General features: G+C 37.3%; 63 protein-coding genes, 1 other RNA gene, 4 pseudogenes and 1 riboswitch (1 of these 69 running past the window's edge). Of the genes and pseudogenes, 21 read left to right on the top strand and 47 right to left on the bottom strand.

Translation table 11 applies throughout. From position 1 onward, the window contains the following. Positions 1-220, bottom strand: the start of a protein-coding gene (nirB, locus tag JCM9140_RS05045) for a nitrite reductase large subunit NirB (protein ID WP_034743208.1). It extends 2,192 nt beyond the left edge of the window; only the first 220 of its 2,412 coding nucleotides appear in the window; the start codon lies at positions 218-220; its stop codon lies beyond the left edge, outside the window. Between the two features lie 359 nt (positions 221-579). On the opposite strand from nirB, the gene JCM9140_RS05040 reads away from it, so the two are divergent. Beyond that, a complete protein-coding gene (locus tag JCM9140_RS05040; protein WP_034743206.1) occupies positions 580-1,890 on the top strand; it encodes a NarK family nitrate/nitrite MFS transporter in 1,311 nt (436 codons plus the stop codon). Between the two features lie 39 nt (positions 1,891-1,929). Here the strand turns inward: JCM9140_RS05040 and JCM9140_RS05035 are convergent, their stop codons facing one another. From JCM9140_RS05035 to JCM9140_RS22340, 7 genes are all read right to left on the bottom strand, one after another. Next, positions 1,930-3,198 carry a LysM peptidoglycan-binding domain-containing protein gene (locus JCM9140_RS05035; RefSeq protein ID WP_034743203.1) on the bottom strand — a complete coding sequence of 423 codons (1,269 nt, stop codon included), beginning with the start codon at positions 3,196-3,198 and terminating at the stop codon, positions 1,930-1,932. Between the two features lie 103 nt (positions 3,199-3,301). Further along, positions 3,302-3,442: a hypothetical protein gene (locus JCM9140_RS23580; protein WP_156314775.1), complete on the bottom strand. Its 141-nt coding sequence runs from the start codon at positions 3,440-3,442 to the stop codon at positions 3,302-3,304. A 132-nt stretch (positions 3,443-3,574) separates the two neighbouring features. After that, the gene (gene fabF / locus JCM9140_RS05030) at positions 3,575-4,810 is read right to left on the bottom strand and encodes a beta-ketoacyl-ACP synthase II (protein WP_034743345.1); all 1,236 of its coding nucleotides are present in this window, start codon (positions 4,808-4,810) and stop codon (positions 3,575-3,577) included. 23 nt (positions 4,811-4,833) lie between these two features. Further along, complete coding sequence (locus tag JCM9140_RS05025) at positions 4,834-5,778, bottom strand: beta-ketoacyl-ACP synthase III (protein ID WP_034743200.1); 945 nt, start codon at positions 5,776-5,778, stop codon at positions 4,834-4,836. A gap of 203 nt (positions 5,779-5,981) precedes the next feature. Further along, a complete protein-coding gene (locus JCM9140_RS05020) occupies positions 5,982-6,599 on the bottom strand; it encodes a phospholipase D-like domain-containing protein (protein WP_034743198.1) in 618 nt (205 codons plus the stop codon). Positions 6,600-6,663: 64 nt separating this feature from the next. Further along, complete coding sequence (locus tag JCM9140_RS05015; protein ID WP_034743195.1) at positions 6,664-6,933, bottom strand: acylphosphatase; 270 nt, start codon at positions 6,931-6,933, stop codon at positions 6,664-6,666. 90 nt (positions 6,934-7,023) lie between these two features. Next, entirely contained in the window at positions 7,024-8,196 is a 1,173-nt protein-coding gene (locus JCM9140_RS22340) for a cyclic nucleotide-binding domain-containing protein (RefSeq protein WP_052002071.1), read from the bottom strand. A 244-nt stretch (positions 8,197-8,440) separates the two neighbouring features. Here JCM9140_RS22340 and JCM9140_RS05005 point away from each other — a divergent pair, with 244 nt between their 5' ends. Beyond that, positions 8,441-8,731 carry a hypothetical protein gene (locus tag JCM9140_RS05005; RefSeq protein WP_034743192.1) on the top strand — a complete coding sequence of 97 codons (291 nt, stop codon included), beginning with the start codon at positions 8,441-8,443 and terminating at the stop codon, positions 8,729-8,731. Positions 8,732-8,908: 177 nt separating this feature from the next. On the opposite strand, the gene JCM9140_RS23575 is transcribed toward JCM9140_RS05005, so the two are convergent. Continuing rightward, positions 8,909-9,067, bottom strand: coding sequence for a hypothetical protein (locus JCM9140_RS23575; RefSeq protein ID WP_156314773.1), 159 nt, complete (start codon positions 9,065-9,067; stop codon positions 8,909-8,911). Positions 9,068-9,088: 21 nt separating this feature from the next. Beyond that, a complete protein-coding gene (locus JCM9140_RS05000) occupies positions 9,089-9,355 on the bottom strand; it encodes an alpha/beta-type small acid-soluble spore protein (protein ID WP_034743189.1) in 267 nt (88 codons plus the stop codon). A 120-nt stretch (positions 9,356-9,475) separates the two neighbouring features. Here JCM9140_RS05000 and JCM9140_RS23570 point away from each other — a divergent pair, with 120 nt between their 5' ends. Next, the gene (locus JCM9140_RS23570) at positions 9,476-9,643 is read left to right on the top strand and encodes a hypothetical protein (protein WP_156314771.1); all 168 of its coding nucleotides are present in this window, start codon (positions 9,476-9,478) and stop codon (positions 9,641-9,643) included. A gap of 18 nt (positions 9,644-9,661) precedes the next feature. Here the strand turns inward: JCM9140_RS23570 and speD are convergent, their stop codons facing one another. Then, the gene (speD, locus tag JCM9140_RS04995; RefSeq protein WP_034743186.1) at positions 9,662-10,468 is read right to left on the bottom strand and encodes an adenosylmethionine decarboxylase; all 807 of its coding nucleotides are present in this window, start codon (positions 10,466-10,468) and stop codon (positions 9,662-9,664) included. Positions 10,469-10,637: 169 nt separating this feature from the next. Here speD and JCM9140_RS04990 point away from each other — a divergent pair, with 169 nt between their 5' ends. Beyond that, entirely contained in the window at positions 10,638-11,771 is a 1,134-nt protein-coding gene (locus JCM9140_RS04990; protein WP_034743182.1) for a zinc-dependent alcohol dehydrogenase, read from the top strand. 101 nt (positions 11,772-11,872) lie between these two features. Then, positions 11,873-12,157, top strand: a complete 285-nt coding sequence (locus tag JCM9140_RS04985) for a hypothetical protein (protein WP_034743179.1) — start codon at positions 11,873-11,875, stop codon at positions 12,155-12,157. A 9-nt stretch (positions 12,158-12,166) separates the two neighbouring features. On the opposite strand, the gene JCM9140_RS04980 is transcribed toward JCM9140_RS04985, so the two are convergent. Together JCM9140_RS04980 and JCM9140_RS04975 are read right to left on the bottom strand one after the other, a co-directional pair. Then, positions 12,167-12,460, bottom strand: a complete 294-nt coding sequence (locus tag JCM9140_RS04980; protein ID WP_034743175.1) for a DUF3219 family protein — start codon at positions 12,458-12,460, stop codon at positions 12,167-12,169. Between the two features lie 43 nt (positions 12,461-12,503). Beyond that, a complete protein-coding gene (locus JCM9140_RS04975; protein WP_034743173.1) occupies positions 12,504-13,424 on the bottom strand; it encodes a CBASS cGAMP-activated phospholipase in 921 nt (306 codons plus the stop codon). Between the two features lie 153 nt (positions 13,425-13,577). Between JCM9140_RS04975 and JCM9140_RS23565 the strand changes: the two genes are divergently transcribed. Continuing rightward, positions 13,578-13,739 carry a hypothetical protein gene (locus JCM9140_RS23565; RefSeq protein WP_156314769.1) on the top strand — a complete coding sequence of 54 codons (162 nt, stop codon included), beginning with the start codon at positions 13,578-13,580 and terminating at the stop codon, positions 13,737-13,739. Positions 13,740-13,807: 68 nt separating this feature from the next. On the opposite strand, the gene JCM9140_RS04970 is transcribed toward JCM9140_RS23565, so the two are convergent. The 5 genes and pseudogenes from JCM9140_RS04970 to JCM9140_RS04950 form a co-directional block, all read right to left on the bottom strand. Then, a complete protein-coding gene (locus JCM9140_RS04970; RefSeq protein WP_034743171.1) occupies positions 13,808-14,827 on the bottom strand; it encodes an NADH:flavin oxidoreductase/NADH oxidase in 1,020 nt (339 codons plus the stop codon). Between the two features lie 16 nt (positions 14,828-14,843). After that, on the bottom strand, positions 14,844-15,137 hold the full coding sequence (locus JCM9140_RS04965; RefSeq protein WP_034743168.1) for a putative quinol monooxygenase: 294 nt from the start codon (positions 15,135-15,137) through the stop codon (positions 14,844-14,846). 295 nt (positions 15,138-15,432) lie between these two features. After that, positions 15,433-16,104 carry an NAD(P)H:quinone oxidoreductase gene (gene wrbA, locus JCM9140_RS04960; RefSeq protein ID WP_034743165.1) on the bottom strand — a complete coding sequence of 224 codons (672 nt, stop codon included), beginning with the start codon at positions 16,102-16,104 and terminating at the stop codon, positions 15,433-15,435. Positions 16,105-16,226: 122 nt separating this feature from the next. After that, positions 16,227-16,840 (bottom strand): annotated as a pseudogene (locus JCM9140_RS04955) (flavin reductase family protein). Positions 16,841-16,915: 75 nt separating this feature from the next. Beyond that, on the bottom strand, positions 16,916-17,371 hold the full coding sequence (locus JCM9140_RS04950; protein ID WP_034743163.1) for a MarR family winged helix-turn-helix transcriptional regulator: 456 nt from the start codon (positions 17,369-17,371) through the stop codon (positions 16,916-16,918). A gap of 188 nt (positions 17,372-17,559) precedes the next feature. Here JCM9140_RS04950 and JCM9140_RS04945 point away from each other — a divergent pair, with 188 nt between their 5' ends. The 3 genes from JCM9140_RS04945 to JCM9140_RS04935 all read left to right on the top strand — a co-directional run bounded on the left by JCM9140_RS04945 (position 17,560) and on the right by JCM9140_RS04935 (position 19,728). Then, positions 17,560-17,898, top strand: a complete 339-nt coding sequence (locus JCM9140_RS04945) for an HAD hydrolase family protein (RefSeq protein WP_235715278.1) — start codon at positions 17,560-17,562, stop codon at positions 17,896-17,898. Positions 17,899-18,104: 206 nt separating this feature from the next. Continuing rightward, a complete protein-coding gene (locus tag JCM9140_RS04940; RefSeq protein WP_052002070.1) occupies positions 18,105-18,644 on the top strand; it encodes a DUF3189 family protein in 540 nt (179 codons plus the stop codon). Positions 18,645-18,807: 163 nt separating this feature from the next. Next, the gene (locus tag JCM9140_RS04935; protein WP_034743160.1) at positions 18,808-19,728 is read left to right on the top strand and encodes a VanW family protein; all 921 of its coding nucleotides are present in this window, start codon (positions 18,808-18,810) and stop codon (positions 19,726-19,728) included. 63 nt (positions 19,729-19,791) lie between these two features. On the opposite strand, the gene JCM9140_RS04930 is transcribed toward JCM9140_RS04935, so the two are convergent. The 4 genes and pseudogenes from JCM9140_RS04930 to dacB all read right to left on the bottom strand — a co-directional run bounded on the left by JCM9140_RS04930 (position 19,792) and on the right by dacB (position 22,711). After that, positions 19,792-20,355, bottom strand: coding sequence for a hypothetical protein (locus JCM9140_RS04930; RefSeq protein ID WP_052002069.1), 564 nt, complete (start codon positions 20,353-20,355; stop codon positions 19,792-19,794). Positions 20,356-20,429: 74 nt separating this feature from the next. Further along, positions 20,430-20,885 carry a hypothetical protein gene (locus JCM9140_RS22335; protein WP_052002068.1) on the bottom strand — a complete coding sequence of 152 codons (456 nt, stop codon included), beginning with the start codon at positions 20,883-20,885 and terminating at the stop codon, positions 20,430-20,432. Between the two features lie 77 nt (positions 20,886-20,962). Continuing rightward, a complete protein-coding gene (locus JCM9140_RS04925; RefSeq protein ID WP_034743156.1) occupies positions 20,963-21,229 on the bottom strand; it encodes a hypothetical protein in 267 nt (88 codons plus the stop codon). 26 nt (positions 21,230-21,255) lie between these two features. Beyond that, positions 21,256-22,711: pseudogene (dacB, locus tag JCM9140_RS04920) on the bottom strand (D-alanyl-D-alanine carboxypeptidase/D-alanyl-D-alanine endopeptidase). 159 nt (positions 22,712-22,870) lie between these two features. On the opposite strand from dacB, the gene JCM9140_RS04915 reads away from it, so the two are divergent. After that, entirely contained in the window at positions 22,871-23,128 is a 258-nt protein-coding gene (locus JCM9140_RS04915; protein WP_034743153.1) for a DUF1292 domain-containing protein, read from the top strand. 12 nt (positions 23,129-23,140) lie between these two features. Next, positions 23,141-23,338 carry a hypothetical protein gene (locus JCM9140_RS04910; RefSeq protein ID WP_034743150.1) on the top strand — a complete coding sequence of 66 codons (198 nt, stop codon included), beginning with the start codon at positions 23,141-23,143 and terminating at the stop codon, positions 23,336-23,338. Positions 23,339-23,418: 80 nt separating this feature from the next. Here the strand turns inward: JCM9140_RS04910 and JCM9140_RS04905 are convergent, their stop codons facing one another. After that, the gene (locus JCM9140_RS04905) at positions 23,419-25,242 is read right to left on the bottom strand and encodes a bifunctional diguanylate cyclase/phosphodiesterase (RefSeq protein ID WP_034743147.1); all 1,824 of its coding nucleotides are present in this window, start codon (positions 25,240-25,242) and stop codon (positions 23,419-23,421) included. Between the two features lie 93 nt (positions 25,243-25,335). Then, positions 25,336-25,420, bottom strand: a riboswitch (cyclic di-GMP riboswitch). 145 nt (positions 25,421-25,565) lie between these two features. On the opposite strand from JCM9140_RS04905, the gene JCM9140_RS04900 reads away from it, so the two are divergent. Beyond that, positions 25,566-26,651, top strand: a complete 1,086-nt coding sequence (locus JCM9140_RS04900) for a YkvI family membrane protein (protein WP_034743144.1) — start codon at positions 25,566-25,568, stop codon at positions 26,649-26,651. Between the two features lie 71 nt (positions 26,652-26,722). Here JCM9140_RS04900 and pfkA read toward each other — a convergent pair whose 3' ends face one another. From pfkA to JCM9140_RS04865, 7 genes are all read right to left on the bottom strand, one after another. Further along, a complete protein-coding gene (pfkA, locus tag JCM9140_RS04895; RefSeq protein WP_034743337.1) occupies positions 26,723-27,682 on the bottom strand; it encodes a 6-phosphofructokinase in 960 nt (319 codons plus the stop codon). A gap of 145 nt (positions 27,683-27,827) precedes the next feature. Next, positions 27,828-30,281, bottom strand: a complete 2,454-nt coding sequence (gene parC, locus JCM9140_RS04890) for a DNA topoisomerase IV subunit A (protein WP_034743141.1) — start codon at positions 30,279-30,281, stop codon at positions 27,828-27,830. A 2-nt stretch (positions 30,282-30,283) separates the two neighbouring features. Then, on the bottom strand, positions 30,284-32,254 hold the full coding sequence (gene parE / locus JCM9140_RS04885) for a DNA topoisomerase IV subunit B (RefSeq protein ID WP_034743138.1): 1,971 nt from the start codon (positions 32,252-32,254) through the stop codon (positions 30,284-30,286). A 309-nt stretch (positions 32,255-32,563) separates the two neighbouring features. Beyond that, complete coding sequence (locus JCM9140_RS04880) at positions 32,564-32,977, bottom strand: CoA-binding protein (RefSeq protein WP_034743135.1); 414 nt, start codon at positions 32,975-32,977, stop codon at positions 32,564-32,566. Positions 32,978-33,146: 169 nt separating this feature from the next. Beyond that, entirely contained in the window at positions 33,147-33,923 is a 777-nt protein-coding gene (fadH, locus tag JCM9140_RS04875) for a 2,4-dienoyl-CoA reductase (RefSeq protein WP_034743132.1), read from the bottom strand. A gap of 151 nt (positions 33,924-34,074) precedes the next feature. Continuing rightward, entirely contained in the window at positions 34,075-34,989 is a 915-nt protein-coding gene (locus JCM9140_RS04870) for a ketopantoate reductase family protein (RefSeq protein WP_034743128.1), read from the bottom strand. A gap of 18 nt (positions 34,990-35,007) precedes the next feature. Continuing rightward, positions 35,008-35,898: a LysR family transcriptional regulator gene (locus JCM9140_RS04865; protein WP_034743124.1), complete on the bottom strand. Its 891-nt coding sequence runs from the start codon at positions 35,896-35,898 to the stop codon at positions 35,008-35,010. A 189-nt stretch (positions 35,899-36,087) separates the two neighbouring features. Between JCM9140_RS04865 and JCM9140_RS22995 the strand changes: the two genes are divergently transcribed. Together JCM9140_RS22995 and JCM9140_RS04860 are read left to right on the top strand one after the other, a co-directional pair. Next, positions 36,088-36,228 carry a YjcZ family sporulation protein gene (locus JCM9140_RS22995; protein WP_081727565.1) on the top strand — a complete coding sequence of 47 codons (141 nt, stop codon included), beginning with the start codon at positions 36,088-36,090 and terminating at the stop codon, positions 36,226-36,228. A 113-nt stretch (positions 36,229-36,341) separates the two neighbouring features. After that, positions 36,342-38,381 (top strand): annotated as a pseudogene (locus JCM9140_RS04860) (molybdopterin-dependent oxidoreductase). A gap of 364 nt (positions 38,382-38,745) precedes the next feature. Here the strand turns inward: JCM9140_RS04860 and JCM9140_RS04855 are convergent. Beyond that, on the bottom strand, positions 38,746-38,967 hold the full coding sequence (locus JCM9140_RS04855; RefSeq protein WP_034743121.1) for a hypothetical protein: 222 nt from the start codon (positions 38,965-38,967) through the stop codon (positions 38,746-38,748). A gap of 478 nt (positions 38,968-39,445) precedes the next feature. On the opposite strand from JCM9140_RS04855, the gene JCM9140_RS04850 reads away from it, so the two are divergent. Together JCM9140_RS04850 and JCM9140_RS04845 are read left to right on the top strand one after the other, a co-directional pair. Beyond that, positions 39,446-40,093, top strand: a complete 648-nt coding sequence (locus JCM9140_RS04850) for a 3'-5' exonuclease (RefSeq protein ID WP_052002067.1) — start codon at positions 39,446-39,448, stop codon at positions 40,091-40,093. A gap of 30 nt (positions 40,094-40,123) precedes the next feature. Continuing rightward, complete coding sequence (locus JCM9140_RS04845; protein ID WP_052002066.1) at positions 40,124-40,828, top strand: YwaF family protein; 705 nt, start codon at positions 40,124-40,126, stop codon at positions 40,826-40,828. 34 nt (positions 40,829-40,862) lie between these two features. Here the strand turns inward: JCM9140_RS04845 and JCM9140_RS04840 are convergent, their stop codons facing one another. The 3 genes from JCM9140_RS04840 to JCM9140_RS04830 form a co-directional block, all read right to left on the bottom strand. After that, positions 40,863-41,192, bottom strand: coding sequence for a hypothetical protein (locus JCM9140_RS04840; protein WP_034743120.1), 330 nt, complete (start codon positions 41,190-41,192; stop codon positions 40,863-40,865). Between the two features lie 101 nt (positions 41,193-41,293). Beyond that, entirely contained in the window at positions 41,294-41,593 is a 300-nt protein-coding gene (locus tag JCM9140_RS04835) for a hypothetical protein (RefSeq protein WP_034743117.1), read from the bottom strand. Positions 41,594-41,659: 66 nt separating this feature from the next. After that, positions 41,660-43,177 carry a carboxypeptidase M32 gene (locus JCM9140_RS04830; RefSeq protein WP_034743113.1) on the bottom strand — a complete coding sequence of 506 codons (1,518 nt, stop codon included), beginning with the start codon at positions 43,175-43,177 and terminating at the stop codon, positions 41,660-41,662. A gap of 129 nt (positions 43,178-43,306) precedes the next feature. Between JCM9140_RS04830 and JCM9140_RS04825 the strand changes: the two genes are divergently transcribed. After that, positions 43,307-43,615, top strand: coding sequence for a HesB/YadR/YfhF family protein (locus JCM9140_RS04825; protein ID WP_034743111.1), 309 nt, complete (start codon positions 43,307-43,309; stop codon positions 43,613-43,615). 74 nt (positions 43,616-43,689) lie between these two features. On the opposite strand, the gene JCM9140_RS04820 is transcribed toward JCM9140_RS04825, so the two are convergent. The 10 genes from JCM9140_RS04820 to JCM9140_RS04785 form a co-directional block, all read right to left on the bottom strand. Next, on the bottom strand, positions 43,690-43,944 hold the full coding sequence (locus tag JCM9140_RS04820) for a DUF2564 family protein (RefSeq protein WP_034743108.1): 255 nt from the start codon (positions 43,942-43,944) through the stop codon (positions 43,690-43,692). A gap of 808 nt (positions 43,945-44,752) precedes the next feature. Next, on the bottom strand, positions 44,753-45,895 hold the full coding sequence (locus JCM9140_RS04815; protein WP_034743104.1) for a THUMP domain-containing class I SAM-dependent RNA methyltransferase: 1,143 nt from the start codon (positions 45,893-45,895) through the stop codon (positions 44,753-44,755). Positions 45,896-46,013: 118 nt separating this feature from the next. Next, positions 46,014-46,404, bottom strand: an RNA gene (rnpB, locus tag JCM9140_RS22990) — RNase P RNA component class B. Positions 46,405-46,475: 71 nt separating this feature from the next. Further along, positions 46,476-46,868: a reverse transcriptase-like protein gene (locus JCM9140_RS04810; protein WP_034743101.1), complete on the bottom strand. Its 393-nt coding sequence runs from the start codon at positions 46,866-46,868 to the stop codon at positions 46,476-46,478. Between the two features lie 11 nt (positions 46,869-46,879). Then, positions 46,880-47,191, bottom strand: coding sequence for a cell division regulator GpsB (gene gpsB / locus JCM9140_RS04805; RefSeq protein ID WP_034743098.1), 312 nt, complete (start codon positions 47,189-47,191; stop codon positions 46,880-46,882). 77 nt (positions 47,192-47,268) lie between these two features. Then, positions 47,269-47,838, bottom strand: coding sequence for an SLOG family protein (locus JCM9140_RS04800; protein WP_034743095.1), 570 nt, complete (start codon positions 47,836-47,838; stop codon positions 47,269-47,271). Positions 47,839-47,903: 65 nt separating this feature from the next. Next, complete coding sequence (locus tag JCM9140_RS22330) at positions 47,904-48,242, bottom strand: CotD family spore coat protein (protein WP_052002065.1); 339 nt, start codon at positions 48,240-48,242, stop codon at positions 47,904-47,906. A gap of 385 nt (positions 48,243-48,627) precedes the next feature. After that, on the bottom strand, positions 48,628-49,524 hold the full coding sequence (locus JCM9140_RS22985) for a ribonuclease H-like domain-containing protein (protein ID WP_235715282.1): 897 nt from the start codon (positions 49,522-49,524) through the stop codon (positions 48,628-48,630). A gap of 184 nt (positions 49,525-49,708) precedes the next feature. Beyond that, complete coding sequence (locus JCM9140_RS24365) at positions 49,709-49,870, bottom strand: hypothetical protein (protein ID WP_235715277.1); 162 nt, start codon at positions 49,868-49,870, stop codon at positions 49,709-49,711. Next, complete coding sequence (locus JCM9140_RS04785; RefSeq protein ID WP_034743092.1) at positions 49,867-52,146, bottom strand: DEAD/DEAH box helicase; 2,280 nt, start codon at positions 52,144-52,146, stop codon at positions 49,867-49,869. Before JCM9140_RS04785 ends, JCM9140_RS24365 begins: the two co-directional genes overlap by 4 nt. A 344-nt stretch (positions 52,147-52,490) precedes the next feature. Between JCM9140_RS04785 and JCM9140_RS22320 the strand changes: the two genes are divergently transcribed. From JCM9140_RS22320 to JCM9140_RS04775, 3 genes are read left to right on the top strand one after another with little or no spacing between them, the layout of a single operon-like run. Further along, a complete protein-coding gene (locus tag JCM9140_RS22320) occupies positions 52,491-53,009 on the top strand; it encodes an acyltransferase family protein (protein WP_052002063.1) in 519 nt (172 codons plus the stop codon). A 22-nt stretch (positions 53,010-53,031) separates the two neighbouring features. Further along, positions 53,032-53,613, top strand: a complete 582-nt coding sequence (locus JCM9140_RS22315) for an acyltransferase family protein (RefSeq protein WP_156314767.1) — start codon at positions 53,032-53,034, stop codon at positions 53,611-53,613. Between the two features lie 11 nt (positions 53,614-53,624). Continuing rightward, positions 53,625-54,701 carry a serine hydrolase domain-containing protein gene (locus JCM9140_RS04775; protein WP_034743089.1) on the top strand — a complete coding sequence of 359 codons (1,077 nt, stop codon included), beginning with the start codon at positions 53,625-53,627 and terminating at the stop codon, positions 54,699-54,701. 38 nt (positions 54,702-54,739) lie between these two features. Here the strand turns inward: JCM9140_RS04775 and JCM9140_RS04770 are convergent, their stop codons facing one another. Next, on the bottom strand, positions 54,740-55,606 hold the full coding sequence (locus tag JCM9140_RS04770; protein WP_034743084.1) for a CAP domain-containing protein: 867 nt from the start codon (positions 55,604-55,606) through the stop codon (positions 54,740-54,742). Positions 55,607-55,779: 173 nt separating this feature from the next. Here JCM9140_RS04770 and JCM9140_RS04765 point away from each other — a divergent pair, with 173 nt between their 5' ends. Beyond that, positions 55,780-55,968: a DUF3918 family protein gene (locus JCM9140_RS04765; RefSeq protein WP_034743081.1), complete on the top strand. Its 189-nt coding sequence runs from the start codon at positions 55,780-55,782 to the stop codon at positions 55,966-55,968. Positions 55,969-56,131: 163 nt separating this feature from the next. Here JCM9140_RS04765 and JCM9140_RS04760 read toward each other — a convergent pair whose 3' ends face one another. Together JCM9140_RS04760 and JCM9140_RS04755 are read right to left on the bottom strand one after the other, a co-directional pair. Beyond that, the gene (locus JCM9140_RS04760; RefSeq protein WP_034743077.1) at positions 56,132-56,539 is read right to left on the bottom strand and encodes a VWA-like domain-containing protein; all 408 of its coding nucleotides are present in this window, start codon (positions 56,537-56,539) and stop codon (positions 56,132-56,134) included. A 177-nt stretch (positions 56,540-56,716) separates the two neighbouring features. Further along, positions 56,717-56,996 (bottom strand): annotated as a pseudogene (locus JCM9140_RS04755) (hypothetical protein); the annotation flags it as partial.

The following is a 56,996-nucleotide window of genomic DNA, read 5'->3' as shown; positions in this document are numbered from 1 at the left end:
TTTCATTTGACTCATACCATTGCAAATCATTTATAATTGTTTCTTCAAAAGTTGTATTCCCCTGTAAGACATTTGATAGTTGAATGCGGTTGTAGTTCGGGTGAGGTTCATTTCCGAATATCGTAATCTTATATTGTTCACGGTCCATTTTCAAAATCTCCTCAATGACACGAACACCTGCCATTCCATTCCCTATCATGACTAATTGCTTTTTCTTCATGCCGACCCCTCCAGTTTGTTCAACTCTTCACAAAATCGATTTCTAACTCTTATTCTAGGACACTGAACCCGTAATTTATGTGAGAAAGGTCACACTACTCAAAAAATGTTCAATTCTTCACAAAAACAAGGCAAAACAAGCTTACTAAAACGAACTCATCATCTCTTTAAAAATTTTCCGCCCTGAAATTACTGATTTCTTTCCTAATAATATAGCTTAAGAAATTCTGTCCCACTCTAATGATTCTTTCTATTATGTGACATTCATCACTTTCATTTCAGTAATAAGTTTGTATGATTTGGATGTGAATATTAAAGAAGTATTTGAAATACATTAATCCGCTATTGGGGGAAATCAACATGGGAAGAATTAAAGAATGGAATCCAGAAAATGAAGAATTCTGGGAAAAGGAAGGAAAAAGACACGCAAAAAGGAATTTATGGATATCAGTACCTACACTTATGCTTGCATTTATCGTTTGGCAAATTTGGTCGGTCGTTGCAGTAAGGTTGAATGATATTGGATTTGCTTTTACAAATGAGCAGTTATTTACATTAGCAGCAGTCCCTGGTCTCGTCGGTGCAACACTACGATTTGTCTATACGTTTGCTGTCGGGAAATTCGGAGGTAGAAACTGGGTTGTGTTTTCTACTGGGATATTGATTATCCCTACTTTAGGTATTGGATTTGCTGTTCAAAATCCAGACACTCCTTATTGGGTCATGTTAACATTAGCTGCTTTATGTGGTCTTGGTGGAGGAAACTTTTCTTCTGCATCAGCTAATATGAGTTTCTTCTTTCCGAAAAAAGAAAAAGGAACTGCACTTGGTATCAACGGTGGATTAGGAAATATGGGGGTTTCTGTTGTTCAGTTTGTAACACCGCTTATAATTGCTGTTGGAACATTTGCTGCAATTGGCGGTGAAGGCCAACTGTTACCAAATGGGCAAGAAATTTGGCTTCAAAATGCTGCGTTCATTTGGGTCATTCCGATTATTGCTTTAACAATTATAGCTTATTTTGGAATGGATAATCTACCTACTGCACAGCAATCAGTTAAAGATCAATTCGTTATTGTTAAACGCAAACACACTTGGATTATGACGATTTTATATGTAGCAACCTTTGGTTCATTTATAGGTTACGGAGCAGCATTTCCGTTGTTACTACGTTCACAATTTCCTGACTATGTTGCATTAGCTTTTCTAGGCGCCTTTTTAGCAGCGGTCTTTAGACCTGTTGGTGGTTGGCTATCTGATAAATGGGGTGGCGCAAAAGTAACAACGTATGTTCTTATAGCTATGACAGTAGGTGCGCTGTCCGTTATTTACTTTATCGGTCAACAACACTTTGTTGGATTCCTAGTTTCATTCTTATTACTATTTATTGCAGCTGGAATGGGATCTGGATCAACATTCCAAATGATTCCGATCATTTTTCCAGTTAAAGAAGCAGCACCTGTATTAGGTTTTACTGCAGCCTTTGCGGCCTATGGATCCTTTTTTATCCCGCAATTATTTGGCTGGTCTGTTTCTACAACTGGTACACCCGTATCTGCATTGTACTTCTTCATCGCCTTTTACGCGATTTCTATCGTATTAAATTGGTATTACTACCAAAGAAAAAATGCTGAAGTTCGTTGCGACGACATTAGCAAAAATGCAGCATAAGACATAGAGGCAATGCTCTTAAAAGAGAGCATTGCCTCGTTATGTTTTTAAAACATTAATATGTTGTTCCATGTAAGACCAATTTTGCAGAAATGGCAAACGTGTTTCCCAATAGGTCACTCCAGCCAAACCATAAAAGTCTACTAGTTTATATTTCGCATCATAGCTACGAATATCCTCAAACCAGACAATGTGCCCCTCTGTCCCAATCCAATACAAAAAGTTGGGTGACATCGCTCTATTATCAAAATTAACGTTTGCACCGGAGGAAATAGCTAGGTTTTGTGCAGCTTGTAACGACCAACCTCTTGTCATATTTGTACCTAGAATCCAATCATACCCGTACATAGGGAAAGCCACTTGCAATTTAGACCGTTCAATTTCTGTTAATGAATACCGTATAACCTCTTCCACCCACCATATAGGGCTGACTGGATCAGGCGGACCACCTGGATAACCATAATCCATCGTCATGACCGCAACAATATCAGAGGCATTTCCAATCCCTCTGTAATCATAGCCCCCAATAATTCGATTGGTCGGGATATCTACCGTTTTCGCATGTACATTCACATGAAGAATAAGCGGGCCTAGAGCTCTTTTTAACTCTTGTAAGAATGTAACAAAATCATTCCGTCTTTGCGGAGGGATGAATTCAAAATCTATGCTAATGCCTCCATAACCTTTTTGTTGAACAAAATTCATTAAACTTCGAATAAGATTTGCTCGATAAGCCGGACTCTCTAATACTACCCCCGCTAATTCCGCACTAAACAGACCACCCGCCGTAATATTTCGAATCATTAAGAGCGGTGTTACATTTAGTTCACGAGCTCGATTAGGAATTCCTTCATCAGGTAGATCGACATAAGCCCACCCTTCCTCTGTAAAAGAATAAGAGACAACCGCTAAATACGTCAACTGATCAGCAAACAGTTCAATGACAGAATGAAAATAAGAAATGGAATAAGGAACAAAAAAGCCTAACGTATTCATGTTCATTTTTATTGGTGTTGGAATGAACACTCTCTGACCAATTGGAAGATTATATACATTCATCAATGGGTTAGCCGCTATAATGGCTTCTACACTCGTTTGATAACGTCTAGACAGAGACCAAAGTGTATCTCCAGGACGTATTTCATATAGTCGAACTGTTTGTGTATTCGTTGGGATATAAAGAGATAGTCCTGGAACTAATATGGGAGATTCTAATCCATTGCTGTTCATTATTGATTGAATGGGCACATTGTATTGTTGTGAAATTCGCCATAATGTGTCACCAGTTTGAACGATATGAATAGACATTTTCTCACACCCCTTTTTTCACATATTATGGGGTGTGAATTCACTTATTCCATAAACTTATTCACATAAATGCAAAGGAACTTTTTTGTAACATGAGAAGATGTTATTCTTTTTTCTCTTCGTCTTCTTTTTTCTCTTCGTCTTCTTTTTGGTCTTGCTCGACATGATTTGTTACGGGAACATACCCATATCCTGTTGGGCTTATTTCTAATGTTTCTTCATTTTCAATTTTGTCTTTATTCACGGTAAAATGAACCTCCTACAATAATTTTAGAATTCCTTCACCTTTATCGTCCCATCTAATTAACTGCGCCATACAAATTTAAGATATAAAAAACGACCAAGCACTATATGTCTTAGTCGTTATGAATACATATTAAAATCTTTTGAAAGCTAGCGTAACATTATGACCACCAAACCCTAAAGAGTTCGAAAGCGCTACGTGAACGTCTTTCTTTTGTGCCACATTCGGAACATAGTTCAGATCAAGTTCATCATCCGGTGTTTCATAGTTAATTGTAGGTGGAATGATTCCATCTCTAATCGCTAACAATGAAAAAATGGCTTCAATCGCTCCTGCAGCTCCTAGTAAATGACCCGTCATCGATTTAGTCGAACTCACAGAAAGATGATAAGCATGATCCCCGAATACTTCTTTTATCGCAGCTGTTTCAAATAAATCATTATAATACGTACTTGTTCCGTGGGCATTCATGTAATCGACTTGCTCTGGTAAAAGTTGACTATCAGAGAGCGCTAGTTTCATGGCGCGTTGACCACCTTCCCCATTTGGAGCTGGGGTAGTTATATGATGTGCATCACCTGTTGCTCCGTAGCCAACGACCTCCCCATATATGGTCGCACCGCGGTTTAAGGCATGTTCCAACTCTTCTAAAATTAAAACGCCAGAGCCTTCTGCAATCACAAATCCATCTCGATTTTTATCAAAAGGGCGGCTCGCACTGTTTGGATCTGGATTTGTCGATAAAGCGGTCATGTTAGCAAAACCAGCAATGGTCATATCCGTAATCGCCGCTTCTGTTCCACCTGTAATCATTGCATCTGCTTGTCCATTTTGAATGACGCGAAACGAATCACCAATTGAGTTGGCACCTGAAGCGCATGCCGTTACTGAACAATTGTTAATGCCTTTAGCCCCGGTTTCAATCGAAACTCTTCCGGATGCCATATCCGGGATTAACATAGGGATAATAAAAGGACTTACTCGTTTTGGTCCTTTGTCTAAGAAACGTTTATGCTGTTCTTCGAAGGCGTCCAACCCTCCAATTCCTGATCCAATCCATACGCCTACTCGTTCAGGTTCAATATTTGCTCCAATATTCAGTCCCGAATCTTGAACGGCCATTTTACTAGCGGCGATCGCTAGTTGCGTGAACCGAGCCATTCTTCTAGCTTCTTTACCATCCATATAATCTGATGGAACAAAATCCGTCACTTCTCCTGCTACTTTTACGTTAAATTGTTCTGAATCTACACGGGTCAAAGGGCCAATACCTGATATTCCTTGTTGAATTTTTTCCCATGTAGTTGTGGCATGATTCCCCAATGGTGTAACGGCACCTATTCCTGTAACGACCACACGTTTTTTCATTAGTTTCTCCCCTTTTTCATCATTTACGTTCCCCATTTTAGACAAATTGAACCCCAAGTTAATCCGCCACCAAATCCTACCATGACAATAATATCGTCATCTTTTATGTTCCCTCTTTCTAGCTCTGTATACAGTGCTAGCGGAATGGAGGCAGCTGATGTATTGCCATGTTGTTTTACAGTTTCGGAAACTTTCTCCTTTTCTAACCCCAAGCGCTCTCTTGCTGCTTCGATAATCCTCATATTCGCTTGATGTGGTACGAGAAACTGAACATCCTCTTTACTTAAGCCTGCCTTTTCGACTACACGTAGACTAGATTCGGGCATTTGTCTAACTGCAAATTTAAAAACTTCTCTTCCATTCATCGCGACATAATTTGAATCTTTCTCAACTAATAAATGTTTGGCACCACTTCCATCAGCGCCTAGTTCAAAAGATAAGATTCCTCTTTCTTTAGAAACAGAACTTAATATAACGGCTCCTGCTCCATCTCCAAATAGAACACATGTATTCCGATCAGACCAATCGACAATCTTTGAAAACTTTTCACTACCGATCACTAGGACATTTCTATATGTACCGCTTTGAATAAACTGTTGTCCTGTTACAATTCCATATACAAATCCAGTACAAGCAGCCCCAACATCCATTGCCGCAGCATGTTGTAGTCCTAATGCACCTTGTACTAAACACGCAACTGAGGGAAACGAAAAATCAGGAGTTGCTGTTGCAACAATGATAAGATCGATCTCATCGGCTTCCACTCTAGCATTACGGATAGCCTCCTTGGCCGCGTTAATCGCCATATGAGACGTATCCATATCATCGCTTGCAATTCTGCGTTCTTCAATCCCCGTTCTAGTCCGAATCCACTCATCACTTGTATCGACTCGCTTTTCTAAATCCCGATTTGTCACAATATTGTCAGGAACATACGCCCCAATTCCAATGACACCAACACGGTTCATCTCATCACCCTAACTTTAATTATGACTAGGTCATAACATCTACTATAAACTAGTTTACAGCATGTCTTACAAAAAATGAAGGTTGAATACATAATTATTTGTTATAAAAAACAGGGTGACTTTTTTAGAAGATATACCAAAAGGGATTTTTCCTTTTTGAGTACAGCTAATGTAAGTCACCCAGTTATGCATTCATTTTACCCTTAAAACGTTGTTAATCCTGTCTTTTTTTGTAGACGAAATAAATATTTTTTGTATTCAGAGAAGTTCTCAAGGTAGTCACACACTGAAACCGTATAGTGAGCACCTTCATTTTCCCAAAGAGAGTTAAAATAATGGCTAACATCTTCCACAATCTTTGTATGATTATTCCCATCTATTTTCAAAGACGTGTCAAGGTTAAAATCATCTAAGTTTCGGCGTGTAAAGTTAGCAGATCCCCCGATAATCGTACTGATCTCTTCTCTTTCAATCAATATAAGTTTAGAATGGTATTGTTCGTCGTTGGTGTTATACCACTTTATTTGTAGATTCTCATTCCCATACTCTTCTAAATCATTAAATAAAAACATATCAAACACGATAAACTCTTGAGCTTCTTCGATCATCTCTATAACTCGGTCGAAGATTTGATGATTACGAATAACTTCACCGTCCTTTTCATATGTAAGATCCGTAAGAAACTCAACATTTTCCACATGATGAACCTGTCCTTCATAAGATATACCTTCGGGAAGAGGTTTGTATAAACCATATACTGTGTATGGAACGACCGTAACCATTAGTAAGATGATTAACCCCCAAAAAAGCTTCTTAAGCATTCTAACCAACACCTAAATTAAAGTTTAATCGTGTTAGTTTATTAAAGAATAATTAAAATCATTACTAAATATTGGAGAACGAACTGAAATTCCTTCTCTCACTTTTTTCGGATATCAATACGTCTGTAACCTTTGAAAACATCGGTCCTTTTTGAACTGCTTGAAAGAATTGAGCCATTTGCTCTTTTGAACCTTCCGCATCAATTTCAACTGACCCATTCTCAAGGTTTCGAACCGTCCCATGAATGTTGTATTTTAATGCCTCATGCTGTGTGAAATAACGAAACCCAACTCCTTGAACCCTGCCATGGACGATTGCTTGATAGCGTACCATTTATTAGCCTCCTATTATGTAACAATTTTCTTAAGCTTAATAAAGAAAAGAAAAAAGAACAAACCTCTTAAGAAGTTTGTTCTTATTAAATTACATAACAAATTGTGTGAATCCCAAAATAAATAAAACCCAAATTCCGATCATCATATGTGAAATGGACACACCGACAATGGAACGCTGACGAGCAAACATCCAGCCCCAAAACAGACCAGGGATAAAAGCAGTTAGTGCAAACCAAATGTTAATATGAGAATGAGCCATCGCAAACAACAAGTTTGAAACGACAATCGAAATAAGAACTTTTCTTTTTGTGTTTGGCAGAAATTTATATAGTGCAGACTGTAATCCAGCTCGAGCGATAAATTCTTGGACGATGGAAAATAGTATATAAATGATAACCGAAAAAGCAAACATTGGGTACGAGAAGCCAATGTCTTCAAAGGTCGCCTCCAAATTGAACAATGGGATGTGTGAAAATGCTGGAATAAAGGTGATTAATGCCCATTTTAAGATGAAGAAAAAGAGCAAAATAGGACTGGTTAATAATATTGCTTCTTTGCTGTGCTTTTTCCAATGTTTAGTTGTGACCCCAAACTCTTCAAAGGAATATCCACTTTTTTTCATAATAATTCCCATCATAAGAGCAAAACCGACAATCAGTGAAACATCGACGTACGTCGATACGCCTATAAATTCAACTAATTGGGTAAGTGAAATTAATAAGAGAGTATAAATCGACAGCACCGTTAACAAAGAAATAGTAAGCACTCCTAAAGCTTGATAAGTCTTCTTTTCCTCTGATTTCCGAGCAATAAAATGTACATTTTTTTTGTTTAGTTCACTAGATAGTTGAAAAGCCACTTTATTAAGAAGTGTTGCTTGAAGATCTTTATAGTGATTTGCAGCAAAAAGCATAGCAATATTTATTTTCATAATCGAAGTTACCCCTTGAGAAATAGCAGATTGTTGTTGCTGCCCAGCCTGCTCAAAAAGCGCACGATCTCCAAATACCTCCCCTGGACTAAGAGTAGAAATCAAGTGTTTCTTTCCAACTTCACTATCATTTTTATATAAAAAAACGTTCCCAGCCTCAATCAAGTAGAGAAACTGACTTGACTCCCCTTCATTCATGATATAGTCACCTTGTTCATATTGAACAACCTCTGAAAATTTACGCAGCGTTCTTATTTCGATTTCTGTTAAATCATTTGTCAGATGATTTTTTTGCATCTCTGTGTAGACATCTCTGTTTGTATTTATCATCTGATAGTCTCCTGTAGTCTTCTTTAATAGTTATCATTATACTAGATGGTCAGATAGGTTTGAAGCAATGGGAGGGTGTTAATATTTAGTAACTAACCTATCATTTTAGCCCTTTTGAAACTAACAAAAGCCCCTTTAACCAAATTACATATACTAGTCCATGCATTATTTATTTAAACTCATATAGTAAAACTAGCTCTACCTTAAATGTGTAGAGAAAAATATTTGAAAGGGGAAATTAAGTATGTCACTTAATAGGAATTTAGGGCTGGAGGATCTTTTAAAAGATTTATTAGATAAAAGAGATAAGAAAGAGGATAAAGATCGTAGTATCAAGGACATTCTAAAAAAGCTTCCTCCAAACTACCCAGTTGACAGAGTCTTCTTAAAAGACCAATCCGTCGAAGTAGACGCTTTTTCTAATCTTTGTGATAGTGTAGCTTATTTTATTGACGATGATGGTGAAGTAATCGTGTTCGATGTAAATAAAATAACTGGGCTAGCTTTTGGAGAAGATTTAGCTCCTAAGTATTAAGGACCTTTTTTGGGGAAGAAAGAACACTCTTCCCCCCTTTTCATACAATTTGGAAATTTCAATATCAGGTCATTGCTTTCTTACTCTATTGCGCATGTATGTATTATTCATATGTACTGTAACAACCAAAAAAGGAGATACAGATTAAGTACCTCCTTTTCCTCCAAAAATTCCTTATCACCCAGTACGAATTCGCTTCCTATTTGAAGGCTCTTCCTCCTGCTGCTCCGCTAATTCATTACGTTCCCCACCGTCAGAAAGTTCTTCCGAAAATTCATGATCATGCTGCAACAAATGTTCTAACGGTTCATCGCATACATCTTTCTTATCTTCCATCTATATTCACTCCTTTTCCTTTTAGTGTTTTGTTAAATTTTGTTGAGCCATCCGAATCATTTCTTTTACCATACTTCCACCAATTTTTCCGCCAACTTCACCTGCTTGTTTAGAAGTTAGCTGGCCATTGTCCCCTTTTTTTAGTGGTACGTTTAATTCTTTTGCTACTTCATACTTAGTATCATCCGGGTCAGCTGAGTGAAACCCTTCTCTCGCCATGACTTGTCCTTTGAATTCCTTTACTGCTTTTGCGGACTCAGGTACAAGCAACCTTTTTCTGTTTGCCATTTTAGTCATCTCCATTTCTATTTTTATTTTTTCCAATGCTTTAGAAAGTGTTGCATAGTAGTTATTACCTTTGTTAAAAGCCTTTGTAGAGCAAAACCTAAAGAAAAAGGAGGGTGAGCAATGGACAAAAAAGATCAGTTAAATAATGAGGATACGAAATACCGCGGTGGCCGTTATCGGACAACTGATAACCATATCCCTAAAAATGTACGCGATCAATTTTTTGGTGATGTTCTGAAACAATCAAGAAAAAATAAACGAAAAGGTGATTCAGTTATTTTAAACTGAATCACCTTTTCGTAGTGGTTAATGAATGTTTTTCCCATAAAAAATTTCATCCATCTCTGTCGTGAGCTTTGCTGTTATTTCGTTGGCTTCTCGAGGAAGAAGGTTTCTCTTTGTTGTACCAAATAAATAGTTATCTAAATCAAATTCCTTTCGTTTGCATTTGGTATGAAAGATGTTTTCTTGATAAATATTTACATCAATCATGTCGTACATTTTTTTCACTTCATCCGGTATGTAATTTTGTATGGAGTTGATTTCATGGTCAATGAATAACTTTTGACCTTCAATATCTCGAGTAAAGCCTCGTACTCGATAATCCATCGTCATAATATCTGTTTCAAAGGAGTGAATCAAATAATTTAATGCTTTTAATGGAGAAATCTCCCCACATGTTGAAACATCAATATCTGCTCTAAATGTACTAATGCCCTCAACCGGGTGGTATTCAGGATACGTATGAACGGTTATATGACTTTTGTCTAAAGATAGAACAACGGACTCCGGCAACGGTCCAGGAGATTCATCGTACGATTCAGTCGGCACTTCAACAACGGGCCCTTCTGACACTAGTAAAGTAACACTTGCTCCTTGCGGGACAAAATCTTGCTTTGCCACATTTAGAACATGAGCCCCGATGATCTCTGTCACATGTTCAAGAATTTTCGTAAGACGGTCGGCATTGTATTGTTCATCGATATATTGAATATAAGCTTCTCGCTCTTCTTTTGTTTTTGTATAACAGACATCGTACATATTAAAGCTTAATGATTTTGTTAAGTTATTAAATTCGTGTAACGTTACACGTTGCTCAGGTGTAATGCTCATTGAATAAGGTCCCCCTTATTTTTCTTGTCCTATGCTTGTCATTTTTAGAATACCCATCTTTCTTAATCTAAACCATATTAACTATTACAATTGTAAATAATTTACTGATGGGTTTGTTCTCTATTCGGAGAGACTAAAGTTTGTCTAGAAAAGCTAAAGGAGTGTCTAAATGAAAGCTGTAACCTATCAAGGACCAAATAATGTTGCGGTCTCGAATGTGGAAGATGCGAAAATCGAGAAAAGAGATGATGTCATTGTAAAAATTACAAGCACAGCTATTTGCGGATCTGACTTGCATTTATATCAAGGAAATATCCCTTTACCAAAAGGATACAGCATTGGCCATGAACCGATGGGAATTGTGGAAGAAGTCGGACCAGACGTGACAAAGGTTAAAAAAGGAGATCGTGTTGTCATCCCCTTTAACGTTGCTTGCGGCCATTGTATTTATTGTGATCATGACTTAACAAGTCAATGTGACAATTCAAATCCTCATTATGACTCTGGTGGATATTTTGGTTACAGTGAAAAATTCGGTAATCATCCGGGTGGGCAGGCTGAGTATTTGAAAGTGCCGTTTGGGAATTATACGCCATTTGTAATTCCAGAATCGTGTGAGCTAGAAGATGAATCATTGTTGTTTTTATCAGACGTATTGCCAACAGCTTATTGGAGTGTCGAACATGCTGGCGTAAAAGAAGGAGATACGGTTATCGTCTTAGGAGCAGGTCCCGTTGGACTCATGACGCAAAAATACGCCTGGAGAAAAGGGGCAAAGCGGGTAATTGCCATCGATTACCTTGACTACCGTCTACATCATTCAAAGAAAACAAATAATGTTGAAACCTTTGATTTTACAGAATTTCCTGATATGGGAGAACATTTAAAAGAGATTACCCAGGGCGGAGCAGACGTTGTTATTGATTGCGTTGGAATGGATGGGAAAAAATCACCTTTAGAGTTTATAGAGCAAAAATTGAAGCTACAAGGTGGAACTTTAGGTCCTATTCAAATTGCAACGAAAGCCGTTCGTAAAGCAGGAACCGTTCAGCTAACGGGAGTATATGGGGCCAATTATAACAATTTCCCTCTTGGTCCATTCTTTTCACGAAATGTAACGATTAAAATGGGTCAAGCTCCTGTTATTCCAATCATGCCAACTCTCTACGAACAAATTGTTAATAACGAGTATGACCCGCGCGAAATCATTACACATAAAGCGAAATTAGATGATGCGAGTGAGGCTTATAAAATCTTCAATGACCATGAAGATAATTGTATTAAAGTCGTCTTAAAACCATAATAAATTGCGCACTGAGTTTACAACCAGTGCTCTTCTTTTTTTCTTCACATTTCCTTTCATTATTGAATAATTTGGCTGTAAAAAAGGAGATGAAAATAATTATGTATGGATACGAACTAGAACAGATGCCTCACGGTAAACTTCCTCTTTCTGCTAGAGAAAGACAGAAGACTGCACCATCTCGAAACAACGACTCAAACCAATTACAGCGCATTTGCCAGTTGTTCCACCATTCCCTCGTAACATTCCAAACGAAAACTGGCTTCTTATTTGAAGGCATTATAACTGGTACTGATGATGAAGGTGTCTATGTATTGCTTTCTACTAACGAACAAAAGTATGTCTCATTCTCTTCTCTCACGACTATCATTTATCCTTATTATTAGGTAGAATGTTTATTCGATTTCCATTAATTCTAAATGAAACATTCCAACGTTGTTCTCTTCATATAAATTTGTGATAGATGTTGAGTAATTATAAATCCTACCTTCAAACTGAAGCCCCTTTTCCGGTACAACAACATGGAAGATCATTTTGTAAAGCAAGGTTGTGATCCTGTGGTAGTCTTCACTCCTCACTTTAAAATCAAATGAGATTTTGAGGAAAGAGCGGTTCCCTTTTGAATGGATCTGCTCTAATTGAAAGCTAGTAGTAGGAATACTTACATCATCTATTATCACTGTAACCATCTAGTCTCACTCCTCATTTTTGTGGTCAATTTTTTTCGTTTGCTTAGTTCTCATCTAAATGCAAAAATTGTGTAATTTCGTCTTCTTTTTCATTGACTACTTGATTCCCTAAGTCGATGAGTTCATCAACAAATTTAACTTCATCAAATGGCATCTCACTTCCTAATTGTTTATTTAATCGAAGGTATTGATGTTGTAATAATATTTCACAATGATAGGAAATGGATTCAGAAGACAAATCCAACGCCAAATCAAGAAGTTTCGGCTGTACTTTCATCGTCATGAACCGAAAAGGAAGCCATTTTTTAATTCCCCAATATTTATCTGGTTCAATGTTATATTCTATATCCTGTTTCCCTGTACCTATTGATACAATTTTGAGATCCTTTAATTCTTTCTTGAAAAAATCTATTCCTTCTGTAATACACACTAACGCTGGATTGTTTGCCCATAACCCTCCGTCGACAGATAAATATTTATTTTTTATATTATTTGGAGGAAAGTAAACAGGCGCAGAACATGAGGAAAGAACAGCATCCCATAATTTAATCGACAAATCATCACTGCCTGGGTGTCCGTAATTGGTCCGATAAACATACGGTTTTCCATGTGTCACATCAACAGCCGGAATAATTAAAGGCTTTTCGATATCAGCAAGTGTCTTTTCTCCAAATACCCCCTTAAAGTATTGACGTAAATCTTTGTCGCTGTATACACTTTTAAACAAACCGATCTTCGCTTGTCGCTTGAAGACTTTTTTCCCGAATTTCTGGTAACTCTCTAATAGCTCACTCATGCTCTTTTCAAGTGCAACAGCAGTAGCAATAATCGAACCTGTACTAGTTCCTGCTACTAAATCAAAGTGAGCAACTATTGGCTGATTGTACTTCTCTTCAATCGCTTTTAAAATCGCTACTTCAAATACTCCCCTAATGCCACCGCCATCAAGACATAATATTTTCATGGTCTCACCTAATTTATCATCGTTTTAGTTATAGCATGTACGTTCTTTTACGTGGATATAACAATCGATCCAAATGATAACAATTCTATAAATGGATTGGGTCGTATAGTTCAGAATGAAAGAGAGAAATTAGTATCGAAGGAGATGATGAAAATGGATGCAAAAGAGCCGGTTGAATATGACCGTTATACTGCTGCAGATTTGAGTCCAGAGTTGTTGCAGCGAATTGTTACTCTTGAAGAAGAGATAAAAAATGCGACAGAGAAAGACGTCGTATTAATTGCTTATGAAGAAAGTCAACATAATCCAACTTAGCATTTAAATAAGTTAAATAGAAAAGAAGTGAATCAAAAGTCCGAAATGACTATTGATTCACTTTTGCTTTAAAAACTGTAACCTGCTCTAAGCGCATTTGGTGTTAAAATCTCTCCACCAAGAGCAAGGGACGCTTCATTCGCCCAATATGGACTACGAAGCATTCCACGGCCTACAGCAACAAGATCTGCCTTCCCTTCCTTAACAACCTTATCACTATATTCTGGGTCTTCCATACGTCCAACGGCAATAACGGGAGCGTCTACTGAGCGTTTAATCGCTGCAGCAAGATCCACTTGATATCCTTGGCCTGAATAGTCGGGTCCATTGTTGCTTTCCCCGCCAGACGAGATATGGAAAACATCAACACCCGCTTCATGGTATTTGTTTACTAAATCAATTGCATAGTTAACATCATAGCCATTCTCATCATATTCTTTCGCGGATATTCTCATAATGAGAGGCATTGATTCAGGCATCACTCGACGTGCCGCTTGAATAATTTCGCGCCCGAATAAACTGCGATCTTGACCATATTTATCCTCTCGTTGATTCGTAAGTGGTGATTGAAACTGGTGAATTAAATAACCATGAGCTCCATGAATCTCAATGGTATCAACACCAGCAGCAATAGCTCGCTGAAATGCTTGTTCAAATTTCAGTACCATCTCTTCAACTTCTGTAGTCGTTAGTTCACGAGGAGTATTGTATTTTTCTGAAAAAGGTGTGGATGTAGAAGAAACAGGAACCTCTGCATCTTCCGCTTTACGTCCTGCATGAGCAATCTGAATGCCTACTTTTGCACCGTAACTTTGACAAGATTGAATAATACGCTGGAAAGCAGGTATATGATCGTCTGACCATAATCCTAAGTCAAAATCTGATATTCGACCATCTGGCTCAACATCCGTCATTTCAATAATAATTAAACCAGTGCCTCCAATCGCCCGACTTGTATAGTGGCTAAAATGCCAATCATTCGGTACGCCATCTTTAGCTGTTACCGAATACTGACACATTGGCGGCATAACAATTCTATTTTTTAACTTTAACCCCTTAAACTCAAATGGATCTAATAATCCCGTCATCGTAGTTTCTCCCTTTCTAATTCTTTTTTGAAACAGCAAATTGATATACTTTTACAGGATTCACAAAAAATTCACTAGAAATGCTACCAAAATGAATAAATTCATCCGTGTTATTGTGAAATTCTACTGCTGCTTCATCTTTCCATTCTTCGACCATAATAAACTTAGTAGGGATTTTGGTGTCTTCGTATAGGTGATATGTAATGTTCCCTTCTTCTGCTTTTGAACTTTTGATTAAAGGCTGGATTTGCTCTAGAAATCTTTCCCGTTTTTCTGGTTTAATATCAAAATAAGCATGAATAACAATCACAAGAATGATCCCTCCAAATTTGTAAGATGTTATGTAACAATTCCACTATAAACATGAACAACAACTATAGCAAACAACTTGCTTTTTTATTAAAACCGACCGAATAATTAAACAAACGTTTGATTAATTTTGTCGTAATTACACTAGTTATGTTATCTAGTTAACAAAAAACGACACACCTAGACTTTTTTAAACAAACGTTTGATTAAATAGCATTTGATTTGAAGAATCTCGACGATTGTAATAAACCATTGTTTGTGAAAAATCCCCGCAATCAATGCGGGGATTTTCTTAATTATTGATTTCCTTTTTTAATCCACTCAGCCACTTGTACCGTACGCTTCGCTTGGTATTTAGCTGCTTCTTGAACATCTTCTTGCATTTTTCCATCTTGACCTACAGTAACACTTGTTCCATATGGGTTTCCACCTGCTGCAAAAAGCAACGGATCTGTATATCCTGGTGTTGCCACGATCGCTCCCCAGTGATACATCGTTGTGTAAAGAGATAAAATCGTTGCCTCTTGCCCACCATGAAGGTTGCTTGCTGATGACATCGCACTCACTGCTTTGTTTGCCAATTTCCCTTCAAACCAAAGGCCTCCAGTTGTATCAATAAATTGCTTCATTTGAGCAGCCATGTTTCCAAAACGTGTTGGCACACTGAAAATAATTGCATCTGCCCACTCAAGATCGTCTAATGTTACTTCTGGTACATCCTTTGTTTCTTCAACATGTGCCTTCCAAGCTGGGTTTGATTCGATTGCAGATTCAGGAGCTAGTTCAGGTACTTTAAGAACTTTCACGTCTGCACCAGCTGCTTTTCCACCTTCTTCAGCCCATTTTGCTAATTGGTAGTTTGTTCCTGTAGAACTATAGTAAATAACGGCTAATTTTACGTTTGACATGTTAATCGTCTCCTTTTCATTTCCATTTGATTGACCAAATAATTTCTTAAAAAAACTCATTTTTATTCCCCCTAATATGTACTAATGCTAGAACGTAAACACCCCCTGTTTCGAATTTCATTACACTTAATTCATACAATCTGAATTTGAGATATATGATAAAATTTATTTTATCTACCTTTTTAAAAAGGTCTTTTTAATTCAAACTGTTTTCCTAAAGTAGCATAATGATTGCCAGCCAACCGGCTTACTGGTTTTAGTATATTCACATTAATTTCTCCATTCTCATACAAATCTTCTTGTATATGATATTGCACGATTCTACCTATTAATAAATCGCAAGTTGGCTCACCATCAATTCCACCAAGAGGAATAGCTCTTTCTAACCTACATTCCAGACGGACCCTCGCTTCTTTAATACCCGGCACATTTATCTTTAAACTATCTATTGGCGTTAAATTCGTTATAGATACTTCACTTTCCTCTGGAGGTAGACTTTTCGCTGTTTTATTTATCTCTTCTATATACGTTTCATCACTTATATGAACAACAAATTCCTGAATGTCAATCGCATTTCTAGCAGTATCTTTCATCTCCCTTTTTTCCGTTGTACAGAGATAGAAATTAACGGAGGGTTTGATGAGATAATATTAAAATAACTAAAAGGAGCGCCATTTAAAACATTCGAATATTTTGAAACAGTTGTGACGAACGCCACTGGCCGAGGGATAATGACTCCAGTTAAAAAATGGTAATTTTCTCTTTCACCTAAATTATTAGGATCAATTGCCTTCACTATTATACCTCCTTTCAAAACTTCTCAAACATGTAATTCAAATAATCTTAATTCGAGATATTTTTTTAAAAAAAATTAAAGTTTTTGTGCATATAACCCTAATTTTTTTAATTGCTCAATTAATTCTTGTTTTTCTTTTAATTCTAAGCCTTGAAAAATCCCATGGATGGCTTCTTTATGCTTAGGGAAAATTTCCATCATGAACTGTTTTCCTTTGTCTGTGATGGCAGCATAGGTAACACGGCGATCATTTGGACAAGGCTGTCTTACTATAAGTTGTTTCTTCTCTAGTTTATCAACAACATACGTAATACTACTACTTGCCAGTAAAACCTTTTCTCCAATCTTTTGAATCGGTTGATTTCCCTTGTTATAAAGCAATTCTAGAACCCCAAACTCTGTCGGGTTTAATCCATAACTTTTTATATCTTCCTCAACCCTCTTTGTTACAGCTTGAATAGCTCTTGACATTACAACAAATAATTTGAGGGATTGTTCTTGTTCTTCAATATTATCATTGAATAATTTCATTTTCTTCATTCCTTAAGAAAGTATCTCGATTTCGAACTAATTATATAAAAAAATTTTCTACTGTCAAATCTTATTTTATCAATCCTGTACCTTTCTATTAGATATAGTAAACATCCGCACCATTTTTTGTTAAAATAAAAAGAGTTTGTTGAATACTAAAAACTTTTTTAAAGGCAGTGAATATATTTATGAAATATTTCAAACCAGATTTTGAACTAAATCACTTCTCAGATATTACATCTGACTGGTTACAAAAACAAAACATTAAGACCATTTTCTCTGATTTAGACAGTACACTTGCTAGCCATGATCGTCAGGCAGGAGATGACCTAAAACAATGGATTGCAATGTTAAAGCAAAATAACGTAAAACTTATCATTGCATCTAATAACAGTCAAAGTAGGGTTGATTTATTTTGTGAACCTAATGGAATTATTGGATTTGGCAAGTGTAAAAAACCGGCAGCCTCAGAAATTAACAAGCACGTGTCTGAAGTGGGTGCTACCAAGGATACAAGTCTTTTTTAGGTGATCAGTTATTTACAGATGTCTGGTGCGGGAAACGAGCAGGAATGCGAACTGCATTAGTCAAACCAATTGGACAAGAACATGAGCCCATTCAAATTGTCCTAAAAAGGAAACTTGAACGTTGGATTAAAAGTCGTTGGTAAACAGAATAGGTTATGTAATTGTGTGGAAAATTAACCTTATCGCTTAGTAAGAGGTGATTTTAGTTGATTTTTATTTACAATTGCTATGCCGGGACACATTCATCTGCCTTATGTGCAGCTTACCACCTAAAAAAAATTCCGAACGATCGTGTACCTACTAAAGAAGAAATCTTAGGCATCGACACATTCAACAAACTATCCTCGAAATCAATTGGCAAGTTGATTTATCATGGAGAAGATGATGATAATAATCAGGTCTTTACGCTTGGTAGAGGATTATCTAATAAGATGGTAACAGCAATGAGTGACCTTCTACGTTTATTAGAGAATAGTGGGTATAATCATGAAAAAGTGATCTGTTCAAATGCTTCTCCAACTGTTCCACTTGAGATGACGTTTGGAGGCCTTTTCTCTCATAAACTTCACATTGATTTCATTGGGATCCCATTGCTTGTCAAAGGCGCACAAAAAACGTTTCCTAATATCTCGAAATTGGTAAAGAAAACAAAGCAAATAGCAAATGAGTCAACAAATCACATCGAAGTGCTTGAAAATAACGAGTTAGAAGTAAGCAAATTAGCTAATATCATTTCACGGCATTAGGTAATTTTTAACTCAAAAGGTCGATCATTTGTGCTTCACGAACATATCTTTAGGGATGTCTCAAAATGGACTTTTGGGACATCCTTTTTTCTTGCGATAATTCGAGAAAAATCACATGAAAACCCTTCCTCAAAGTTATACTAAGACGGGAGGTTATCCACAAATGATACATATTTTCCTTACAATCTTGCTATTTACACCCATTAGTGACTTAGCTGATGATTTTACCGTTCTATATGAAAACGAACCCATTGCAACTGTTCACCGATCTGATTTTAACAACGAGACATTAGGAAAAGAAATGATTGATTTAGAAAAGTATAATCACTTTGTGAATCAAATTGATCAGATAACATTTCAGCCTCCAGTTGATGCCAAAATAGACAAGCTTGGTAACATTGTTTCTGAACAAGTTGGTCACCAACTTCACAAATTAGAATTTAAAAAACAGTTCTATTCCTATTATTATGGGAGGGGTCCTTTAGAAATTAGTATACCTAAACAAACGTTACATCCCCGTGTTGACAGCGAACTTTTGTCAGATATTCGTGTCAAGCGAATTGGTCAGTATATTACCTACTTCAACAATCGAAATAAACCACGTTCTCATAATATTAAGCTGGCGACTGAGGCGATTAACAACCAAGTCATTTTTCCAGGAGAAACCTTTTCTTTTAACAGAATTGTTGGAAAGCGTACGAAAGAAAGAGGATATTTGCCTGCACCAGTTATTGTTCGGGGAGAGCTGTCGGAAGGAATTGGCGGAGGTATTTGTCAAGTCTCTTCCACTTTATATAACGCAGTTGATCATGCGGGCTTAAAAATAGTTGAACGTTATTCTCATAGTCGGCGAGTACCCTACGTTCCAAGCGGAAGGGATGCAACGGTTAGTTGGTATGGACCTGATTTTGTATTCCGAAATGAATTAAATCAGCCTATATTGCTACAAGCAAGAATTTACGGTGGACAAATGAGTGTCATTGTACTTTCATCTGACTCTATTGCCTTTGAAAAACGAAAAGTTCCAGGAGCTCCCAAGAAATTGCCTAAAGAAATTCATAGTGAGGCGAAAAGAAAACACTAAAAAGTCTACAGAAAAAGGGTTACCCACCTTTTTTCTGTAGACTTTCGTATTTAACATCGTATGCTATTGAATCAAATTTAATGGTAGTGACTCTAATTTCCATTCACTTGTTGGGGATTCTCTTTTTACTCGAAAAGTATAAAATGAACCAACTTCTCTTTTATTTTTTTCTTTAACAAGAAATGAGAGAGGTAATTCATATACAAGTGGCCCATCGACAGTAGGAGTGTTTTTCTGTTTTGCCAGTCGAATGGATTCAACTTGCTCCAATAACTTTACTCCATCTCCAGTTTGATCATGATAGATATGAGTAAGCAAATCCAAATCTTGTTGATTTAACGCAACAAAAAACAATTCAACAATCTGTTTAGGTTCTAATTGCTTAATATATGGCGTGAGCAAGCCACCTGCCTTGTGTACCATTACTTGATGTGATAGATCAAGACTCTTTGAGCGATGGGTCGTACTATCCTTAAAGTGGATACAAAAATGTCCTGGAAAACTGTTAGCTAAAGCTCCTCCACCGTGAGGCATACCGTGCATGGACGCAGCGATAACATAATCTTCATAGTGAATAAGAATCGCCCGTCTTTTCCAGCTCCACTTACCGTCATAAATCTCTTTCATTATCTTCGTATCTTTAGTTGTCAGCGGTTGTACATCTGCATGACTTGAACCTGCTCGCCTTTGCGCCTCAAACTTTAATCCAGTTTCGATATCTGTAATGAAAAAGAGGTATATCGTGGAATGATCTGATTAACTTCCTCCCACGGTAAAAGGGTTCCGAAGTGATGTGTTTTTAGCCCCGTAAAATAATCAGTCAGTTTGTTTAAGATGTTTTTGTTCACGTGTAATTTTTGGTTTGTTTTGACATCATATAAGTCTCTATTTTCATCAAAAATTAAAATTCGAATGGTCTCTAGATCTTCCAGTAAAATGTAGTTATTAGAGTGAGGTACTTCATCCACTAATTGTACTTCTTCTGCTTGAAAAAGAGCTTGGACTATTTTTTCTGATTTAATTTTTAAAACTGTTTGGTGAAACGAGTGACTTGAAGATTTTACTATAAGTGATACTTGACCTTCTCCACCGGCTGCATAAGTATGAACAGGTAGCCCTATCCACATTAACATCATGATTAATATTAGTTTCTTCATGGCTTTGACTCCTGTTTCTTTTCTTCAACTCATATATTCCTGGGGTGTTTTGCTTACTGAAGTGTCTCCATAATTAATTACTCAGGATCTCGTATATCCTCTAGTTGATTTATTAAGGCCGGGTTAAAAAGAGAACTTGTAAGTGTTTGGTTTGTTTCCACAGGTGCTCCATCTGTATATTCTTCAATTTCTTCCTCAATTTTACGCAAGTCTTCTTTCACCAGTTCTGTTGACTGATTAGCTTCTTTCAATTGTGTTAATTTATGTTGGAGCATTTTACGTGTTTCAATTAAAACATAAACATTTTCAAGTTTTTCAAAATAGGTTAGCGGTTGGTGATCCATTTTGAACCTCCTAATGATGTGTTTTTTTATAATTGAACAAGCTGTAAGACAATTTCATCTTCCAATTGTTTTGCTTGTTTTGTATCTAAAACATGATTGAACATGATTGAGAATATAAGAGTATCCCCCGATTGGTATCTACATAACCAGATAGTGTACTAACAGATGTAATTGTTCCTGTTTTTGCACGGACTTTTCCACTTGCTTCTGTTTGGCTCAACCTTGAATAAAGAGTCCCTCGATCTAAACGGTCTCTCCCGCCTGCCACTGGCAATGATTCCAAAAAGCTAGAGAACCACTGTTGCCGCTGAACAGCAAATAATAATTGAGTGATCTGATTGGGGCTAACGAGATTCACGTGAGAAATACCAGAGCCATCTCTCATTAAGATTTTTTCAGGGTTTATTCCTAGGTTGACTAATTCCTTTTTCATGCTTCCAGCCCTTTTTCCCAACTTCCTTCATTGCACTTTACCTTGCCCATTTCTTTTATCAGTGTTTCTGCATGGCCATTGTTGCTTAATTTCATAAATGGAATGAGTAGATCGGATAATGGGATTGAATGATGATTGGTAATACGTTTAGTCTTTTCAGGAGATTCCCCTCTTTTGACATCACCAATAAGCTTTATTCCGTTCTCATCTAATTTTTCTGTGAAAATGGATAGAGCGTAATTCGTTGGCTCCCAAACAGCAACGGTTTCTTTTTGTTCGTCTGCGTTAACAGAAATCGTTCCGTCTACGATGATTTTATTTCCACCATGCTCTCGTTTGAACGTTAGGTCCGTCTCTTCTTCTGCAGAAACGGTCTTTGTCTGGTTGATGACTTTCACATAGTCTGTTTTTGGTTCAAGCTGAATGTTAGCTTGTTTTCCTATCTTTTGATTCGGGCTTATGTTTAAAATTACTGATCCAGCATCATAATCTAAATCAGGAGAAACCGTTAAAGCAGAGATAGCAGAGCCATAACCGAACATTTCGTCACTCCACGGTAAATCAATTGAATAACGGATATCATCATACCAACTGTCATCACCAATCACATCTCCATCAATTGCTTTTATCCCGTTTTGTTTCATCTTTTTAACGAGCCTCTCTACATCACTTTCCAATAGTGTGGGGTCCCCTTTCCCTTGGATGAAAAGATTCCCATGTAATACCTCTTTTTTAACTATTCCATCTGTCCGTAAGTCTGTCTCAAACGTATAATCATTTCCTAAAGTAGCTAAGGCAACTGCTGCTGTAAAGAGTTTCAAATTAGAAGCTGGCCTCAACAATAAATCACCATTATTTGTATAAAGTAGTTCTCCAGTCTTTGCTTGGCGAACACTAATTCCAACTAATGCACCATCAAGATTTGTGTTTGTTCTTATTTTTTCCTCAATGTTCTGGCTAAACTGTGACATATGCGTTTGGGCTAAACTAAATGGCATTTGCCATAAGAAAAATACAATAGTTAGTGAAAGAAGAAATTTATAACGCATTTCATCCCCCTCTCTTTAAGTGATTTTCGTGCTGTTATTATTAGTATGCAATATGAGTGATAAACCAATTCTTATGAAAAATAAACAATATAAAATTGGACAAATTAATGATAGTACGTTTCTTATGACGTACACTTCTATATTTGGGCGGTGACTATAATGGCTGAAGATCAAGTAAGAGACCACATAACCATTGAAGATGAAAATGGTGAGATAAAAGATTATTCAGTGGAAGCGTTGTTCGATATGGAAGATCAATCCTATGCTCTTTTGACATCAAACGAAGATACCCTTTTAATGAGGGTTGAGGAAGAGGAAGATGAGCAATATCTTGTTGGCATAACAGATCCCGAAGAACGAGAATCGATTCTACATGCATACGAAATTGCAGTTGAAGCAAATCCAGCTGATGAATAAGGGTGGTTAACTATGAATAACAAAAAAAGCGATGTTCAAGACCATGTACGTATGGGACAAGGTGGTACAATGGGCTTATTTGGATTAACCGGTCCAGACGAAATAGCCGATTACACCCTATCACCTAAAAAAGACACTACTGGACAAATTGATCGTGAATATGATGGGGCTACAGCCACTTCAAAGGAAACAGAACAGAAGCCTGAATAAGACCGTAGAGCTGTGACATTACAAGTCGCAGCTTCTTTTTGATTGCATTAATTAAATAAACCATATTACAGTATGTGAAATTATACTTTTGTTGCTTGCTTCAATAAAGACATGGGTACTGGCTTGCTAAATAAAAACCCTTGACCTTCATGGCAATCGTGTTGTTGAAGTAATTGCGCCTGTCCTTTTGTTTCAATTCCCTCAGCAAGAACCTTTAGCTTTAAATTTTTTCCTAACCGAATAATCGTATTGACAATTTCGATATCTTTAGAATCCGATAACAACGTATGTACAAACGATCGATCAATTTTTATAATATCTAACGGGAAATGCTTTAAGTAATTTAGAGAAGAATACAGAGTACCAAAATCATCTAAAGCAACTTGAATTCCAAGAGACTTCAAGTCTCTTAATTGATTGATCGTATATTGCATATGATTCACCAACGTACTTTCTGTTACTTCAAGAACTAATTTAGTTGGATCAATCCTCGTCTCTTCAATAATTTCTTTGATTTTCTCCACTAAGTTTTTCTGTCTTAGTTGAACACTTGATAAATTGACAGAGAGTCGAATCGAAGGCATTCCTTCTTCTTCCCATTGTTTAATCTGCTCACAAGCGGTTCTTAATACCCACTCTCCTAACGGAATAATTAACCCTGTTTCTTCTGCAATCGGGATGAAATTAGCAGGAGAAATAACCCCCATTGTTGGATGAATCCAGCGAATAAGAGCTTCCACTCCCACTACTTCATTCGTTGAAAGCATAACTTGAGTTTGATAATGCAGCACAAAGGATTCTAATTTGATTGCTTGTCTTAATTCCTTCTCAATCATCATTCGTTTGGTTAGTTGATCCGCAATAACTGGTGAATAGGAAAGAGCTTGGTTCATTCCTTTTAATTTAGCTTCATTCATAGCGGCTTCTGATTGTTTAATTAGTTCATCAACATCTTCAGCATCATCAGGAAAACAACTCACTCCAATGCTAGTTGTAACGATAAACTCATGATCATGGCATTTAAACGGTGCAGACAATAACTCAATGATTTTCTCACTGTATGAGGGCATGGAGTGTTTTGATATCCCAGGGAGGGCAAGAATAAATTTATCACTGTTCCACCGTGTCAAAAGGGGAAATGGTGTTGGAGATACTTGCTGTAGGCGACTTGTCACCTCTTTTAATACGTTATCTCCAGCTGAATACCCACCAATATTATTAATTAAATTAAAACGGTTTAAATCGATAAAAATAAAGGCTACGGCCTCGTTTAATGTGCGTGACTTCTTTAACATTTCTTTAGCTGCAAGTTTAAATTGATTACCATTTACTAAGCCTGTTAACGAATCAATGGACCTAATTGTAAGAACTTCTTCTTTTGATTGCTTATAATCAATTGCAATCCCCGCAAGCTGTCCAAATTGATTTAACTCATTTAGTTCTTTTAACGATGGTTCTTTTTTTGAATAAAAATATAGGGCAAATGTTCCAAGAACCTTCTTCGTTGGCGAAAATATAGGAACCGACCAACAAGACCTCAACCCATAATCTAAAGCCAGCTCTCGAAAATCATCCCAAAGTACGTTCGTCTCAATATCTGAAACAATGATCGTTTCCTTTTTAAAAATAGCCGTTCCACAAGAACCGCTTCTAGGTCCTGGTTTAACTCCTCCAACAGCTTCTTTATAATCTTCCTTAAGATTTAAGGCAACTGGTTTTTCTAACCTATTTTTAGTTTGATCAAGTAATTGTATAGAGCAAATGGCTGTTGGCATATACGCTTCCACAAGAGAAGCAATTTCAATCAGAATACTTTCAAGAGTATCATTATCGGCCAACATTTTTACAATGATATGTTGCCATTGATTAGGTTGATTTTGATCTATTTTTGTATTCTCATTCATTAAAGTTCCCCCTCCATGATGAAAAAAGGCCTATAAAAAAACTATTCCTACAAAAGTGTAGAAATAGCCAAAAAAATACAAAATATGTATGACATTGGTAACCAGGCGATCATAGTATTGCTACCTTAGACCCTAAGCTTTGCGTCCTATCTTTTCAAATAGTTTGCCTTTTTCATATAATCATTCAATTGTAATAGTCCTAAAGCTATAGTATAACAACTTCTGACAAATTTCAACATTATTAAGAAGAATAAACAAGAGTTATAAATCCCCTCACTTCTACTTATACTAACTTTTACAATTACTCTCAGGTGGTGTTTGTGATGAATGACGTATCACCTTCAAATGTAGGACCATTTAAAATTGCTGCAACCTATATTGGAACGATCGTTGGTGCTGGCTTTGCATCTGGACAAGAGGTTTTACAATTTTTTAGTGCTTTTGGATGGTTAGGAATTTTAGGAATCTTCTTAGCTTCGACATTGTTTTTTATTTTTGGATATATGATCTTAATGATTGGTCGAGCTTTAAACGCTTCTGCTTATGTTGAAGTTGTTCGCTTTTCAAATGGCAAATTCTTCGGTGCAATTATTGACCTCATTATAACAATCTTTTTATTCGGTGCCCTTGCGGCCATGATAGCAGGAGCAGGTGCAATCTTTGTTGAGCAATTCCATTTATCCTCTTGGTGGGGAACGGTTTTAATGGCTCTCTTAGCTCTGTTTACCGTTATACGTGGTATGAATGGGGTAATAAATGCGATTAGTTATGTCGTCCCCCTTCTTTTAATAGCTGTCCTTTTTATTTCTATTTATGGAATTTTTAGAAGTCCAGTGACGGGTGAGGACATACAGTTAACAACAATTTTAGTTGGAGCTGCTCCTAACTGGATTATTGCAGCGTTAAACTACGCTTCCTTCAATCTAGTCATCGCTGTTGCTATTTTAGCTCCGATGGGGGGAAGTGTAGAGACTAAACGTAATCTCTTTTTAGGGGCTTTATTAGGGGCATTAGGATTAGGAATTGGTGTTTTAGCCATTTATTTCAGCGTCCTCTCTAACATTACAGAAGTATCAGCCGTAGAAGTTCCAATGATTTACATCGCATCGCTTATCTCACCAGTAGTTCAATTACTATTTGCGATCGTTTTGCTTTCAGCTGTTTTCTCCACAGCCGTAAGCAATTTATATGGCTTTGCTTCCCGAATAACATTTGTCGATCAAAAGTATCATCTATGGATCACTGTTGGAACTACGTTGGCAGCTTTTATCGTAAGTCAGGTTGGTTTTTCAACTTTAGTCACATACCTTTATCCGGCAGTTGGATATGGAGGGTTTATCTTTTTTATTGGATTGCTTTATGCCTGGGTGTTTAAACGAGATTTACTATCCGAGCAAAAAGAAAGATAACAAACTGGTTTACATCTATACTATCAGTTCTCTACAAAAAGGTTGTCCCTATAGGACAACCCCTTTTTTTGTTAAATCGAAAGCTGACTCGATAATGTAAACATATTTGTATCAATTTCATGTGGTTTAGTGAAAATCTCATCAAATGAATAGTGAACAAGTTGATTTTTCTCAATTCCAACCGCTAACCCAGATTTGCCATCAAGCAACAAATCAACTGCATACGCTCCTAAACGACTTGCTAACACGCGGTCAAAGCCCGTCGGAGAACCTCCTCTTTGGATATGACCAAGAACAGTTACCCGAGTTTCGAAATTGGTTTTTTGTTGAATGCTTTCTCCAATTTCAACACCTGATCCGACTCCTTCTGCAACGACAATAATGCTATGTTTTTTTCCACGTTTGGCACCACGCTTCAATCGCTCAACAATATCATCCATATTATGTTCAACTTCAGGCAACAAAATCGTCTCAGCACCGGCTGCTAACCCGCTCCATAATGCAAGGTCACCTGCATGACGCCCCATTACCTCAATAACATATGTTCTTTCATGCGAACTAGCTGTATCACGAATCTTATCAATTGAATGAATGATTGTATTTAAAGATGTATCAAATCCAATTGTAAAATCAGTACCAGGAATATCATTATCAATTGTTCCAGGCGCTCCAATTGTTGCGATCCCGTGCTCTGAAAGCTTTTGAGCACCTCGATAAGATCCATCACCACCAACTACAATCACGCCTTCAATACCATGTTTTTTTAATTCTTCAACAGCTTTAAGCTGCCCTTCCTTTGTTTTAAACTCTTCACTTCTTGCTGTGTAAAGCATCGTTCCACCTCGGTGAATGATATCACCAACAGAACCTAAATGAAGTTCCTGGATATCTCCTTCCATCATACCTGCATAGCCACGATATACACCAAACACTTTGCAGTCATGGTATATTGCCTTTCTTACCACTGCGCGAACAGCAGCATTCATCCCTGGTGAATCTCCTCCGCTTGTTAATACAGCAATTCGTTTCAACATTCTCACCTCAACAATGTAATTCACTATCTTTTAGCAAGTATTTCATACTTTTTACATCATTATACGTTCAGCCTTCTTTAAGGGTAAAGAATATTAGTTTACATAATAATATTATTATTGACAACATTAAAAAACGACGAGATTATTTCTCGTCGTTTTTTAATGTTGTATTAATTTCTTCTCGAACTTCTTTAACGGTTCCGACCGTAGCGACATCAAGAAGGAAAGATCCATTGCTGTATCGATCACTGTTCCTGTAATTAGCTGGTTGGAAATCTTCTTGATGATTTTTCTCCGTCACAGCCACAAACGTTTGATGTTGATGAGTGACCTGTTTACACGCAATCACTCGATGTGGATTTGATTTTAATTCTCGTAACATGACAAGTCCACGCTTAGCTCTACTCGATTTGTCAAATTCAGTAATTGGAACTTTTTTGACTGCTCCACGTTGAGTCATAATTATAAATTCAACTTTTTTATTTTCACTTGAAAATGCTGATGCATCGACAACATAGTCATCTTCTTTTAAGTTGATTACTTTAACTCCCGCAGCTCTTTGACCAACTAAGTTAATTTCATCTTCACTAAGCCAGAGACCGTAGCCTACGTTCGTTGCAATGAATAATTCTTCTTTTCCATTCAAAAGGATAACTGAAGCTACTTCATCGCTCTCTTTTAATTTTAATGCCATTAATGGTTTTGAGAACCTTTGTGCTTGGTAAAGGGATAACTGCGATTTTTTTGCCATCCCAAACTTCGTAATAAATAGCAACGACATCTCATCTTTAAATTCTTTAATAGGTAACACCTTGATAATTTCATCATCGGAATTATAGCCACTTACAAGGTTTGCTACATGTTGTCCGTTATCTTTCCAACGAATATCTGGAAGTTGATGGACAGGTATATATAAATAATTCCCTAATTTCGTAAAAAGCAATAATGTTTCTGTCGTATTCATTTCAAAATGACCTAGAAGGTAATCTCCTTCTTTCATACCTGGATTTTCTCCATTTGAGGCCGCATACGAACGTACGCTCGTTCTCTTAACATACCCATCTTTTGTCACAGTAACCATGACATCTTCTGAAGCAATGAGTACGTCCATATTAATTTTTATTTCTTCAATTTCTTCTTTGATCACGGTCCTGCGAACATCTGCAAACTCTTTTTTAATCATTTGAAGATTCTTTTTAATCACTTGAATTAATTTCTTTTCGCTATCAAGAATGGCCTCTAGTTCATGAATTCTTCGTTCCAATTCAGCTGCTTCTTCTTCAAGTGTTGTAATATCTGTATTCGTCAAACGATACAATTGAAGCGTAACAATCGCTTCTGCCTGAGCTTCTGTAAAATCAAACTGTTCAATCAAGTTATCTTTCGCATTTTTTTTATCTTTTGACGCACGGATCGTTGTAATCACTTCATCCAAAATAGAAATGGCTTTAATTAACCCTTGGACAATATGCTGACGGTCAAGCGCTTTTTGCAAATCATACTTCGCACGCCTTGTAAAAACGAGCTTTTGATGATCAATATATGCTTGTATTAATGCTTGCAGTCCCATTAATTTCGGGGCTTTGTTCGCGATAGCAACCATATTAAAATTATATGTAACTTGTAAATCTGTATTTTTTAATAAGTAGTTTAAGATCGCATTTGCATCCGCTTCTTTTTTCAACTCAACAACAATCCGTAACCCTGTTCGATCCGTATCATCACGAACCTCAGCAATTCCATCTACTTTTTTATCAAATCGTAATTCGTCCATTTTCTTAACTAGATTTGATTTCACAATTTCATAAGGAATTTCTGTTATGACAATTTGTTCCCGTCCTCCACGAAGTTCCTCGACTTCTGTTTTGGCCCGTACAACAACTTTCCCCTTGCCTGTTCGATAGGCTTGTCGGATACCATCAATGCCTTGAACAATGCCTCCTGTAGGAAAGTCTGGACCTTTTATAACCGTTAACAGGTCATCAAGCGTTGTGCCGGGCTTCTCCATTTGCATTATGACACCATCGATAATCTCTCCTAAATGGTGCGGAGGAATATCCGTTGCATAACCTGAGGAGATACCTGTTGAACCATTAACAAGTAAGTTCGGAAACATCGCAGGTAAAACGACAGGTTCATCTTCTGTATCATCAAAGTTGGGAATATAGTCAACTGTATTGCGATCAATATCGCGCAAAAGCTGGGAGGCTATTTTGGATAATCTTGCCTCTGTGTAACGCATTGCTGCAGGTGGATCTCCATCAATCGATCCATTGTTTCCATGCATATCAACTAATAGATTTCGGACCTTCCATTCCTGACTCATTCGAATCATTGCCTCATACACAGACGAATCCCCGTGTGGATGATAATTCCCGATTACGTTACCAACTGTTTTCGCTGATTTACGAAATGGCTTATCTGCTATGTTTCCATCTTTGTACATTGCATATAGGATACGTCTTTGCACTGGTTTTAACCCGTCTCTTGCATCAGGAAGTGCACGCTCTTGAATAATGTATTTACTATAGCGACCAAATCGGTCGCCGATGACATCTTCTAAGGGAAGGTCTAAGTAACGCTCTGTTTGTGCCAAACTTACTCCTCCTCAATAATTGCTATGTTTTCATTTTCTAAGATGTTCGAGTCTTCTTCCATTCCAAACGCAACATGAGACTCAATCCATTTCCTTCTCGGTTCCACTTTATCACCCATTAAAGTCGTTACCCGTTTCTCTGCCCGTGCAGCATCATCAAGTTTCACACGAATTAAGGTTCTTGTTTCTGGATCCATAGTCGTTTCCCAGAGTTGCGTTGCATTCATTTCACCTAGACCTTTGTAACGTTGCAACGTATAACCGCGGCCAACCTTTTTTGTTGCCTTATCAAGCTCGCGCTCATCCCATGCATATTCGATCACTTCTTTTTTGCCGCTGCCTTTACTTACTTTATAAAGTGGAGGTAAAGCAATATATACTTTCCCCGCATCAAATAATGGCCTCATATAGCGATAAAAGAACGTTAACAAAAGAACTTGTATGTGAGCTCCATCCGTATCTGCATCGGTCATAATGACGATCTTATCATAATTCACATCAGACAAAGTGAAATCAGAACCTACCCCCGCACCAATTGTATGAATGATGGTACGAATTTCTTCATTTTTCATTATGTCCTCTAACTTTGCTTTTTCCGTGTTAATAACTTTTCCACGTAGTGGTAATACAGCCTGAAACTTTCGATCTCGCCCTTGTTTTGCCGAGCCTCCTGCAGAATCACCCTCCACTAAATATAATTCATTTCGTTGTGGGTTCTTTGATTGTGCCGGAGTAAGCTTCCCGCTTAATAAAACATCTTTTCGTTTGCTTTTTTTTCCATTCCGAGCATCTTCGCGTGCTTTTCTTGCAGCTTCACGAGCTTGAGCAGCTTTTATCGCTTTTTTTATTAACATTGTACTGACATCTGGATTTTCTTCAAAGAAATAGGAAAGTTTTTCAGATACAACAGCATCAACCGCTGACCGCGCCTCTGGAGTTCCGAGTTTTCCTTTTGTTTGTCCTTCAAACTGCAATTTAGCCTCCGGAACACGGACAGAAATAATTGAAGTAAACCCTTCGCGAATATCTGATCCGTCCAGGTTTTTGTCTCTCTCTTTTAATAACTTAACCTTCCGAGCATATTCATTTACAGCACGAGTCATTGCTGCTTTTGCACCAAGTTCATGTGTTCCGCCATCTTTCGTGCGCACGTTATTTACAAAAGACAGAACATTTTCTGTGTACCCATCGTTAAATTGAAAAGCAAATTCAATCTCAATGTCATTTTGATCTCCAGAGAAAAAAACAACAGGACTTAACGTTTCTTTGTCTTCGTTTAAATATTCAACAAATGCTTCAATTCCATTTTCATAATAAAATTCTTCCTGAGATCCCTCGCCACGTAAATCAACTAATTCAATTTTAAGCCCTTTTAACAAGAACGCTGCTTCACGTAGACGCTCGGTTAACGTTTCAATGTTATAAGTGGTAGCGCTGAAAATAGTTCGATCTGGTTTGAAGTGAATCGTTGTTCCTGACTTACGAGTGCTTCCCGTTTTCTCAAGACCTGTAACTGGCTTTCCGCCATCTTCAAATCGTTGTTTGAACACTTGGCCGTCTCGTTTAATTTCAACTACAAGCCATTCGGATAAGGCATTAACGACTGAGGCTCCAACACCATGAAGTCCTCCACTGGTTGCATAACCACCTTGACCAAACTTTCCCCCTGCATGTAGTACAGTAAGAATCACTTCTGGAGTCGGCTTTCCCGATTTATGCATTCCTGTTGGCATCCCGCGCCCTTCGTCGCTAACAGAAATACTATTGTCTTTGTGAACCGTTACATTTATGTATGATCCGTGTCCGGCAAGTGCTTCGTCAACGGAATTATCAACTATTTCATAAACAAGGTGATGAAGGCCTCTAGCATCCGTACTTCCGATATACATTCCCGGACGCTTCCTTACCGCCTCTAGTCCTTCTAATACTTGTATCGCATCATCGTTATAATCCAAATGTTGTTTCTTAGCCAAAGTTGCTACTCCTTTCAACATGCTACGCTCAAATTGTAGCACAAACGAACAAACGTTTCCTTTTTCTCGAACAGTGCCGCTTTATCTATTGTAGCGGTTATTTCAGTATTCGCAACATCTTTTCAATAATCCTGCATTTTCTTTAACATTCTGAAAAAAGAAATACGATATTGGAAATCTCTAGCTACACTTGCTTTAACAAGAGCACATCTATACTATGATCTTGTCAAAACAAATGTTTTGTATTTATGCTAGAAGAGGAACAAGAGACGAAAATCTTAACCATTTTCATCTCTTGGTTGAATACTTTTATTTCCATTTTGCATGTTCTACTTTAATACAACGGTTCATGACTGTTTGGACACCATTAGTTGTTAACAATTCATAAGCCTCTTCATTTTCAAGCCCTAGTTGTGCCCAAAACGATTTAGCACCAACTTCAATCGTCTCACGCGCCACCTCAGGTAAAAATTCACTTCTTCTAAACACATTTACTATATCGATATCACCCTCTATTTCCTTAAGGGAACCTACTGCTTTAACTCCTAAAATTTCATCGGCCGTTGGATTAACAGGAATAATCTCATATCCTGCCTTTTGCATAGCTTCAGATACCATATAGGATGTGCGCTCTGGGTTTGGCGATAACCCAACGACAGCAATTCGCTTACTTTCATGCAACAACGTTTTTATTTCGTCATTATTAGGATATTGTATGGGCATTTTATTCACTCCTTATTTATTGAATCCATTCATCCCTTTATTCTAACACTCCATCAACACTCAAGAAAAAAACTTTTTATCAGAATAAATCATCACAAAGGTTAGAATACGCACTCCTTTTATGTTTATCCATTTAATAAGTTACAGACGATATATTAAGCGCTTACATTTACTCTGTAAATTGGTATGCTGCTCCGCTTAACCACTGTCCACCGTCAAGGGTGATACAGTCCCCATTTATATATTTCGCTTCCTCTAAAAAAAGGAATTCAGCAACGCCTGCTACTTCATCTACTGTTCCAAACCGTTTTGCCGGAATGCTGTTAATTAAATTTCTATGCATGTTTTCATTAAGTATGAGCTTTTCTGTCCCACCTGTGTCCTCAATTGGTCCTGGGGCTATTGCATTTACACGAATACCATATTTTGAACCCCATTCAACAGCAAGCGTTCTTGTCATGGCCAATACACCTGCTTTTGCACTAGCTGAGTGAACGACCCCCGGACCGGCTGTCCATGCATATGTTGCTACCATGTTAATAATACTACCTATTTTTTTCTCTTCGATCCAATGTTTCGCTACAGCTTGTGTACAGTACCAAGTTCCGTTTAATACAATATCAATGACTGAATTCCAGCCATTTACCGTAAGCTGTTCAGCTGGTACGAGAAAGTTTCCTGCAGCATTGTTCACTAGATAATCAATTCCACCAAACTTTTCTATCGTCTCTGTTACCATTTGATCCACTTGTTGAATGTCCCTTACATCCATAACAAAAGGAAGTACTTGCCCATCAAACGTTTCAATTTCACGTCTAGCTTGTTCCAACTTTTCTTGATTACGTCCACTGATCGTCACATAGGCTCCTTTTTCTGCAAATCTTTTTGCCATTGCTTTTCCCATCCCATTGCTACCACCTGTTACAATTACTATTTTCCCTTTCATTTCATTTCCCCCTTAAGATTGATCATATGAGTGAATGATCATTCACTTACTCTAATCATACCACGTCCTTACTTTCCAAAAAATAGTTTTATTTCAAAACAAAAAAAGACGCCCAAAAGATCATCAAGACTTTCGGGACATCTTTAGTCCTTTAATTCCCATTTTTAAATGGATGTAAAAAGGCGTAAATGGAACGAAGACAAGGTGTGTCAATCGTATGTAATTTAGCATTTTTCAAAAGATATCCTTGAATGCTATCTAATTCAATTCTTAATCCTTTTTCTAAGTCTCGATGCATGGAAGAGGTCATCTCAGGCGGTAGATCTTGAAGCTTCGTCATGGTCTCTGTAACTAACTCTTGAGAAAGATTAATCTTATTTGCCATTCCGACAACAACGACTTCTTTAATCAGTTCTTTCAAAAATTCAATCATAACAGGATCTTGTAATGCAACTCCAATTGGTTGTCGCAAAACGGAAGTAACTCCACTTAATGTGGTTAAGAACGTATACTTTTTCCACATATCCACGACAATCTCTTTCGATAACGTACTAGGAATATGAGCTTTCTCAAAAGAAGTAAGGACTTTTTGCAAGAAATTCTCATCGCCTTCTAAAATGGATCCAAACACGATGTGATGCAATTTGCTCGTATGAACAATATGATTGTCATTATTCAGTGTTGATTCAATATAGCAAATTCCTCCTAAAACACGATCTTGTCCGAACGTTGATGTTAATAAATCCAGATGCTCGACTCCATTTAAAAGCGGAAGGATTTTTGCTCCATTTTCAACTAGTGTGGCAAGCTCTGGCATCGCAGCTTCTAAGTGATAATTTTTTAAAGCAACGATCACAAGTTCTGGCTGTTGAATATCCTTCGCTTCGGTTACGACATGTGGATGTACTGAAAAATCTCCATAAATACTGTTTACTTGTAATCCTTGTTGTGTTAACTGTTCGTATCTTTTTTGTCGAACCAAGAACGTAACAGCTTCTCCACTTTTTGCAAGCTTTCCTCCAAAATAACCTCCCACTGCTCCTGCTCCAACGACAACAATATTCAATTTCCATTCCCCTTTCTCTTACAGTTGTTTATTTGATTGAATCATCTTTTCGATAAATAGATCATGAGCTCTTGATACAAAATCATGCTTTCCTTTAATAATGGAAAATTTTCTAGTGAATTTTCGATTTCCAATATTAATTTCCTTTAATTCCCCTAACTCAAGCTCTTTCCGAACGGTTAAACGTGAGATCATGGCAATACCAAGGCCGGCTGATACTGCCTCTTTAATTCCTTGACTGCTGCTAAAAACAAAAGAACGTTTCACTTGTAAATTAAGATTTTGAATAAGTTGATTGCTAAAAGCTCTTGTCCCTGAGCCGCTTTCTCGCAAAATCCAAACTTGATCATGTAAAAGGTCAGGAGCGACCATTCGAATTTGTGCTAATGGATGACTACTTGAAGCAATAATAATCATTTCATCATCCATAAATGGGACAGCTTCTACTTCTTGTTCAGATACTTCTCCTTCAATTAAACTTATATCTAATTCGTTTGAACGAGTTTTCTTTATAACCTCTTCTGTATTCCCCACCATTACTTCAACGTTTACCTGTGGATGTTCTTTTGCGTATTCAGCCAGAACTCTTGGTAAAATATACTCACCTATTGTGAAACTAGCTCCAATTTTTATGGTACCTTGAACAATGTGTTTCTGATCAGCAATTTCCTGTTTGGCTTCTTCATAAAGCGCAATGATTTTTTTTGCTTTTAAATAAAACATTTCTCCAGCAGCTGTCACCTTAACTTGCTTCGGTGAGCGTATAAACAAGGTGGTCTCGAGTTCACTTTCTAAATTTCTAATGTGAAGACTCACATTTGGTTGAGATAAGTTTAATACTTTTGCTGCTTTTGAAAAATGGCGTAACTCTACTACCGTTACAAAAATTTTTAAATGGTCAATATGCATAAATCCACCCTCATTTATCGCTTGCATCATTCTATCTTTAGCATACCAAAGGTTTTATAAGCTGACCACGATTGTTTCGCTATCGTTGGGTGTTTACCTATTTTTAGTTAAACTGGTTACGTGCCCAAGCAAATTGTCCTCTCCATCATAGTGTAAAAGTATAGCAACTCAAAAAGGAGGTTTTCCATTATGAGTTTCTACGGAGCACCTATGCATGGCTATCAAGCAGCACCGATGTATGGTTATCACGGTACTGGAGGTAGTGGCTTTGCGCTAATTGTTGTGCTGTTCATCCTACTCATTATTGTAGGCGCAGCATACGTTAAATAATGAATCCAACTCAACCCCTGCTAAAAATTAGCAGGGGTTTTTAATAAGAGTTCCTATTAAATAACGTTAAAAAATGATAAAATAATAGAAATATTTTGGAAAGGACTGACAATATGCATCCACATGTAAATAAAAATGAAGGTGTCTTTCCTTCCGTATGCTCACTTGATTGCCCTGACCAATGTGGTCTCTTAGTACATAAAAAAGCCGGAAAAATTGTAAAGATTGAAGGCGATCCTGAACACCCCGTAACCAAAGGAGCCATTTGTAATAAAGTTCGTCATATGACTGACCGTCTCTACGACCCCCATCGTCTTAAAACTCCATTGAAACGAATTGGAAAAAAGGGGAGGGGAAATTTGTGCCGATTTCATGGTCGGAAGCCATTGCAGAAATTGCAGAAAGATGGTCGAATCTTATTGCAGATAATGGTCCTGAGTCCATCCTCCTTATAGCTTTTATGGGAATATGGGAAATGTGAACGCCGAAGGAATGGATCGTCGTTTTTTCCATCGTTTAGGCGCAAGTCGACTGGAACGCACCATTTGTCAAAGTGCAGGATCAGTTGGCTATACCTACACAATGGGCGGCGCTTATGGGATTGATCCTGAAGAGACAACAGAAACGAAGTTATTTATCTTATGGGGGATTAATGCTGTTAGTACAAACATGCATCAAATGATGCTCGCTCAAAAAGCTCGTAAAAACGGGGCAAAAATTATTGTCATTGATGTCCACAAAAATCAAACAGGGCGAATGGCCGATTGGTTTATTCCTATTGCCCCTGGTACAGATAGTGCGCTCGCTCTTGGGATCATGCATGTTCTATTTAGTGAAAACTTAGTCAATGAGGCTTTTCTGAGAGAATATACCGTTGGATATAAGGAATTAGAAGAACATGTTCGTCAGTATGATCCAAAAACCGTCTCACACCTTACTGGAGTTTCTGTCGAAGACATTCTGAAACTAGCTCGAATGTATGGAACGACCTCTCCTTCGTTCATTCGAATTGGCAACGGGCTGCAACATCATGACAATGGTGGAATGATTGTACGTACGATCTCTTGCTTACCAGTCTGACAGGAGCTTGGCTTGATAAAGGAGGCGGTGCTATTAAATCAAATTCCGGATTTTTAACCCATAATACTCATGCACTACAACGGCCTGATTTATTAAAAAACAAACAAACGCGTTCATTTAACATGAATCAACTGGGCACCGTATTGCTAGAAGCCGCTCCAGCTGTTCACTCTCTTTTTGTTTATAACTGTAATCCAGCTATTGTCACACCTGAGAGCAATAAAGTTCGCCAAGGTTTAATACGCGATGATTTGTTTACTGTTGTTCATGATTTATTTTTAACTGAGACAGCCAAGTATGCTGATATTGTCTTGCCTGCAACTTCTTCTTTTGAAAATACTGACTTTTATACATCTTATTGGCACCATTATATTCATTTGCAACAGCCAATTATAGAACCTTATGAAGAAAGTAAGTCAAATTCAGATGTGTTTCGCCTATTAGCTAGAGCAATGGGATTCGAGGAAGAAGCCTTACTAGAATCTGATGAAGAATTAATTCGTCAAGCAGTAGATCATAAAGGGAATATATCATACTCAACCATTACCTATGATCAATTGCTAAAAAATTTATATGTAAAGGCAAATCGTGATGCTTTTTCGTTATCGTCACTTCCGACACCTAGCGGAAAAATTGAGTTATATTCAAAGACTATGGAAAAAGAGGGGTACCCTCCTCTCCCCACTCATATGCCATTAGTTCAAGAAGAGCACTTTCCATTTCTTTTTGTACCAGGTCCGAATCACAATTTCTTAAACTCAACGTTCTCTAATAATCAAAAACACCGAGAACTAGAGAAAAATCCAATCGTTCATATGAATGAGCGTGACGCTAAAAAGCTTGATATTGATGATAAGGAATTGGTTCGAATCTGGAATGACCGTGGTGAGTGTCAATTAACGGTTTCTGTAGGAACGAACGTTCTTCCAGGCGTTCTTGTTACTCAAGGTTTGTATGCAGATCTGGCTGGTGACATGCATCTTGTGAATGCACTAACACCGGATCGGTTAGCTGATATGGGTGGTGGCGCTACCTTTTTTTCTGGAAGAGTAGCCTGTGAAAAAATGACCTAAACGATTATTAAAGAAGAAAAACCCGTACTCATTTTTTATCATTCACCTATTATAAGCATTGTTTCAAAGGTCAAGTTCATTCTTTGAAACAATGCTTTTTTATCATATTTTGTAAAGACGTTCATATACTTGGACAAAGAGTCTTTACAGGCTACTTTCATTTTAACGAACGGTGGTGCTCAATTTGAAAATCATTTCATGGTATGCTCATAAGGAAAACAAAAATGAAAAAAAGAATCCTGACAAACCTTTAGCAAAAGCTCCGCTTAAAAGTATTTTTAAGGTAAAGAAAAGCGACTAATCTAACCGAGAGACATAGCTATTGCTATGTCTCTTTTTCGTTGTTGATCAATTGCGTCGTTTACTAAGCATGATTCAGTTCAGAAAGACCCGTTAAATAGACTATGACACCTTTACGTCCTAAAGTTTGAATCGATTGAATTTTTTTGTAAACCTTCTCAATATGCCCCCTTTCCTCTAAAGTGCTTAACACCTCCTTAACAGTTGCTTTTTTATTTGTTAGTGGAGAAATTAAAATATCTTCCTGAACAATTCCAAAGCGCTCTTGCAAATAATGTTCAATCAAAGAAATGACCCCTTCCTATTCCTTACTTTATTATCTTATTTGAAATCTTACATTCTATAAGTATGTCTTCTCAAACAATTCGTAAAGTTATCTGTCACAATAATCGTGCGGATTCACGCTTTGGACATAATTTGGTTAAATACATACCGGCTTCTGTCATTTAGTTTATGTTCTCCCTTGTTCATGATGATCCTCTTCAAAGAAAGTTCATCATATTTTAACAATCATAAAAAAAGAGGTAACAAGAACCCATAGGCGTTGTACCTCCTTGCAATGAGAATAACGGAGAGCTACGGAACGAACATGGCAGAACGCACGTTGCTTTAAAATGATAAAGTGTAAGAAATCAGAGCTTTTAAGGGAAAGGCATAATAGAGAAGACGTTTGAATGGTAAAATAGGAGGGTACTGATACCTTGTTCTGTGCACTCTTAAAATAGAATAAGTTAGAAATGGAGTATTAAGGAAAGGATGATCTTGTGATTGCAGTAATATTTGACTTAGAACTGATCAAAAGATTTCGAAAAGGACAACCAAGTGAAATTGTTGAGATTGGAGCGTGTAAAGTAGATCTTAGCAACAAACAAATTGTGGACCAGTTTCAACAGTACATTTCTCCTAAACGAGGCAAAATATCAAAAAGTACACGAAAGTTTATAAAAATGAGTGAGGACGATGTAAATAAAGCTGTTTCGTTTGAAGAAGGAATTTATTTGTTTACCGAGTGGCTTGGTAAAGAGTACTATTTATGTTCATGGGGAAAAGACGATCGTGCTCATTTCATCAATCAGTCTGTTCAAAATAAGATCAACCTCTCCTGGTTGCGAAATTATAATGATATTCAAAAACCAATAGGAAGATTAATCACTCCAGACGGAAATCAACAACTTGGGTTAAAAAATGCATTATCTATTGCGGGAATTGAACCAGTTGGAAAAGTTCATCGGGGAATTGATGATGCGATCAATACAGCAAAACTTTTTATTAAATTTCTTGACAAAATTGACTTAAAAGAAAATACCTTATCAGAGGAAGAAATTGCTCAACAATACAAAAAGTATAAACGTTCTAGATTTCGTCATATAGAAGATAAAAAAGCACACTCTCAGCAAAAGCCGAGAATATAACCGTTTTCTTTATGAAAGGAGACGGACCTGATGCTACCTATTTTTGAACGAGGATCGCACGTGGTTGATTCCCTGTTTTTATCACCTGTCCATATTGGAGCCTTATTGATTTTCATTATTCTTGTATGTACTCTTTATTTTTTTCGCCATTTGGCTATTATGAAATCGCTCGGTCGTTACGGCCTAATAAGTGTGTTAGTCATATCTGAACTAAGCATAATCCTATGGACCTTCTCTGTCGGGTTATGGGATATTCGTTTTACCCTTCCGTTACAACTTTGTACAATTAGCCTGTACATTTGCACGTTCATGCTTATTAGGAAGAGTTATCGACTGTTTGAAATTGTTTATTTCTTTGGATTGGCCGGAGCCTTTCAAGCCTTGATCACACCTGATTTATTTTATACGTTCCCACACTTTCGATTTATCCATTTTTTTCTAGCACACTTTGCTATTATTTTGTCTATTTTGTATATGGTATGGGTGGAACAGTTTGTTGTTACGTTTCGTTCTATGCTCAAATCGTTTTTAGTTTTGAATGTAATAGCAGCCATTGCTTTTTTAGCCAATTTGATGACGGGAGCCAATTATATGTTTTTAGCTAGGAAACCAGAGAACCCAAGTATTCTAGATGTTCTCGGGCCTTTTCCTTTGTATATATTATCTTTACAGGTAATTGCCTTTATTATGTTCTTAATGCTTTACCTGCCTTTTCTTATTCTAAGAAGAAACTAGCAATCAGAAAATGATTGCTTATGTTTCTTCTCTTCTATTCGAGAATCGCACCTCTTCGTTGAACCATTTTAGCTGTTGCTAAAGAAGGAACCGTTCGAATAACGTCTGTCTCTTCAATCCAGACGTTAACGAAATCTCCTTCTACGATCTTACTAGCAGCAAGTACATCATTCTTTTCATCAATTATGATGCATTCTCGTATATCAACATATAATTGATTATTCAACAATAACCAATGATCTTCTACGTTAAACACTTCTCCATGAATATCTGGTTTTTCATACATTTTAGGTACCGTTCTTTGTTTTGTTGAGGAAAAGAGATGTAGAATAATTTCAGATGTTTTCTTTAATAAACCAACCATTTGCTCACCTTCTTAAAACTGTTTATAAATAGAACGAATCGATTCGACAAATCGTCACAAAAAAGTGGAGAGAACATTTTCAAACGTTCTCTCCACTACTTCTAATGTAAATCAAAATGAGATAAATCAAACTGATTATTGTTGATATAGCTCTGTACAAAAGTTGCTTCTTCATTAGATAACTCTTGAAGTTCTTCCCCGCAAACAATTGCTGGCCCATACAATGCTTTTACTTTGTTGTTTTTAATTTGAACTCCTTCTTCATGACATACAAAACCGAATCGTTTATTCTCTAATATAAGACTCAGAACGTGTGCTTCTCCCTTAAAATATGCCTGTGGTTCAACATGTAAAGCGGTAATGAAACTATCCTCTCTAGGATATATCTCAACAATACGCATAAGTTTCACTCCATAAAAAATAATAGTTGATAATATACCCAAAAAAACAACAAATAAACATTTTAATTAAAATTTATAGAGACGGCGATATTTTTCTTCCAAATAACGGACGAGCGGAGCTGCATCAATCCCTCCACCCGTAATGTCTTTTATAATTTCGGCTGGTTTTTTCATTTTTCCATGTCGATGCACTTTCTCTGTTAACCACTGACGAATTGGAGCGAAGTTGCCTTCTTTTACTAATTGGTCAAAGTTTGGAAGATCTTTTTCCATTGCCTCTTTGATTTGTGCTGAATAGATATATCCTAATGCATAGGAAGGAAAATACCCGAATGCGCCAAATGACCAGTGAACATCTTGAAGTACGCCTTCTCCATCATGAGACGGGCGGATCCCTAAATATTCTTCCATTTTATCGTTCCATGCCTGTGGAAGTTCTGCCACTGTAAGTTTATCTTCCATTAATGCTTTTTCTAACTCATAACGTAAGATAATGTGTAAGCAATAAGTTAACTCATCACTTTCAATTCGAATCAGTGATTGCTTTGCTTGATTGACTGCAAAATAAAAATCTTCTAACGACACATCATCAAATTGACCTGCTGAATGCTTCTTCAGTACATCATAATTCCGCTCCCAGAATCCGATGTTTTTACCAACGAATTTTTCCCAAAAAAGTGATTGTGATTCATGGATCCCCATCGAGGTTCCATCCGCTAGCGGTGTCCCGATTAATTCCTGTGAAATGTTTTGTTCATATAATGCATGTCCGCCTTCATGAATCGTTCCAAATAAGGCAACACGAAAATCATTTTCATTGTACTTGGTCGTAACTCGGACATCATTTGGATTTATTCCAATTGCAAAAGGATGAACGGTCTCATCTAAACGACCTGCTTCAAAGTCATATCCAATTTCTTTTAAAATATCTAAGCTTAGAGACTTTTGATTTTCTTTAGGAAACTTTTCAAATAAAAAATCAGTCTTTGGTTGATGATTTGATTCCATTACTCCTTTTACGAGTGGGATGAGTTTCTCACGTAATTCACCAAAAACTTTGTCAATGGTGTCAACAAAAACACCAGGCTCATAATCATCCAATAACGTATTATAAGGGTGTTGTTCATAACCCCAATACTGAACGAATCTTTTTTTAAATTCCACTAACTTCTCTAAATTAGGGCGGAAAAGTTCAAAATCAGCTTTATCTTTTGCCTCTTCCCAAAGAGATTCAGATTGAGCTTGGAGCATGACATACTCTTTGTACTCTTCTTTAGGTATTTTTGCATTTCGTTCATACGTTTTAAAACATTCATCGATGGTTTTCTGCGTAATGTCTGACAGCTGCTTGTATGTAGGTTTCTTACTTAATTCCTTTAAATAATGCCCCATTTCTTCAGATGTTGACATGGCAAACACGTCTGCCGATAATGTACCAATGACTTCAGCTCGCTCAGAAACCCCCTTTTTCGGTGCACCAGTTCGGGAATCCCAAGCTAAAACGGCAAGTGCTTGACCATAATCTTCAATTTTTTTTACATATTGTCTGAAATCTGCTTCCAATTGTTGAATTTCTTGAGACATTTATAAATTCCACCTTTTTCAAAGTTTTTTACCTACTTTATTTCGTCATGCGAATTGTTATTCCCTGCAACAATAGAAAATTTCCTGCACGTATGGTATTGTGTTTACTATGTAAGGAGGGAACCGATTATGAATATAACAATTACGGATTCTGCAGTTTCATTATATATAAAGGAAATATCATTAAAAAGAGGGGATTCTCTTCGTCTTTTTGTACGAATTGGAGGAGTCGGATCAGGTGGTTTTTCTGTTGGTGTTAGTAAAGAAGATCCTACCCCCACATCTTACAAAGTAGAAAAGTCTGGTATTACCTTTTTCGTAAATGAGGATGACTTTTGGTATTTAGATGGGATGACCATTGACTATAATGAAGATTTGGGATATGTAAATTTCTCTAACCCTCATATAGCCACACTTGATCATCCGGATAAAAAATAAACATAAGAAAGCCTTGCTACTTGAATAAGAGCCACTGAAAAAAGTATTCTCACCTTTTTCAGTGGCTTTATCCTTTATTCTTTAGCTTCCTTTAACTGATGATCTGCTTTTGCCAATAGTTCTTTTGACATTTCAAAAAATGTTTGATCAACACCTGATTGATGCGCCATTGCCTTATGAAGCTGATCCTTTGCATCATTTACAGCATTTGTAGCTGCTTGCAATTGTTCATCATCCATCGTTCTTGTTGCTTGTCCAACCATATGCTCAGCCGACAACACCGACATTTCAACTTGCTTAATGTCATTAAAACCTGATTTCTCTGTCATACTATGCTCCTCCTTTACGAGTAACAAACTTCAATTTCAGGTTGTCCATATGAAAGCAATTCATACTTGTACGTGTTAAAAAGAAATTTATTTAATTTAAGCATATTCTTTTCATAAGCGGACAATATAATGAGCGAGGAGCCATTGCTTCTCAATCATTACACAGTCACAATATCCAATGAGGTGATTGCGTTGTACACAGTTCCGGAATTTCTAGAATGTTCTTTGTAACATACATGAAATGAGGGGTGTCTGTGAAAGACAATAATCGTTAAGGCCGCAGAAGAATTACTAAATAGTATATGTTAGCGATTTTTATCAACTCTAATGAGGTGGTACCATTGAACAGGAACCGAGATTTTCAAACATGTTCTTTGTAACATACATGAAATGAGGTGTCTGTGAAAGGGATAAATCGTTACGACCGCAGAGGATACTAATAGTAAGGAAAATCGATTTTATCACTCTATAGAGGTGATTCTATTGTACACGATCCGTATATTTCAAACGTGTTCTTTGTAACATATATTGAAATGAGGGGTGTCTGTGAAAGACAATAATCGATACGGCCGCAGAGGATAGTTGTTGGGTAATGATTATGAAGGGATGACCACGTTTCCGTTGGTCATCCCTTCTTTTTTTCTATCTCGTTAATAAAAAACAAGATCTATTCACAAATTATCCAGAAAATTTACTAATCACATTCCTTAATAAAAACTAAGCTAAAAGATTACGGTAAGTGAAATTGTTTTTTTAGACGAGATGAAGGTATTCTCTTCATCCCAATAAATGCTTCAAAAGAAGTCCTTTACTTTTCTTTACGCGGTGGACGCGGTCCAAAAAATTGATAATAATCCACTTTCAGATTTCCATTATATAATTTCCGTTTTTTCGTTGCTTTTTTTCCATAAAGCTCTTCAAAGCCTTCATGTGATGTAAGCATGTAAACAGACCACGTATCTAATAAATCAAATGTGCGCCCCATATCTATATACATGCGCTCTACTTCGTCACGCTCACCTAATCGTTCTCCATATGGCGGATTTCCTACGAGTATTCCATATTCACCGCGATGCCTGAAATCTTTCACTTGCATTTGTTTAAACGTAATCAAATCTCCGAATCCAGCTTCCCTTGCATTATTACTTGCAAGCTCTACACTGCGATGATCAATATCCGTCCCTAATATATCTAATGGTTGATCATAATTAGCCACGTCTTCAACTTCCTGGCGAGCCGTATCCCAGTGATCTTTTCCAATCCAATGCCAGTTTTCGGAGACGAAATCACGATTAAAGCCAGGGGCTATATTTTGCCCAATCATTGCTGCCTCGATTGGAATAGTACCTGAACCTGTAAACGGATCTGCAAATGGGCGGTCTGGCTTCCATGGCGTTAACATAATCATGGCAGCGGCTAGCGTTTCTTTAAGAGGTGCTTCATTATGTAGATAACGATAACCACGTTTATGTAAGCCCGTCCCACTTGTATCAATTGTTAATGTCGCCACATCTTTATGTAAGGCGACTTCAATTCTGTACAAAGGACCATCTTCATCAAACCAACCTCTTTTGTAGCGTTTCTTCATGCTCTCTACGACTGCTTTTTTGACAATCGCCTGGCAATCAGACACACTAAAGAGCTTAGATTTTACGGATTTTCCTATGACCGGGAACTCTGCATGAACAGGAATTAAATCCGCCCAGGGCAATGCTTTTGTTTTCTCAAATAATTCATCGAATGAGAATGCCTTAAATTCTCCAACTTTTAATTTAACGCGATCAGCCGTACGAAGCCATAAATTCGCTCTAGGAATCGCAGAAACATCAGCTGTAAACGTCACTTTCCCGTTTTCTACTTGTACATCTTCATATCCTAAATCTTTTACCTCACGAGCAACAAGAGCTTCAAGCCCCATTGTCGCCGTTGCAATTAGCGTCACTTTTTCCATTATTTACTCCTTACCAAACAGATTGCTTTTATTATACGATTTCTCGAGTATGATGACAAACATCGACAAATAAAAAAAGCCCCTAAAAGGGGACACTCATAAAACCATCCATTAACCATTCGATAAGCCATGTTCTGTTCCTTTGTACTGCAAACGGTGATGAGCCTCGTACTCCGGTGGTAATCATCTATCTACAAGAGATCAGTCTCTTGTTCTTCTTAACAGTTCAATTTCCGTATGAGAAGATGCCCCTACCATATTTTGGGTTTCTCGCTCGTGGGGTTTACCTCGTTCCACTCCATTCGTTTCCAAATGGACTCCGTCACTGTGGCACTTTCAAAGGTATCACACCATATCCGAAGACGTAGGTGCTTCCCTTGCCGTTAGTCCAGTCATAACCAGACTACCCTAGCTTATGAATTGGCTAGGCACGATCACTACGGACATCGCAGTCCGTGCGAGCATGGACTTTCCTCTACACGACAAGCGTGCAGCGATTACCTGAATGCTTAATGTTGTCATGAGCGACAAGGATCAGTATAACCTGTATCATCGTCAGAATCAATAGCCAAATTCGACTTTATTTATTTTTCCTTATCGCTTGTCTAGCTAATGAATCAGCATTTTTGTTCTGATTACTCGGAATCCACTTCAAAAAAAACAAATCAAATTGATCGATACGTGTCAGTGCTTTTTCTAAGTATAATTGAAAACGTTTATTTTTCACATAACGTTTCTCAATCGCATCATCTATTAACTTTGAATCCGTTCGAAAAGACACCATCTTTAAGTCACGTTCAACACATATATCAAGCGCTATAATTAATGCTTCATATTCAGCCTCATGGTTGGACATAGTGCCTAATGGAATGGCATGGTTTTCAACTTGCCCATTTTTATAATTGATAAATACCCCAGCCCCTGAAGGTCCAGGATCCCCAGCGCTTGCACCGTCAATGTATACATCGATCATAAAAGATCCACCTACTCGTACAATTTGCTTCCGAATACTTTTTTCTCTAAATTCGATAACCTTTGTAAAATATCATAATTTGTACTACCAACCGTTTGGGTTGGTACTTGACGCTGAGATCTATCAGATAATTTTTTCACTTCTCGTTTCAACTGGTTGTTTTCTTGTTCTAATTGCTCAACCTTACGTTGAAAAAGCTCGTAATCTTGTATAATAGCATCTAAAAATTTATCGACTTCATCAGGATTATATCCTCTCATGCTTGTTTTAAAATCTTTTTCAAGAATTTCTTTCGCTGTAAAGCGAATGTTTTGTTGGTTCATTTTCCTCACCTCTACCCACTTGTATGAACAGCTTTACTCTCTATTTTTCCAAAAGTTCGTCTTCTTGTCAATTTAAATTACGAATCTCCTTCTGATTCAAATTGATTATATTGTTCTTCTTGTACTAATAAATCAAGGTCAGTTGGTGTAATAAATATGACCTGAAACTCATCATGCATTTGGCGTTTCTTAGCGACTTCCAGATAATATGTTGGTGATCCAGGCTTTTCTTCATCATATAGCAACATCAAACCATCTGCCTTTGCTATAATGAATTCATTTTTTTGTTTTAGTTGCAATGGGTTGTCATATGGCCGCTTTGTAATGCTATCTACAAAATCAGCTTGGTTTATTATTTCTTGATAATACGTTTTCGTTGCATCTTGCCACCGTTCTTCTTGATTGAGAAATGGGGTTAGAATAGCTAATTGCAACTGTGGAAATTCTTGTTTTAATTGAAAGATAACTTCAGCCGCCCATAACTCAACCCCTAATTGCCCACTTATGATCACCCATTCAAGTCCTTCGTCAATAAGAGGTCGAATTCTTGTTTCAATTGCTTTTTTTATGTAATAAATCCCTTTATGTTTTTGGTCAAATATCCCCAACTCATGTGCTTTGTATCCTGAAATAGCAATGGTCTTCAACTGATCACCTCTTTTTTATTATGTAAAAGAGCGAACTGAAAAAATCAGTTCGCTCCATTTTATTATTAACGTCTACGGAACCCAAATCCTGGTGCTCCTGCAGCGCCAAATCCTGGACCTGCTGCTGGACCAAACCCTGGTGCTCCTGGTGCTGGTGCTGGTGCTGCTGGCTGGACAAACTGTTGGTTAAATACTTGTTGACTTTGAGAAGTTGTATGCGGGAAGCTCGCAACATGCTTATAAACATGGTTTGTGTTGTAGTGTGTGTGTGTTGGGTAAACATGTGGCACAATATACTCACACGTTTTATCTACAACATTTTGTTGAGTTGGCGCTACTTGAGTAGGCATCACTTGAGAAGTTGTTGGAAGCTTACATACATTAGGTCTTGGTTTGCAAAACATAAATTAATTCCTCCTTTTATATTTGAGTCAATAATAACCTATGTTTGAACCACCAATCCCGTACTAGATATTTGCCCCAAAAGACCGCCTAATCCCTTAAAAATAAAGGGATTGGGTCTTTGTCTATAACAGAAAAAGCGCAGAGTCCCTAATTTCACTCATAATAAACAAAGTAAGTCCAATCATGACAAAAAACAACACTAAAATAGCACGATACATCTTGATCACTCATCTCCAAATTAAGAATTACCGTAACATATTGTAATCCTTTGTACGCCGTATGACAATTCTTTTTTTTGCATTACATAAAGTTACAAAAACAACATAGTTTTTTGTAGCCATTTGTAGAATGCACTCACTTTCTGCGCTTACCCAGGAAATGGAATTATTTAGCTTTTTTTTGTTGTAACCTTGTCATTCTTTGTTCTAACTCTCCAATCGTTTTCTTCTGTTTTTCAAGCGGTTGCTTTAACAAGTTCGATTCCTGCAGTGCTAGGTCGCAATAATAGATCGCTTTTTCAAAGTCTTTCACTTGATGCTCATACAGTTTTGAACATTCAATCGCAGCATGAAACGTAAACTGTCTTGTACCAACTAAATCAGAAAAATATCCTAACGCTCTCTCCCACTTCTTTTCTTTTTTTAGTACAGTCGCATAAGCAAATAAACTAGCTTCTCCAATGTCAGTTCCTATGTGCATGAGTTGTTCATATTGCCTCATAGCAATTTCTTTTTCACCAAGTGCCATATACCACCTAGCTATTTCATACTTTTCTTTCGTTGAAACAGTAGAAGTATTCCAATCGAGAATCATCGATGAGAGGTGTGTATATAACCCCATTAACGATAGAACGTCCCACTCATGATGCTGAAAGACTCCTTTTAAATAGTTCGGGTCAGGATCTTGAAGGAAGTCAAAATATAACATTGGCACCATGTAACTAGGTGTATCTTCTACTCTGTGAAACTTCAATACTTCTTTCTCGACTGTCGATAATTTACAGGATGGCAAAACATCTTTCCACATACGTCTTGCTGCATGCAATAAATCAAAATGTCCAAATTTAGGGAGCTTTGGGACTTGGTCACGGACAAACGTATGCCTTGTTTTTACTTGAGGCCAATCAAAGGCCTTTCCATTATACGTAACAAGATTCTTCAATGAACCCACTTCGTTTAAAAAGAAATGATAGAGGGCCACTTCTGATTCTGGTCCCGGCAAAAAATACTGTTTTACCTGTACATGATTCTCTTGAATACAACAATGGCCTAATAGAAATATAGTATTTCCAGCCCCGCTGCTAAGCCCGGTTGTTTCTGTGTCAAAAAAAACAAGCTCCTCTACCTTCTACCTCTAGCAGATAAAGGGTGATTTTCTATGTGGTGCTGCCACTTTAAAACAGTCTCTTTCAACTCAAGAAATGAATACATGCCGTGCTGCTGTTCTAGAGTAAATCGATTCTCTCTTATGAGGTATATTGATCTTCAAACCAATTCGCCGTTGTCTGAAACTCGCGCCATTCTTGTTCGAAGGGGACTGAGGGGTGTAATCCAACCTGTTGTTGTTTCTCCTTTTTACCTTTCTCAATCCCCATATGTTGCTTCATACGATTAAGTTTGTTTTTCATCCCATCACCTTCTCCCCTTCTGTAAGGAGACGTACAAAACGCTTCACAATGGCTTTGCTATTATGATCACTAGAACCCACACAGGCTGGGCAGCCTTTTTCACATGTACAGGCAGAAAGAAGGCTGTTTACTTGCTGTAAAACAGTTGGTAACTTTTGATAAACCTCTTTCGCTAGACCAATTCCACCGGGATATCGGTCATATACAAAAATGGTTGGCTGTTCAGAGTGTTCCGCTTTCATTTGCGGAACAACATGGAGGTCACTACGATCACACATGACAAAAACAGGCGCCACTTGTTGAATCAACTGAGCTAGTCCTGTTAACGCTTGATCAAAAGCTCGTTCTCCAAAATGTTCAACCATAGTAGTAGAAAAGCTAATCCACATCGCATTCGTATGCAATTCTTCCTCCGGTAAATGAATGGGGCCTGAACCAATGTTTTCAAAGGTTGACAGTCGAATTTTTTTAAAAATGGTTGCTTTTGCGTTCACCATTACATCTCCATAGCTAACAGTCGTATCTTTTTCAACCCGAACGGCATCTTCTTCTAATACTTTTAACTGTATGGCTAAATTCGCATCAGTAAAATATTCTACATCCACTTCACGAACAAACGCTTTTTTTTCGTCCCAATCTAAATATTCGACTTGAAACTGTACTCCTTCATGCAGATAAATAGCTTCATCATGGAGCAACGTCATGGCGCTAAACCGATCCATTTCTCCAATAACTGTAGGGGTAGCCACATGACTTTGATCAATGATAATGACGTTTTCCTGTGAGGCTGATCGTAAACTAATTCCATGAGCCGGAAATGCATCATTCATCCAGTACCATTTGTTTCCTCGTTCATGCAACACTTGTTCGTCTGCCAAAAACTCTAGAATTTCTTCCATTTCAATATCATCAAATAAGTCACCTCTTTTAAATGGCAATTCATATGATGCACATTTTAGGTGATCAACAAGTATAACTAAATTATCTGGATTAATTCTTGCCGACTCTGGACTTTTATCAAAGAAATATTCTGGGTGATTCACCACATACTGATCTAAAGGAGTAGAACTAGCAACCATTATAATGACAGATTCATTTTGTCTTCTCCCTGCACGACCTGCCTGCTGCCACGCACTTGCAATTGATCCTGGGTATCCTGTCATAATACACACTTGTAATTGCCCTATATCAACTCCTAACTCTAGTGCATTTGTACTCACTACCCCAATAATATCTCCTTTTCGTAAGCCCCTTTCAATTTCTCGACGTTGCTTTGGCAAATATCCTCCCCTGTAACCACGAATCGTATCAGGTCCAATGTATTTTTTGGTTAATGCTTGCAGGTGGCTTAAAATAATTTCTACCCGGACACGACTTCTAGCAAATACAATTGTTTGAATCTTGTTTTCTAGAAAACGTTTGGCTAGATTATTCACCTCTACCGTGGCACTCTTACGAATATTTAGTGCTTGATTGACGACCGGAGGATTATAAAAAAGAAAATGCTTTTTCCCTCTTGGTGCCCCGTTTTTATCAATGAGGCGCATTGGACATCTCGTTAACGATTCAGCTAATTCTTTTGGATTAGCAATGGTTGCAGATGTGCAAATAAAAATTGGATTACTTCCATAGTAATGAGCAATCCTTTTGAGACGGCGAATGACATTTGAGACATGACTTCCAAATACGCCTCGATACGTATGTAATTCATCGATCACAACGTATTTTAAATTTTCAAAAAAAGCAACCCACTTCGTATGGTGCGGTAAGATTGCTGAATGAAGCATATCTGGATTCGTGATAACGACATGGCCCGCCTTTCGAACAGCTTGCCGAATATTGGGAGCTGTGTCACCGTCATACGTAAAACATTTAACGTCCACTCCAATCTCCTCTATCATTTCATTTAATTCACTTTTTTGATCTTGTGCAAGTGCCTTAGTTGGAAATAAATAAAGGGCGCGACTCTCTTCGTTTTCAACAATCTCCTGTAATACAGGCAGGTTGTAGCACAATGTCTTCCCCGATGCTGTTGGTGTAACGGCAACAACATGTTGATTTTGTCTCGTAAGTTGAAACGCTTCAGCTTGGTGACAGTACAATGATCCGACTCCTCTTCTTTGTAACGCTTGTTGAATACGGATATCTAACTCGTTTGGAAATGGAACAATTTTTGCTTCCACTGCGTCCATTTCATGCCAATGTACAATTTGATCTTTCAACGCTTCATTATTTCTAAAATCATGTAATAATTCCTGTAAATCTTTTTTAAACAATTGCTACACCTCTTTTTCCCCATTCACCTTTTGCTCCAAAACACTCTAGTATGATGATATTTCTATTTTAGCGAATGTTTGTTTGTTTTTCTAGCCTGAACGATTACACCAAAATGTTCCAATTTATTAAAATTGATTAAAACACATACCATTTAATTGGGATTTATGTAAAAATAATGGGTAACGTTTGACATAATAGATTCTCACTCTTACGATTAATAAAGAAAGTAAGAAAATCGATTTATGATGTTTTAAGTTTCTTGCTTCAGGGAATAGGTATGAAGCTGCGAGTGGTGTATCTACAAACGCTTGAAGAAATAAAATGAGAAAGATGTTGATTTCCTATGGAGAAAAAACATTTACATGAAATTTCATTTTTGCGGGCGATTGCGTGCTTAAGTATTGTTCTCCTTCATTCCATTGTTTGGGGAATGGAGTATGTTGGTTTTTTATTGAACTTACCTGACTTCAGTGAACGTTTTCTAGATTCTGTTACCATCTTTTTATATTATGGAACGCCTACATTTATTTTTATTACAGCCTTTATTTTAGGTTATAGCTATAAAGAAAAAAGAAGCATTTCTAAGGGATTTCTTTCAAAGCGTTTAAAGTTTATTTTAATCCCTTATATTTTTATGGGTTTCATGTATGCTTCCCCCTATGCTCTTTTATCTTTTGAACAATTTGCATTGAAATCTTTTTTAAATATTTTTATTGGTGATTTTCATGCTTATTTTGTTCTGATTATTTTTCAATTTTTATTTATTGTTTGTTCTTTTCAAAAAATGGTTAGATCGTGCATCCCCAAAAAAAGTCATTTTGTATTCGTTTTTAATAAACGCTGCATATTTATTCCTTTTTAACTTTACTAGCCCATTTAATTTCGTGTTTGGTGAATATATTTGGGAGCGATTCTATTGGATTCCATTCCCTGGTTGGATCTTTTACTTTACAATTGCTTATTACGCCGGTCGTCATTATGAAGCCGTTATCCGATTTATACAAGTGTACAAAAATTGGGTCATTGTAGCACCATTTGTTACTGGTTTCTTTTTACTCTATTTTTACCATAGCGGGTTCCTTGTCATCCATAGTTCTAAACGAATTGACATATTAGTCCATACATTAAGCGTCATTGCTTTTGTCTTGTATTTCGCAACAAAAATGAAGTCTATCCCATCTTTGTTTATGGTCATAAATAAATATTCGTATGGGATCTATTTGTTACATACGAGCTATATATCAATCCTAATTGTTCTACTTGCACTATTATCATTAAATATCGGAATTTTTACGATCCTTCTTTTATTTATCGTAAGCATAACCGCTTCTATTGCGACCATTTATTATTTAAACCGCTTTTCCTTTGGAAAATACATCGTAGGAAAGGTCGATATTTCTAACAAACCAAAAACCGTTAAAAAAACAAAAACAATCTTGGTTAGTGACAATCAACATTCAAGTTAGGGTGTTTTTACATGATAGGTCGAAAAAGAAGAAGAAAATTACTCCTTCTCGCTGGCATGCTTAATGTACTAGTGTTAATTCTAATTAGTTGTAAGAACTCATCATCCATACAGTCTGGTGAGTCTACGTGGGATTACCATGAACATCCCGAAGACGAGGGGTGGTCCCAAAAGAAGTTGGACGAAGCTAAAGACTTTTATGATTCTCTTGGTTCCACTGCTGCAATGGTCATATATAACGGAAAAGTCCTTTTTGAATGGGGAGATGTAACAAAAAAAAGCAGTGCCCATTCCGTTCGAAAAAGCTTTTTAAGTGCGTTATACGGAATTCATCACGAACAGGGGACCATCAACCTTGACGATACTTTAGAAGAATTAAACATAACCGATACAACTCCATTGTCAGTCTTAGAATTACAAGCATCTGTTGAGGACCTTTTAACCTCTAGTTCTGGGATTTTTTTAAGCGCAGGTGAAGAATCAATCTGGATGAGATGGAGACGTCCAGATCGAGGAGCTCATTTACCTGGAACATACTTTCATTATAATAACTGGGATTTTAATGCACTGGGGACCATCTTTAACCAGCAAACAAAAACGGATTTGTTTTTAGAGTTTTATGAAAGAATTGCACTACCGCTCGGGATGGAAGACTATTCTCCTGAAGACTCTTACTATAAATATGAAGAAAATAGGTCCCTTCATCCTTCCTATTTATTCCGTATGTCCACACGTGATATGGCCCGTTTTGGTCAATTATATCTTCAGAACGGACAGTGGGCAGGCCAACAGATTATACCAAAAGAGTGGGTATTAAAAAGCACATCCGTCCATACTCCTGTTCATTCTTCTCTTACATATGGTTACGGATATATGTGGTGGGTAGCAGATAAAGGTCCCTTCAAGGATCTAGGTCTATATTCAGCAATCGGTCGCTACGGTCAATCAATTGATGTCATACCCGAACACAATTTAGTATTTGTCCATCGTGTTGATTCCGACCGATTTATGAACCGAACCATCCACCATGTCAATGATCGTAATCGTCTTCGTTTATTGGAGATGATTTTAGAGGCAAAAGAATTCTAAGAAGAAAAGAGGTGTCCTAGGGGGACACCTCTTTCTTCTTACCTGCTTATAAACATTTGAGTCCAGTAATGACCCTCTTCATGATACCCAACGCCAATATGTGTATACGTTTGATTTAAAATATTGGCACGATGTCCTTCACTGGTCATCCAAGCTTGTACAACCTCCTCAGCGGAACGTTGCCCTTGGGCGATGTTTTCAGCAGCTGATTGATACGAAATATCAAAATCCCTGATCATATCAAAAGGAGAACCATATGTTGGACTTGTATGTAAAAAGTAATTATGTTCTTCCATATCTTGTGATTTGACTCTAGCGACATGACTTAGAGAATCATCAAGTTGTAAATCGGGCAAGCCGTTGTTCCTTCTTTCTTGATTGGTTAGCTCAGCGACTAATCTCTCAAGGTCCGAAATATTCTCAACTTGATTTTCCCCCTCTGTTTCAGTTCTTGGCTCCTCTACTTCAGGGGAAGGCGAATCTGGTTGGACAATTCCTGGTTCTGGGGCTGGCCCTTGTCCATCGGCTTGTTCAATCGGCATACGATTTTTTAATCGTTCGATGATTTCTTCTCGAGGAAGAGATGTAACACCTTCAGGCAAAATTTGCGTTAATTGTTCAGGTGTTAATTCTCTGACTCCTTCAGGAATATGTTGTGATAGTTCATTAGGAAGTAACGCTATCGCTTCTTCTCTCGTTAATTGGACCGAATGCGCAACTTCAAAATCATATTTTGCGTGTTGTGTTTGAATCGGCTTCGTATGTGGGAATTGTTCACTACTGGCTGTTGTAAAGTCACTTGATATTTGCCCTTCACCTACAGACATTGGATTCATTGCTTGAGGATCATTTTGACATCCAGTAAACAAAAGCAATGCACAAATCATTAAAGCGATATTTTTCATTGGATTTGCTCCTTTTTTTCTTTTAGTGTTTCTAGAAAATGCTTACATCTTGCATCGAATTCTTCTAAAGCTCCTTACAATTTTGGCAAGCATATCCTTGAATAGAAGGATCGTTTTCGACTGATCATAATAAATGTTTGAAACACTCAAACCAGATTGAAGGGGGAAGCAACATGAACATGAACATGTTTGGACGTAAACGCAAAAAAAATAATGGAAATACGTTAATGATGTCTGTGGTTGGTTTAGGAGTCGGAGCTGCTGCTTATACAATGATGAGAAATCGTAATAATGGCGGCGGCAACATGAACATGATGGAACCAATCAGAGATATGTTAGGTCAAAACCAGAACCAGCGTTAACGTTTAGGTTTAGGTGCCTTTAAAGAAAAAGCTAAAAACCATTTCTTTTTCAATTTGAGCATTTTTGTACTATGCAAAACCTGCTATGACTTTCATAGCAGGCTTTTTTTAATGAACAAAACAAACTGCTAACAAGGAGATTTATGTTAGCAGCCTGAATAAACTACGCTATTTTTAATGTTTTTCCAAAAGGAACTTTCGGTACAAAATCATTTGGTACTAACCACATAACATCATAATCAACTTTCAACTCTTCGTAAAAATAGCCAGTCACATCCGTAATATAATATAAAATATCAATGTTTTCTGTCTCTCCCCACTCAAGCACTTCAGTATAGGAAGACTTTCCATGTGTAAAATACGTTAAGCTTGCTCGATCAATCGGGGAGATGTCCCGAATTTTAAAATCGGATTGAATGAGTCTCGTCTCTGGATTTACCTGGGCAAATAATTCAATAATATTTTTAATTAATTCTTCATTTACTTCATTAGTTGAAGTATCAACTGCCAAAGCTATTTTCTTACCCTGTTGACGCTGAAGTGTTGATAATAACGCTTTTTGCCATTTCACGAAGTAATTCTCCCCTTCCTAATGAACGTGCATGTTTATTTTGTTTTCAATCGCAAAAGATATTCTTGATAAAAATATCTTTTAAATGTGCACGCATTATATGACAAAAAAACCATGAGAAAAAGAAAGGATCTCTTCTCTCATGGCCGTATTTATTTAAACTCTGAGTAAAATGGTTTAATCCCAGTTATGATCCCAATTACTGTTTTGACCCCAGTTGTTTTGATCCCAATTCGATTGGTTATTCAAGTTATGGTTTGGATATGACATTGTTGGTTGATTAGGAAATTGTTCAACAGGACTATTAGGCATTCCAACTCCCGGGTATCCTCCTGGCATTGGGGCCTGGTGCTCACCAAATCCCGGCATTGATGCGTGCGGCACTCCAGGATAACCTGACATTGGCGCGTGTGGCATTCCTCCTCCAGCATAACCTGGTATTGGACCTTGTGGCATT

This window comes from Halalkalibacter wakoensis JCM 9140, from assembly GCF_000513095.1.
Lineage (GTDB): Bacteria > Bacillota > Bacilli > Bacillales > Bacillaceae_D > Halalkalibacter > Halalkalibacter wakoensis.
The sequence above is the reverse complement of the archived record's forward strand: the minus strand, read 5'-3'. Positions and strand labels throughout refer to the sequence as shown.

Excerpts from the sequence above, each read along its gene's own strand:
- JCM9140_RS05040 (WP_034743206.1), top strand. The coding sequence starts at position 580 with ATGGGAAGAATTAAAGAATGGAATCCAGAAAATGAAGAATTCTGGGAA.
- JCM9140_RS05035 (WP_034743203.1), bottom strand. The coding sequence starts at position 3,198 with ATGTCTATTCATATCGTTCAAACTGGTGACACATTATGGCGAATTTCA.
- fabF (WP_034743345.1), bottom strand. The coding sequence starts at position 4,810 with ATGAAAAAACGTGTGGTCGTTACAGGAATAGGTGCCGTTACACCATTG.
- JCM9140_RS05025 (WP_034743200.1), bottom strand. The coding sequence starts at position 5,778 with ATGAACCGTGTTGGTGTCATTGGAATTGGGGCGTATGTTCCTGACAAT.
- JCM9140_RS05020 (WP_034743198.1), bottom strand. The coding sequence starts at position 6,599 with ATGCTTAAGAAGCTTTTTTGGGGGTTAATCATCTTACTAATGGTTACG.
- JCM9140_RS05015 (WP_034743195.1), bottom strand. The coding sequence starts at position 6,933 with ATGGTACGCTATCAAGCAATCGTCCATGGCAGGGTTCAAGGAGTTGGG.
- JCM9140_RS22340 (WP_052002071.1), bottom strand. The coding sequence starts at position 8,196 with ATGATAAATACAAACAGAGATGTCTACACAGAGATGCAAAAAAATCAT.
- JCM9140_RS05005 (WP_034743192.1), top strand. The coding sequence starts at position 8,441 with ATGTCACTTAATAGGAATTTAGGGCTGGAGGATCTTTTAAAAGATTTA.
- JCM9140_RS23575 (WP_156314773.1), bottom strand. The coding sequence starts at position 9,067 with ATGGAAGATAAGAAAGATGTATGCGATGAACCGTTAGAACATTTGTTG.
- JCM9140_RS05000 (WP_034743189.1), bottom strand. The coding sequence starts at position 9,355 with ATGGCAAACAGAAAAAGGTTGCTTGTACCTGAGTCCGCAAAAGCAGTA.
- JCM9140_RS23570 (WP_156314771.1), top strand. The coding sequence starts at position 9,476 with ATGGACAAAAAAGATCAGTTAAATAATGAGGATACGAAATACCGCGGT.
- speD (WP_034743186.1), bottom strand. The coding sequence starts at position 10,468 with ATGAGCATTACACCTGAGCAACGTGTAACGTTACACGAATTTAATAAC.
- JCM9140_RS04990 (WP_034743182.1), top strand. The coding sequence starts at position 10,638 with ATGAAAGCTGTAACCTATCAAGGACCAAATAATGTTGCGGTCTCGAAT.
- JCM9140_RS04985 (WP_034743179.1), top strand. The coding sequence starts at position 11,873 with ATGTATGGATACGAACTAGAACAGATGCCTCACGGTAAACTTCCTCTT.
- JCM9140_RS04980 (WP_034743175.1), bottom strand. The coding sequence starts at position 12,460 with ATGGTTACAGTGATAATAGATGATGTAAGTATTCCTACTACTAGCTTT.
- JCM9140_RS04975 (WP_034743173.1), bottom strand. The coding sequence starts at position 13,424 with ATGAAAATATTATGTCTTGATGGCGGTGGCATTAGGGGAGTATTTGAA.
- JCM9140_RS23565 (WP_156314769.1), top strand. The coding sequence starts at position 13,578 with ATGGATGCAAAAGAGCCGGTTGAATATGACCGTTATACTGCTGCAGAT.
- JCM9140_RS04970 (WP_034743171.1), bottom strand. The coding sequence starts at position 14,827 with ATGACGGGATTATTAGATCCATTTGAGTTTAAGGGGTTAAAGTTAAAA.
- wrbA (WP_034743165.1), bottom strand. The coding sequence starts at position 16,104 with ATGAGTTTTTTTAAGAAATTATTTGGTCAATCAAATGGAAATGAAAAG.
- JCM9140_RS04950 (WP_034743163.1), bottom strand. The coding sequence starts at position 17,371 with ATGAAATTATTCAATGATAATATTGAAGAACAAGAACAATCCCTCAAA.
- JCM9140_RS04945 (WP_235715278.1), top strand. The coding sequence starts at position 17,560 with ATGAAATATTTCAAACCAGATTTTGAACTAAATCACTTCTCAGATATT.
- JCM9140_RS04935 (WP_034743160.1), top strand. The coding sequence starts at position 18,808 with ATGATACATATTTTCCTTACAATCTTGCTATTTACACCCATTAGTGAC.
- JCM9140_RS04930 (WP_052002069.1), bottom strand. The coding sequence starts at position 20,355 with ATGAAAGAGATTTATGACGGTAAGTGGAGCTGGAAAAGACGGGCGATT.
- JCM9140_RS22335 (WP_052002068.1), bottom strand. The coding sequence starts at position 20,885 with ATGAAGAAACTAATATTAATCATGATGTTAATGTGGATAGGGCTACCT.
- JCM9140_RS04925 (WP_034743156.1), bottom strand. The coding sequence starts at position 21,229 with ATGGATCACCAACCGCTAACCTATTTTGAAAAACTTGAAAATGTTTAT.
- JCM9140_RS04915 (WP_034743153.1), top strand. The coding sequence starts at position 22,871 with ATGGCTGAAGATCAAGTAAGAGACCACATAACCATTGAAGATGAAAAT.
- JCM9140_RS04910 (WP_034743150.1), top strand. The coding sequence starts at position 23,141 with ATGAATAACAAAAAAAGCGATGTTCAAGACCATGTACGTATGGGACAA.
- JCM9140_RS04905 (WP_034743147.1), bottom strand. The coding sequence starts at position 25,242 with ATGAATGAGAATACAAAAATAGATCAAAATCAACCTAATCAATGGCAA.
- JCM9140_RS04900 (WP_034743144.1), top strand. The coding sequence starts at position 25,566 with ATGAATGACGTATCACCTTCAAATGTAGGACCATTTAAAATTGCTGCA.
- JCM9140_RS04880 (WP_034743135.1), bottom strand. The coding sequence starts at position 32,977 with ATGCCCATACAATATCCTAATAATGACGAAATAAAAACGTTGTTGCAT.
- fadH (WP_034743132.1), bottom strand. The coding sequence starts at position 33,923 with ATGAAAGGGAAAATAGTAATTGTAACAGGTGGTAGCAATGGGATGGGA.
- JCM9140_RS04865 (WP_034743124.1), bottom strand. The coding sequence starts at position 35,898 with ATGCATATTGACCATTTAAAAATTTTTGTAACGGTAGTAGAGTTACGC.
- JCM9140_RS22995 (WP_081727565.1), top strand. The coding sequence starts at position 36,088 with ATGAGTTTCTACGGAGCACCTATGCATGGCTATCAAGCAGCACCGATG.
- JCM9140_RS04845 (WP_052002066.1), top strand. The coding sequence starts at position 40,124 with ATGCTACCTATTTTTGAACGAGGATCGCACGTGGTTGATTCCCTGTTT.
- JCM9140_RS04840 (WP_034743120.1), bottom strand. The coding sequence starts at position 41,192 with ATGGTTGGTTTATTAAAGAAAACATCTGAAATTATTCTACATCTCTTT.
- JCM9140_RS04835 (WP_034743117.1), bottom strand. The coding sequence starts at position 41,593 with ATGCGTATTGTTGAGATATATCCTAGAGAGGATAGTTTCATTACCGCT.
- JCM9140_RS04830 (WP_034743113.1), bottom strand. The coding sequence starts at position 43,177 with ATGTCTCAAGAAATTCAACAATTGGAAGCAGATTTCAGACAATATGTA.
- JCM9140_RS04825 (WP_034743111.1), top strand. The coding sequence starts at position 43,307 with ATGAATATAACAATTACGGATTCTGCAGTTTCATTATATATAAAGGAA.
- JCM9140_RS04820 (WP_034743108.1), bottom strand. The coding sequence starts at position 43,944 with ATGACAGAGAAATCAGGTTTTAATGACATTAAGCAAGTTGAAATGTCG.
- JCM9140_RS04815 (WP_034743104.1), bottom strand. The coding sequence starts at position 45,895 with ATGGAAAAAGTGACGCTAATTGCAACGGCGACAATGGGGCTTGAAGCT.
- JCM9140_RS04810 (WP_034743101.1), bottom strand. The coding sequence starts at position 46,868 with ATGATCGATGTATACATTGACGGTGCAAGCGCTGGGGATCCTGGACCT.
- gpsB (WP_034743098.1), bottom strand. The coding sequence starts at position 47,191 with ATGAACCAACAAAACATTCGCTTTACAGCGAAAGAAATTCTTGAAAAA.
- JCM9140_RS22330 (WP_052002065.1), bottom strand. The coding sequence starts at position 48,242 with ATGTTTTGCAAACCAAGACCTAATGTATGTAAGCTTCCAACAACTTCT.
- JCM9140_RS24365 (WP_235715277.1), bottom strand. The coding sequence starts at position 49,870 with ATGAAAAACAAACTTAATCGTATGAAGCAACATATGGGGATTGAGAAA.
- JCM9140_RS22320 (WP_052002063.1), top strand. The coding sequence starts at position 52,491 with ATGGAGAAAAAACATTTACATGAAATTTCATTTTTGCGGGCGATTGCG.
- JCM9140_RS04775 (WP_034743089.1), top strand. The coding sequence starts at position 53,625 with ATGATAGGTCGAAAAAGAAGAAGAAAATTACTCCTTCTCGCTGGCATG.
- JCM9140_RS04770 (WP_034743084.1), bottom strand. The coding sequence starts at position 55,606 with ATGAAAAATATCGCTTTAATGATTTGTGCATTGCTTTTGTTTACTGGA.
- JCM9140_RS04765 (WP_034743081.1), top strand. The coding sequence starts at position 55,780 with ATGAACATGAACATGTTTGGACGTAAACGCAAAAAAAATAATGGAAAT.